The organism is Streptomyces sp. NPDC002825, assembly GCF_040295385.1.
Taxonomy (GTDB): domain Bacteria; phylum Actinomycetota; class Actinomycetes; order Streptomycetales; family Streptomycetaceae; genus Streptomyces.
In genome coordinates, this window is record NZ_JBEOVH010000018.1 from 1 (window position 1) to 56,805 (window position 56,805).

The following is a 56,805-nucleotide window of genomic DNA, read 5'->3' on the forward strand; positions in this document are numbered from 1 at the left end:
CAATCGTCCCGCATGGGGGTCCCCCCAGGACGAAGTCCTAGGGGGAGGGACGGGTGGGCACACGGGACGGCGCCCTCCAGCGGCGCCTCCGCGTTCCGAGCCTGAACCCGCACCGCCGGTGCACTGCGCACGGGGTGCGGGTCCAGGCTCGGGAGCCTCTGGCGCCGGCAAGGGCGCCGTCCGTTGTGCCCACCCGTTCCGCCCCTTGCGGAACGTCTGCCCACAACGGGGGGGGCGCACCGCCCCTTGTGGAGCGGGCGCTCACAAGGGGCCGGTTACGGGCGCAGGCCGTGCTCCCGGGTTGCGTCCTCGTCCACCGGGACGTCCACGCGCGCGTCGAACGCCGCCAGCGGCCGCGCCGCCTGGACCGCAGGCGCCGAGACGCCCGCCCACGCCAGGATCCGCGCGGTCGCCGCCGCACGCTCGGAGTCGACGAGACCGGCGACGTTCGCGCCGTGGTTCATCCCCGGCGCCACGTACACGTACGAGTCACGCGCCCCCTTGTCGACCCGGAACTGCTCCGAGCCCCACGGGTCGTTGCCGCCGTAGACGAAGAGCATCTGGTTCGCGTTCTTGCGGACCCAGTCGTCGACGTCCCGCATGGCCTGCGGCCGGAACTTCATGGGGATCGAGCTCGGCACGAAGCTGCTGGCCGGCTGGTAGCCGTAGCGGCTCAGACCGTCGAGGTGCGGCTGCTTGATGGTGGGCGAGCCCAGCTCGGTCGCCGCCTGGTAGTAGTACGGCGTGTAGTACTCCAGGCCCTGGTCGGTGTACGCGGACCAGCCGGAGTACGCGTCGATCGTGTCGTACACGACGTCGTCGCTCGCGGTCGCCGCCTCCGGGATCTGGTCGCAGACGGACTCGCCGTAGTACTGCCAGAAGCCCCACACGAAGTCGAGGACGACGGCCTCGTACGCCTTGTCGAGCGAGCCGACCGTGTTGAAGGTGGCGCCCTCGGACTCGGCCCAGGCCTTGTACTTCTTCTCCAGCGGCTCGCGGCGGACGAGCGCCTCGCGCTGCATGTCGTTCAGGCGGTCGCGGCAGTCCTTCGTACCGACGGTCTCGAAGAACCGGTCGTAGGCCGAGTCCTCCTTGTTGACCACGTCGTTCGGCGCCACGTACGCCACGACGCCGTCCATGTCGCGCGGGTAGAAGCGCTCGTAGTACGTGGCGGTCATGCCGCCCTTCGAGGCGCCGGTGGACAGCCAGTTCTGGCCGTAGATCGACTTCAGCGCCGTGTAGATCCGGTGCTGGTCGCTCGCCGCCTGCCAGATGTTCAGCTTCGACCAGTCCGCGGGCTGCGGCCGGGACGGCGTGAAGAAGCGGTACTCCATGGAGACCTGGTTGCCGTCGATGATGCGCGTCGGCTCGGTCCGGCTCGGCGTGGTGGAGAGACCGTAGCCGCTGGTGCGGAAGACGGTCGGGCGGCTCGTGTCCTTGTGGAGGATCGAGATCCGCTGCTGGAACGTGCCCGCCCACGGGCGCTTGTGGTCGATCGGCTGCTCGTAATTGAGGACGAAGTAGCGGTAGCCGGCGTACGGCTTCTCCTCGATCAGGCTCATCCCGGGGATCGCCAGGATGCGGTCCTTGATGTCCGTGCTCGTGCTCTGCGAGTCGACGACGGCCGCGCTGCCGGTCTCCGTGTCCGCGGCGGTAGCCACACCGGTCGACCCGACGGTGCCTATGAGCACCGAAAGCGACAGCGCCCATCTCAGCGACTTGCGCATTCACCCTCCCCTTGGTTCACAACGGTGTCGCGAACCTAGCGGGGACAACGTGCGGACCGCCAGACCCAGTTGGTCCTTACCCTTGGACTTTCCTGCACATCAGCACAGGATCCAGCCCGTAGCCGTCCCCCGGCCCGCCACCGAACCGCTCGCCCGGACGCAGCGGTTGAGCGCGTGGACGGTCAACGGGCCCGCCTGCCGATCGAACCGGCCCGAGCGGACGACGGCCCGGCCGCCGCGCGGCTGGAGCGAGACGGCCATCGGGCGGCGCGGGCCCGGCCGCTTGGCGACGGTGACGGCGCAGACGTACTGGCGGGTCCGGTAGAGGCGCAGCTCGCCGGTGGCGAAGGTGATCGTCCGGGTGGGCCGGCCGTGGCAGACGGCCGCGGCGTCGGCGGTCCCGCCGCCGGGCCCGGGGCCGGGGAGGAGGAGCAGCGCGAGGGTGGCGAGGAGCGGCACGAGCACACGAGCGAGGGTCCGGACCGTGCCGGCGTCTGTGGTCATGCGTTCCTCTCCCGGGCGAGTCGTCGTACGGCCGTACGACGCACGAGGCCCGGGAATGGTTGCCTCCGCATGTCTGCGGCTAGCCGAAGGTCGTCATGACCAGGACGACGAAGACGGCCTCCGCGCCGTACTGGACCCGGAACGCGGTCCGGGCGACGCGGGCGTGCGTCGTGCTCTGGGCGACCACGAAGGCCACGGCCGCCAGCGCCAGGCTCACGACGTACGCGTAGCCTGGGGTGGAGCCGCAGCCGTCCCCGTACTCGACGCAGGTGGCGGCGTTCTCCGCGGTGAGGGCGACGATGCCGGCGAGCACGGTCGCCGGCACGATGAGCGCGGCCCAGATCAGGGACAGCTTCCGCAGACGCCGGGCGGCCAGGTCGGCGGCGGAGGGAACGGCGGGCGAGGCGGTGGCGCGGGCGCGGATCTCGTGGCTCATGCCCCGATCCAAGCGCGCGGGACGGCGACGGGGGATCCGCCGGGGTACTCGCCCGCCGGATCCCCCGTACTCAGCCGCGCTCCTCGGTCCGGTTCGGAGCGGCGCCTCAGACCCGCTCCGGCTCCGCCTCGCCGATGAACGTGTTCCACAGCGTCGCGTACCGGCCTCCCAGGGCCAGCAGTTCGTCGTGGGTGCCGTCCTCCGCGACCCGGCCGTGGTCCATCACGACCACCCGGTCCGCGCGCGCGGCCGTCGTCAGGCGGTGGGCGACGACGAGGGTCGTGCGGCGGCCCGCGAGCCGGTCGGTGGCCTGGTTGACCTGGGCCTCGGTCGCCAGGTCCAGGGCCGCCGTGGCCTCGTCCAGGAGCAGGATGTCCGGGTCGACGAGCTCGGCGCGGGCGAGGGCGATCAGCTGGCGCTGCCCGGCGGAGAGGTTGCGGCCGCGTTCGGCGACCTCGTGGAGGTAGCCGCCGTCGAGCGTGGCGATCATGTCGTGCGCGCCGACCGCGCGGGCCGCAGCCTCCACCTCGGCGTCGGTGGCGTCGGGGCGGCCGTACGCGATGGCGTCGCGGATCGTCCCGGCGAAGAGGTACGCCTCCTGGGGGACGACGCCGAGCCGGTGGCGGTACGCGGTGAGGTCGAGGTTCCGCAGGTCGGCGCCGTCGACGGTGACCCGGCCGCCCGTCGGGTCGTAGAACCGGGCGACCAGCTTGACCAGGGTGGACTTGCCGGCGCCGGTCTCGCCGACGAAGGCGACGGTCTGCCCGGCGGGGATCCGGAGGTCGATGCCCGTCAGGGCCTCTTCGCCCTCGTCGGCGGACCCGTACCCGAAGGACACGTCCTCGAAGGCGATCTCGCCGCGCAGCGACAGGACGTCCAGGGGCGCGTCGGCGGCGGCCGTCGACGTCGGCTCCTGGAGGAGCTCCTGCATCCGCTTCAGCGAGACGGCGGCCTGCTGGTAGCCGTCGAAGACCTGCGAGAGCTGCTGCACGGGCGCGAAGAAGAGGTCGATGTAGAGGAGGTAGGCGACGAGGGCGCCGGTGGTGAGGGTGCCGGCCTCGATGCGGTTCGCGCCGACGATCATGACGGCGGCGGCCGCGACGGAGGACAGCAGGGTGACGAACGGGAAGTAGACCGAGATCAGCCACTGACCCCGGACGCGGGCCTGGCGGTACGAGTCGCTGCGCTCCGCGAACCGGGCCGCGCCCGAGCGCTCGCGGCGGAAGGCCTGGACGATCCTGAGGCCGGAGACGGATTCCTGGAGGTCGGCGTTGACGACGCTGATCCGCTCGCGCGCCAGCTCGTACGCCTTCACGCTGGAGCGGCGGAAGTAGTACGTGGCGATCGCGAGGACCGGCAGGGTCGCGAAGACCACCAGGGCGAGCTGGAGATCGAGCACGAGCAGCGCGACCATGATCCCGAAGAAGGTCACGACCGAGACGAAGGCGGTGACCAGGCCCGTCTGCAGGAAGGTCGACAGGGCGTCGACGTCCGTGGTCATCCGGGTCATGATCCGGCCGGTGAGCTCGCGCTCGTAGTAGTCGAGGCCGAGCCGCTGGAGCTGGGCGAAGATCTTCAGGCGCAGCGCGTAGAGGACCCGCTCGCCGGTGCGGCCGGTCATGCGGGTCTCGGCGGTCTGCGCGACCCACTGCACGAGGACGGTGAGCAGGGCGAGCGCGGAGGCCGCCCAGACGGCGCCGATCGCGAGCCGGTTCACGCCCTCGTCGATGCCGTGCCGGATCAGGACCGGGAGCAGCAGGCCCGCGCCCGCGTCGAGGGCGACCAGGCCGAGGCTGATGAGCAGCGGGACGCCGAAGCCGCGGAGCAGCCGGCGCAGCCCGTACGTGTCCTCGGGCGAGACGGCGCGGGCCTCGTCGATGTCGGGGGTGTCGGTGGCGGGCGGCAGGGCCTCGACCGCGGCGAGCAGCTCGGGGGTGGCTCCGGGCGCGGGGCTCTCGCGGCCGGCGGTCTCGTCCCGTACCCACAGGGTGGGGGTGATGCCCCGCTCGGCGTCGAACTCGGCGTCCAGCTCGGCCCGCAGCGTGCGGTCCTCGGGGAGCTCTTCCGGCGGAGTAAGGTGGCCGGGCGAGACGGCGCCGAGCTCCTCCGGGTCGGTGAGGAGGCGGCGGAAGAGCGGGGAGCGCTGCTCCAGTTCGGCGTGGGTGCCGATGTCGGCGAGCCGGCCGTCGTCGAGGACGGCGATGCGGTCGGCGAGGCCGAGGGTGGAGCGGCGGTGGGCGATGAGCAGGGTCGTACGGCCCGCCATCACGGACTTCAGGGCCTCGTGGATCTCGTGCTCGACCTTGGCGTCGACGGCGGAGGTGGCGTCGTCGAGGAGCAGGAGCCGGGGGTCGGTGAGGATCGCGCGGGCGAGGGCGACGCGCTGGCGCTGGCCGCCGGAGAGGGTGAGGCCGTGCTCGCCGACCTTGGTGTCGTAGCCGTCGGGGAGCTCGGCGATGAAACGGTCCGCCTGGGCGGCGCGGGCGGCCGTCTCGATCTGCTCGCGGGTGGCGTCGGGGACGCCGTACGCGATGTTCGCGGCGACGGTGTCCGAGAAGAGGAAGGAGTCCTCCGGGACGAGGCCGACGGCGGCGCGCAGGGAGTCGAGGGTGAGCTCGCGGACGTCGTGGCCGCCGACGAGGACGGCGCCGTGGGTGACGTCGTAGAAGCGGGGCAGGAGGAGCGAGACGGTGGACTTGCCGGAGCCGGAGGCGCCGACGACGGCGACGGTCTCGCCGGGGCGGATCTCCAGGGAGAAGCCGTCGAGGACGGGCCGCCCGTCCTCGTACGCGAAGCTCACGTCGTCGAACTCGACGGTGGCGGGCGCGTCGGCGGGCAGCTCCTTGGTGCCGTCCTTGATCAGCGGCTCGGTGTCGATGAGGTCGTAGACCCGCTCGACGCCGGCGCGGGCCTGCTGGCCGACGGTGAGGACCATGGCGAGCATGCGGACGGGGCCGACGAGGGAGGCCAGGTAGGAGGAGAAGGCGACGAACGTGCCGAGGGTGATCTGGTGCCGGTAGGCGAGCCAGCCGCCGAGCGCGAGGACCGCGACCTGGCCGAGGGCGGGTACGGCCTGGAGGGCGGGGGTGTACTTGGAGTTCAGCCGGATCGTCCGCAGGCGCCCCGCGAACAGCTTCCGCCCGGCCTCGCGGATCTTGCCGGTCTCCTGGTCCTCCTGGCCGAAGCCCTTCACGACCCGGACGCCGGTCACGGCCCCGTCGACGACACCGGCGACGACGGCGGCCTGCTGCTGCGCGTGCCAGGTGGCCGGGTGGAGGCGGGTGCGGCTGCGCTTGGCGATCCACCAGAGGGCGGGGGCGACGGCGAGCGCGACGAGGGTGAGCGGGATCGACAGGTAGGCCATGACGGCCAGCGAGATGAGGAAGAGCAGGATGTTCCCGATGGTCATCGGGAGCATGAAGAGAAGGCCCTGGATCAGCTGGAGGTCGCTGGTGGCCCGCCCGACGACCTGCCCCGTGGACAGCTCGTCCTGCCGTCGCCCGTCGAGCCGGGTGACGGTGTCGTACATGTCGGTCCGCAGGTCGTGCTGGACGTCGAGGGCGAGCCGGCCGCCGTAGTAGCGGCGGACGTAGGTGAGGAGGTAGACGAGGACGGCGGCGCCGATGAGCAGCCCCGTCCAGACGCCGAGGTCCCGGGTCTTCGTCCCGATGACGTCGTCGATGATCACCTTGGTGACGAGCGGCACGAGGGCCAGCACGGCCATGCCGGCGAGCGAGGACCCGAGCGCGAGCAGCGTGTTCGCCTTGTACCGCCACGCGTACCCGGCCAGCCTGCGCGCCCAGCCCTGCTGTTTCCGATCCGGCTCTGTGTGCCCCACCACCGCCACGAGTGGCCTCCCATCCGTCCTGCTCTACCGGAAGGCCCAACACGGCCGACGTGCGATTTCATCCCGCCGCAACAAAGACCGGTCTTCGGTCCTAGGACCACGAGCCGGAGCAGATCGCCCGCACGGGAGGGACCGGTTCTGGGTAGGAGGCCCGTGGCACAGCCGAGCGGAAGGAGAGTGCATGGCACGGGTCGAGGAGGAGAAGCCGTACCAGTGGGGGCGGCTGTACGCGGCGTTACGGGCGGTTCAGGGGTTCGCGGCGACCGGGCGGGTGGTCCCGGCGACGGACCGGGAGCTGCGGGACACGGCCAGCAGACCGCGGACGGTCTTCGTCGAGGGCTTCCTGCGGAACGCGGGCCTCGACGTCTTCGCCGCCCGGCAGCGGGGCGGGGCCGTCGCCGAGGCCGCGGCGGTGGCCTTCGCCGACGTGGCGCGGCTGATACCCCCGCAGCGCATGGACCGCAAGCAGATCACCACCCAGGAGCAGCAGTTCCGCCAGGGGTACGAGGCCCAGCTCGCCGAGTACCGGAAGGCCTGGGAGGGGCTCGTCGACTGAGCGAGCGATCCCGCCCGGCCCCCACGGCCGGGCGGGGTCGCTCCGTCCGTCACAGGTGCGTCGGCTCGAACATCCTCAGCAGCGCCGGGAGGACCACCACCGACGGGCCCGGCGTCGCGAGGGCCTTCGCCAGGTCCGCCGTCAGGGTGTCCGGGGTCGTCAGGGTGGCCGGGACGCCGAAGGACTCGGACAGCGCGACGAAGTCCGGGCGGGACAGCTCGGTGCCCGTGGCCTCGCCGAACGCGTCCGTCATGTACTCCCGCAGGATCCCGTAGCCGCCGTCGTCGACGATCAGCCAGGTCACGTCGAGCCCGTACTGCTTCGCCGTCGCCAGCTCCGCGATCGAGTACATCGCGCCGCCGTCGCCCGACACCGCCAGGACCGGCTGCGACGGGTCCGCCGCGGCCGCGCCGAGGGCCGCCGGGAAGCCGTAGCCGAGGCCGCCGGCGCCCTGGGCCGAGTGCATCGTGTTCGGGTGCCGCGCGTCGAAGGCCGACCACGCCCAGTACGCCAGGATCGTCATGTCCCAGAAGCTCGGCGCCCGGTCCGGCAGCGCCTCCCGCACGGCCGCGACGATCCGCTGCTCCAGGCCGAGGTCCTGGGCCGCGATCCGGTCCCGGACCTTCGTGAGGACGGCGGAGACCCGCTCCGGGGCCGTCGGGTCCTCACGGGTCCCGACCGTCTCCAGGAGCGCCTGCAGCGCGAGACGGGCGTCCGCGTGGATGCCGAGCGCCGGGTGGTTGGACTCCAGCTTGCCCGCGTCGGCCTCGATCTGGATCACCCGGCCGCGCGGGGCGAACGTGTGGTAGTTCGAGGACAGCTCCCCGAGGCCCGAGCCGACGACCAGCAGGACGTCGGCGTCCTCCAGGAAGTCCGTCGTGTGCCGGTCCTCCAGCCAGGACTGGAGCGACAGCGGGTGCTTCCAGGGGAAGGCGCCCTTGCCGCCGAAGGTGGTGACGACGGGCGCGTCGATCTTCTCGGCGAGCGCGAGGAGCTTGCCGGAGGCGTCGGAGCGGACGACACCGCCGCCCGCGATGATCGCGGGCCGCTCGGCGTTCGCGAGGAGGTGCGCCGCGACCGCCGTCAGCTCGGGCCGCGGGACGACCTGCTCGGGCGTCGCGTCCATGGCCGTGACGACGGGCAGGCTCGTCTCCGCCAGGAGCACGTCCTGCGGGATCTCCACCCAGACGGGCCCGTGCGGGGCGGTGAGCGCCGACTCCCAGGCCGCCGCGATCGCGGACGGGATCTGGGACTGCGTACGGACCGTGTGGACGGACTTCACGATGTCCCGGAACGAGGCCTGCTGGTCGCGGAGCTCGTGGAGGTAGCCGTGCCGTCCGCCGCCGAGCCCGGCCACCGGGATCTGGCTGCCGATCGCGAGGACCGGGGCGGAGGCGGCGGCCGCCTCCTGGAGCGCGGCGAGCGACATGAGGGCGCCGGGGCCGGTGGAGAGCAGCAGCGGGGCGGCCTCGCCGGTGATCCGGCCGTACGCGTCGGCGGCGAAGCCGGCGTTGTTCTCGACGCGGAGGCCGACGTAGCGGAGGTCGCTGCGGCGCAGGGCGTCGAACATGCCGAGGGCGTGCTGGCCGGGGAGGCCGAAGACCGTCGTGGCGCCGAGGCCGGTGAGGGTCTCTACGACGAGGTCGCCGCCGTTGCGCCCCTTGGGCGGGTTCAGCGCCGCCTCGGTCTGGGCGACCGTGGGCCGCAGCACGAGGTCGTGGTCGTGGGTCATGGTCGTCCCTTCGGGGATGACAGTCAGGTCGTGGGCAGGCGTTCCGCGAAGGGCGATGGGGGTCCCCCTGCTCGAGCGAAGCCGAGAGCTTGGGGGAGGGTGGGCACGACCCGACCACCGGGCCGCACCCCACCACGTACCTCAGCCCGCTACCGCCCCGAGGTTACTTCGCGCCTGCGGCGCGGCCCGCCGCGATCTGGCGGGACATGATCGTCGTCAGCTCGTACGCCGTGTGCGACGCCGCGACCGCCGTGATCTCGGCGTGGTCGTACGCGGGGGCGACCTCGACGACGTCGGCGGAGACCAGGTTGCAGGAGGAGAGGCCGCGGAGGATCTCCAGGAGCTCGCGGGAGGTCATGCCGCCGGCCTCGGGGGTGCCGGTGCCGGGGGCGTGGGCCGGGTCGAGGCAGTCGATGTCGATGGAGATGTACAGCGGGCGGTCGCCGATGCGCTGGCGCAGCTGGTCGGCGACCTCGTCGGCGCCGCGGCGGTAGACGTCGGAGGACGTCACGATGCCGAAGCCGAGCTTCTCGTCGTCGGTGAGGTCCTGCTTGCCGTAGAGCGGGCCGCGGGTGCCGACGTGGGAGAGCGCGGAGGTGTCGAGGATGCCCTCCTCGACGGCGCGGCGGAACGGGGTGCCGTGGGTGTACTCGGCGCCGAAGTAGGTGTCCCAGGTGTCGAGGTGCGCGTCGAAGTGGAGCAGGGCGACGGGACCGTGCTTCTTGGCGACGGAGCGGAGCAGCGGCAGGGCGATGGTGTGGTCGCCGCCGAGGGTCATCATGCGGGCGCCGGTGCCGAGGAGGTCGTCGGCGGCGGCCTCGATGGTCTCGACGGCCTCGTTGATGTTGAACGGGTTGGCGGCGATGTCACCGGCGTCCGCGACCTGCGCGAGGGCGAACGGGGAGGCGTCCTGCGCGGGGTTGTAGGGGCGCAGCAGACGGGAGGCCTCGCGGATGGCGTTGCCGCCGAAGCGGGCGCCGGGGCGGTAGGAGACGCCGGTGTCGAAGGGGACGCCGACCACGGCGACGTCGGCGGTGCCGACCTCGTCGAGGCGCGGCAGCCGGGCGAACGTCGCGGGACCGGCGTACCGCGGGATGCGGGACGAGTCGATCGGGCCGCGGAAGGCGTTCTGGTCGCTGCTGCTCATGGTCGGGGTCCTCCTGGGTGTGTCGTTGGGGTCCGGCTCGACCGTAAGTCGCCCGAAAGCCTCATTGAAGTGTACGTTTCCTCCACTGTCAGGGCGGGTTGTGTACGAAGGGTCCCGATCATGGCCACAGCGGCGGAGCCCGCTTCCACTCCCCCGGCGCCGCCGGTGCCGCTCGCCGCGCTGCTCGGCCGCCGCGACCTGGGCCTGCGGCTGCTCGCCGGGCCGGAGGACGTGCCGCTGCACTGGGTGCACACCTCGGAGATGGCCGACCCGTACCCGTATCTGCTCGGCGGCGAGCTGCTGATGACGGCGGGCGTGCAGCTCACCGATCCGTCGCACTACGTGGAGCGGGTCGTGGAGGCGGGGGCCGCGGCGCTCGCCTTCGGGGTGACCCCGGTCTACGACACGGTGCCGCCGGAACTCGTCGCGGCGTGCGAGCGGCACGGCCTGCCGCTCGTGGAGGTCCCTCCCCGGACCCCGTTCACGGCGGTGGCGCGGGCGCTGTGGCGGCTGATGGCGGAGGCCCGGCTGCACGAGCTGCGGCGGGTGACGGAGGCCCAGCAGTCCCTGGCGGCGGCCGCGGCCCGGCCGGCGCCGGTCCCGGCGGTGCTCGGCGCGCTCGCCTCGCGGCTCGGGGGCCGGGCGGTGCTGTTCGGGACGGACGGCACGGAGTCGGCGGCGGCCGGCCGGGAGATCCCGGCGGAGGCGGCGCGGGCGCTGCGGGACCTGGCGGGGGTGCTCGGTCCGCGCCCGGGCGGGCCTGCGTCGGCGAGCGGGGACGGCGGCGGGCTGCGGCTCGCGGCGTACGCGCTCGGCGGCGGGGACGGCCTGACGCTGGGGGTGGCGACGGAGCGGCGCGGCCCGGGCGACCACACGATCGCGGGCGTGGCGGTGGTCCTGCTCTCCCTGCTCACGGCCCCGCACCGGGGCGCGGACGCGACGGTACGGGACGGGGCCCTGGTCCGGCTGCTCCTCGGCGAACCCCCGGCGGAGGTCGCGGGCGCGCTGGGCCCCGGCCCGTGGACGGTGGTCCACGCCCGGGGCGGCGACGGCACACCGTTCGCGGCGGCGAGCCTGGCGGCGGCGCTGGGGACGCCGCTGGTGGCGCACGACGAAGGAACCGTACGGCTCCTCCTCCCCTCCTCCGCTCCCGTCGCCGCCCAGCAGGGCTGGACCCTCGGGGCGAGCGCCCCCGTCGCGGTCTCGGAGCTCGCGGCCGGGGACGCTCAGGCGGCGCGGGCGCTGCGCAGGGCGGAGGCCTCGCGGGCGGCGCTCGTCCGGCACCGGGCGCACGGTTTCGCCTCGCTCGTCGACCGCGACGAGGCCGCCGCGTACGCCCGTACCCTCCTCGCCCCGCTCACGGGCCCCCTCGCCGAGACGCTCCGGGTCTGGCTCTCCCTGCACGGCAGCTGGGACCGGACGGCGGTGGCCCTGGACATCCACCGGAACACCGTCCGCCAGCGCATCGCCCGCTGCGCCGCGCTCCTCGACCGGGACCTGGACGATCCCGACGTGCGGATGGAGCTGTGGTTCGCGCTCCGCGCTCAGTGACCCGGGCGGTCCCCCGTCACCAGAGCTTGTTCACCGCCGTCTTCGTCGTCGTGCGGAAGGCGGCCAGCGGGGCGTCCTTCAGGTCGCCCATCTGGCCCCAGCGGACGAAGGTGACGGTGCGGCCGTCGCGTCCGACGGAGAACAGGTGGATGTCGGTGATGCCGATCTGCGGCTCGGCGGTGTCCAGGCTGTAGACCCAGGCGCCCTCCTCCACGGAGACCTTGCCGTGGGAGCGGCTGACGGCGTGCAGGCCCGGGTTCTGCCGCTCCAGGAGGGGGCCGCAGCCGGCGAGGGACTTGCGGAGGGTGTCGACCAGCTTCACCGCGTCGGCCTCGGTGCGGGCGACGGTGGTGATCTGGACGCCGTTGGTGTCGAGCTCGGTGGCGAACTCGCGGTAGCGGGTGTTCTGCGCCGGGATCTTGTACGGGGCGCAGAGGGCGCCGCCGTTCTCCGGGACGCCGGTGAAGACGCGGGTCGCGGTCCACGGCGTCGACGACGCCGGCATCTGGGCGGCCGACAGGAACGCGGGCCCCGTGGCCGCCTGTGACGGCACGGCGGCGGCGAGGGCCGCGCCCAGGGCGGCGGTGACGGCGAGGACGGAGCGGAACGTGGTCATGACGGTGGATCCCCCGTAGATCGGTCGGTGAGTGCTGCCACCAGCGTCGGGGCCCGCCGTCCGCCGGGCAACGGTGCCACGCCGCTCACCCGTCCCGGAACCATTCCACCCCCTCTGACGTGGGAGAACGCAAGAGGGGTGGAACGAACGGGGGATGGGCCGATGGGTGAGGTCGAGGAGTTCGCGGCGCGGGTGCGCGCGCTGAAGGAACGGGACGGGCGGAGCTACGAGGCGCTGGGGCGGCGCCTCGGCGTCAGCGCCTCCACCCTGCACCGTTACGGCTCCGGAGCGGCCGTCCCGGAGTCCTTCGCCGTCGTCGAGCGCCTGGCCCGGATGTGCGGGGTCACCCCGGACGAGGCGCGGGAGCTGGAGGAGCACTGGCGGCGCGCGGACCTCGTCCGCAGGCCCCCGGCGAGGCCCTCCGTACCGGTCAGGGCCGTGGCGACCGCACCGGCACCCACAGCCGGGCCCGCACCCGGAGCCGCGCCCGGCTCGGTCCCCGGACCCGGCCCGGTCCCCGGTCCCGGCCCCGCGCGGCCCCGGTGGAGGCGGAGGCCGTGGCTCCTCGTCGCCGCCGTGACCGCCGTCCTGGCGCTCGTCCTCGGCGCCGCCCTGCTTCCCGGGCGCGGCCGGGAGCCGCAGCACCCGGCAGGGACGGACAGGGCGCTCCCGTTCACGTACACCGTCGCCTCGCACCTCTGGGAGAACGGCTGCGGGCACACCTATCTCGCCGACCGGCCCCCGACGCGGGTCGCCGCTCCCCCGGCGCCGGTCGACGCCGCCCGGTGGGCCGGGGCGCACGGCGCCGTGCACGGCGGGCAGACGCTCGTACGGCTCTCGGTGCAGGGGAAGGGGGCCTCCGCCGTGGTCCTCCAGGGACTGCACGTGCGCGTGGTGGGGCGGGCCGCGCCGCTGCCCTGGGAGGCGTACCGGATGGACGACGGCTGCGGCGGGGCCGTCACCCCCCGCCGGTTCACCGTGGACCTCGACGCGCCGCGCCCGCTCGCCCGGCCGGTGGACGGGTACGACGCCTCGGGAGAGGAGGGCCGGACGATCCCGGCCGTCTCGTTCCCCTACACCGTCACGGCTGCCGAGCCGGAGGAGCTGCTGGTCTCCGCCCGCACGGCCGGCTGCGACTGCCGCTGGTTCCTGGAGCTGGAGTGGAGCTCGGAGGGGCGGAGCGGTGTGGTGAGGATCGCCGACCGGGACGGGAAGTCCTTCCGTACGAGCGGACGGGCGAAGGGGAGCCCGGTCCACGTCTACGACGCCGCGAAGGGGCTCTGGATCACAGACGCGGAGTCTGGACAGGGTGGGTGACCGCTGGGTAACTTCGAACAGAACACCCTGAGCAAGCGCTTAGACAACCGGCAGCGACAAGGAGGCGGCTCGTGCGCCGTACCGTATTCAACGAGGACCACGAGGCGTTCCGGGAGACCATCCGCGCCTTCATCGAGGCCGAGGTCGTCCCCGTCTACGACGAGTGGTTCGCGGCCGGTCAGGCGCCGCGCGACTTCTACTACAAGCTCGGCGAGCTGGGCATCTTCGGCATCAACGTCCCCGAGGAGTTCGGCGGCGCCGGCCTGGACACCCACAAGTTCGAGGCCGTCCTCTACGAGGAGACCGCCCGCGCCGGCGTGCAGTTCGGCGGCTCCGGCGTGCACGTCCTCCTCGCGCTCCCCTACATCAAGATGCTCGCCACCGACGAGCAGAAGAAGCGCTACCTGCCGAAGTTCGTCTCCGGCGAGGAGATGTGGGCGCTCGCCATGACCGAGCCGGGCACCGGCTCCGACGTCGCGGGCATGAAGACCACCGCCAAGCTCTCCGAGGACGGCACGCACTACGTCCTCAACGGCGCCAAGACCTTCATCACCGGTGGCGTCCACGCCGACCGCGTGATCGTCTGCGCCCGCACCTCCGCGCCGTCCGAGGACGACCGCCGCTTCGGCATCTCCCTCTTCGCCGTCGACACCAAGTCCGAGGGCTACTCCATCGGCCGCAAGCTGGACAAGCTCGGCCTGCGCACCTCCGACACCGCCGAGCTGGCCTTCGTCGACGTCAAGGTCCCGGTCGAGGACCTGCTCGGCGAGGAGGGCAAGGGCTTCTACTACCTCGGCCACAACCTGGCCTCCGAGCGCTGGGGCATCGCCTTCGGCGCCTACGCCCAGGCCAAGGCCGCCGTCCGCTTCGCCCAGCAGTACGTCACGGACCGCACGGTCTTCGGCAAGCCGGTCGCGCACTTCCAGAACACCAAGTTCGAGCTGGCCGCCTGCCAGGCCGAGGTCGACGCCGCCGAGGCCGTCGCCGACCGCGCCCTGGAGGCCCTGGACGCGGGCGAGCTGACCCCGGCCGAGGCCGCGAGCGCCAAGCTCTTCTGCACCGAGGTCGCGCACCGCGTCATCGACCGCTGCCTCCAGCTGCACGGCGGCTACGGCTACATGAACGAGTACCCGATCGCCCGCCTGTACGCCGACAACCGCGTCAACCGCATCTACGGCGGCACCAGCGAGATCATGAAGTCGATCATCGCCAAGTCGATGGGCCTGTAAGTGCCCGACGCACCTACGGCACTGGATGACCTGCTCGATCTCCTCGACCTGGAGCGGATCGAGCAGGACATCTTCCGGGGCGAGTCCCGGCCCTCGATCGTCCCCCGCGTCTTCGGCGGCCAGGTGGCCGCCCAGGCGCTCGTGGCGGCGGGCCGGACCGTCCCGGCCGACCGTCTCGCCCACTCGCTCCACGCGTACTTCCTGCGCGCGGGCGACCCGGGCGCGCCGATCGTCTACACGGTCGACCGCATCCGCGACGGCCGCTCCTTCACCACCCGCCGGGTCGTCGCCGTCCAGCACGGGCAGCCGATCTTCCACCTCTCCGCGTCCTTCCAGACGTACGAGGAGGGGCTCGACCACCAGGTCGAGATGCCGCCCGCCCCGGACCCGGAGTCCCTCCCGACACCGGCCGAGATGCTCCCCCGCCACCTCCCCCGCGAGGTCGCGGACCGGCTGATCGAGGCGCGGGCCGCGGTGGACCTGCGGTACGCCGAGACGCCTCCGTGGGGGACGGTCGGGCAGCCGCGCGAGCCGCGCTCGCAGGTCTGGTTCCGCACCAACGGCAAGCTCGCGGACGACCCTCTGCTGCACGTCGTCCTCGCCACGTACGTCTCCGACATGACCCTGCTCGACTCGGTCCTGCTCGCGCACGGACGGGGCGGCTGGGCCGTCGGCGACGTCGTGGGCGCCTCGCTCGACCACGCCATGTGGTTCCACCGCCCCTTCCGGGCCGACGAGTGGCTCCTGTACGACCAGGAGTCCCCGACCTCGTCCGGCGGGCGCGGCCTCGGGCAGGCCCGGATCTTCACGCAGGACGGGCGGCTGGCGATCTCCGTCATCCAGGAGGGTGTCGTTCGCGTGCCGCGCGGATAATCGGACATAACGTCCGACGCATGGAGCAGAACGGCGAAAGCACGTTCACGGTGGTCGTGGCGGCGACGGCGAACCTCGGGATCGCCGTCGCCAAGGCCGTCGCGGGCGTGATCAGCGGATCGAGCGCGATGCTGTCCGAGGCCGCCCACTCGGTCGCCGACACCGTCACCGAGGTCATGCTGCTCACCGCGCTGAAGCGGAGCGAGAAGCCGGCCGACGAGGACCATCCCGTGGGCTACGCGGGCGAGCGCTACGTCTGGGCGATGCTGGCCGCGGTCGCCACCTTCGTCGGCGGCGCGGTCTTCTCGATCTACGACGGGATCCACACGCTCACCCACGGCGAGGAGCTCGGCGACCCGCTGGTCTCGTACGTGGTCCTGGGCATCGCCTTCGTCCTGGAAGGCTTCTCGCTGAGGACGGGTGTGAGGCAGGTCAGGGCGGAGGCGGACCGCATGAACGCCCCCTTCGCCCGATACCTCCGCCTGACCCCCGACACGACCGTCAAAGCGGTCGTCATGGAGGACTCGGCGGCCCTCGCCGGCCTCATGCTGGCTGCGGGCGGGCTCCTGGGCGTCCAGATCACCGGCTCCGACGTCTGGGACGGCGTCGCCTCGATCCTCATCGGCGTCCTGCTCGTGTACGTGGCCTGGGTCCTGGGCCGCTCCAACGCCGAACTCCTCATCGGGCGCCCGGTGCCGCGGGCGATGCGCTCCGAGATCCGCGAGGAACTCCTCTCGGTCCCGCACGTCATCGACGTCCTCGACCTGATCACCCTGATCCAGGGCCCCGGCGAGGTCCTGGTCGCGGCGAAGATCGACTTCAGGGACGTGTCGTCGGCGGAGCAGGTCGAATGGGCGTGCGAGGACGCGGAGTCCCAGCTCCGGGAACGCTTCCCGTCGATCCAGCGCGTCTACCTGGACCCGACACCGAACGTGAAACAACACCGCCCGCCGCCCTGACGAGCCCCCCGTGTGGGCAATCGTCCCGCATGGGGGTCCCCCCAGGACGAAGTCCTAGGGGGAGGGACGGGTGGGCACACGGGACGGCGCCCTCCAGCGGCGCCTCCGCGTTACGAGCCTGGACCCGCACCACCCGTGCGCCGTCACCAGGGGTGCGGGTCAGGGCGCGGGAGCCTCTGGCGCCGGCAAGGGCGCCGTCCGTTGTGCCCACCCGTTCCGCCCCTTGCGGAACGCCTGCCCACAACGGAGCCACAGCTCCCGTCAGGCGAGGCCCGCCGCCGCCAGCGTGTACGCCGTCAGGGGTTCGTAGAAGCGGGGGTCCACCACGTGGTCGTCCAGGGGGATCGTGACCTGCATCGTGCCCTCCGCCTCGCCGATGAAGAGCGCGGGGTCGTTGCAGTCCGCGTAGCCCACGGAGTCGACGCCCCGCTGACCCGCGCGGCCCGCCCAGCCGTGGTCGGCGATGACGAGGTCCGGGCGTCCGGACTCGCCGAGCGCGTCGAGGATCGCGTTCATCGGCTCCGGGGAGTGCGTGTGCCACAGGCTCGCGCCGCGCTCGAAGACGGCGACGTCGGCGAACTGCACGACGTACCCCTCGTCGGCGATGAGCCCGCCCGGGATCCGGACGATGTCGCAGCCCTGGGCACGCAGCGCGGCCGCGACCCGGCTGTGGACGTCGATGAGCGAGCCGGGGTGCCCGGTGGCGAAGAGGACCCGCTCGCGGCCCGCGGCGGCCTTGCGGAGGCGGGCGGCCATCCGGTCGAGGCCGTCGACGGTGAGTTCGGGGTCGATGGTGTCCTGGCCGACGCGGTGCGCGGGGTCGTCGACGACGCCGCACCGCTCGGCCATGACGGCGAGCACGTCCTGCTCGTCGGTCCAGCGGTCGCCGAGTTCGAGGCCGAGCCAGTAGTGCCGGTCGCCGTTGGCGAGCTTGCGGTAGTGGGAGAGGTTGTTGTCGCGCGGGGTGGCGACGTCTCCCGCGATCCGGGTGCGGACGAGGTGCTCGACGAGGGCGGGGCGGCTGAGTATCGGCATGGGGTTCATTCTGGCGGAGCCGCGCGGAGGATCGGACCCTGTTCCGAGCTCTGGACTACGCGCCCAGCGCCCCGAACGCCCCGTGCGCCAGCTTCCGCAGCAGGTCCTCCATGGGGCGGCGGCCGAGCGCGGCCAGGTGCGGGGTCGAGTTGAGGAGGCCGAAGACGGCGTGGACGGCCGTGCGGGACTCGGACTCGCCCGCGTCCGGGTACAGCTCGCGGACGACCGCGACCCACAGTTCGACGTACTGCCGCTGGAGCTGCCGGACCCGCTTGCGGTCCTCGTCCTTGAGCCGGTCGAGCTCCCGGTCGTGGAGGGTGATCAGCGGCCGGTCGTCGAGGGCGAAGTCGATGTGCCCGTCGATGAGGGAGCCGAGGAGGACGCGCGGGTCCCCGTCGGCCTCGGCCACGCGGAGGCGCCCGCCGGACAGCAGCCGCTCGCTGATGCCCACCAGGAGCTCGGCGAGCATCGCGTCCTTCCCGGGGAAGTGGCGGTAGAGGCCGGGTCCGCTGATGCCGACGGCCGCCCCTATCTCGTCCACGCCCACGCCGTGGAAGCCGCGCTCGGCGAAGAGGCGGGCGGCCTCCTTGAGGATCTGCTCGCGGCGCGTCGGCGCGTCGATCCGCGTCGGGCTGGTCGTCATGCAATCGATTCTAGACAACCCGGTTAGCGGTCGTTAACCTGGGCGACATACGTTAACGCTCATTAACCGAGCAAGGGAGCTCGAGGGATGCAGCAGGCACCTGTGCTGACGAGCGCGGCGGACCCCGCGTCCGCGGCCTGGCAGGCCAATGAGGCGGCCCATCACGAGCTGGCGGCGACCCTGCGCGCCAAGCTCGCGGCGGCCGCCCTGGGCGGCGGTGAGAAGTCCCGGGCCCGGCACACCGCGCGCGGGAAGCTGCTGCCGCGCGACCGGGTGGACACGCTCCTCGACCCGGGCTCGCCGTTCCTGGAGCTGGCGCCGCTCGCGGCGAACGGCATGTACGGCGACCAGGCCCCGGCGGCCGGCGTCATCGCGGGCATCGGCCGGGTCTCGGGCCGCGAGTGCGTGATCGTCGCCAACGACGCGACCGTCAAGGGCGGCACGTACTACCCGATGACGGTGAAGAAGCACCTCCGTGCCCAGGAGGTGGCCCTGGAGAACCGTCTCCCCTGCCTCTACCTGGTCGACTCGGGCGGCGCGTTCCTGCCGATGCAGGACGAGGTCTTCCCCGACCGGGAGCACTTCGGCCGGATCTTCTACAACCAGGCCCGCATGTCCGGCGCCGGCATCCCGCAGATCGCGGCGGTCATGGGCTCGTGCACGGCCGGCGGCGCGTACGTCCCGGCGATGAGCGACGAGGCCGTGATCGTACGGAACCAGGGCACGATCTTCCTGGGCGGTCCGCCGCTGGTGAAGGCGGCGACCGGCGAGGTCGTCACGGCCGAGGAGCTCGGCGGCGGCGAGGTCCACTCCCGGATCTCCGGCGTCACCGACCATCTCGCCGAGGACGACGCGCACGCGCTCAGGATCGTCCGGAACATCGTGGCGACGCTCCCCGAGCGCGGCCCGCTGCCCTGGAAGGTCGAGCCGGCCGAGGAGCCGAAGGTCGACCCGTACGGTCTGTACGGCGCGGTGCCGGTGGACTCCCGCACCCCGTACGACGTGCGCGAGGTGATCGCCCGGGTCGTGGACGGCTCCCGCTTCCAGGAGTTCAAGTCCGAGTACGGCCAGACGCTGGTCACCGGCTTCGCCCGGATCCACGGCCACCCGGTCGGCATCGTCGCCAACAACGGCATCCTGTTCGCCGAGTCCGCCCAGAAGGGCGCGCACTTCATCGAGCTGTGCGACCAGCGCGGTATCCCGCTGGTGTTCCTGCAGAACATCACCGGCTTCATGGTCGGCAAGGCGTACGAGCACGGCGGCATCGCCAAGCACGGCGCGAAGATGGTGACGGCGGTCGCCACGACCCGCGTCCCGAAGCTGACGGTCGTCGTCGGCGGTTCGTACGGCGCGGGCAACTACTCGATGTGCGGCCGGGCCTACTCCCCCCGCTTCCTGTGGATGTGGCCCAACGCCAAGATCTCGGTCATGGGCGGCGAGCAGGCCGCGTCCGTCCTCGCGACGGTCAAGCGCGACCAGCTCGGCGACGAGTGGAGCGCGGAGGACGAGGAGGCCTTCAAGGCCCCGATCCGCGAGCAGTACGAGAGCCAGGGCAACGCCTACTACGCGACCGCCCGGCTGTGGGACGACGGCGTCATCGACCCGCTGGAGACCCGGCAGGTCCTCGGCCTCGCCCTGACCGCCTGTGCCAACGCGCCCCTGGGTGACCCCCAGTTCGGCGTCTTCCGGATGTGAGGGGCCCCCAGGAGATGCAGAGCATGTTCGACACAGTGCTCGTCGCCAACCGCGGCGAGATCGCCGTCCGCGTCATCCGCACCCTGCGGGCGATGGGCGTGCGTTCGGTGGCCGTCTACAGCGACGCGGACGCCGACGCCCGGCACGTACGGGAGGCGGACACGGCGGTACGGATCGGTCCGCCTGCGGCCGCCGAGTCGTACCTGTCCGTCCCCGCGCTGCTCGACGCGGCGAAGCGGACCGGGGCGCAGGCCGTCCACCCCGGCTACGGCTTCCTCGCGGAGAACGCCGGCTTCGCGCGGGCCTGCGCGGACGCGGGCCTCGTCTTCATCGGGCCCTCCGCCGAGGCGATCGCCCTCATGGGCGACAAGATCCGGGCGAAGGAGACCGTGAAGGCCGCCGGTGTGCCGGTCGTGCCCGGCGCGGCCGACCCGGAGATCGCCGCCGCGGCCCGTGAGCTGGGCGCGCCCGTCCTGCTGAAGCCCAGCGCGGGCGGCGGTGGCAAGGGCATGCGCCTGGTGCGTGACCTGGCGGTCCTGGACGAGGAGATCGCGGCGGCCCGCCGTGAGGCGCGGGCGTCCTTCGGCGACGACACGCTGCTCGTGGAGCGGTGGATCGACCGGCCGCGGCACATCGAGATCCAGGTCCTGGCGGACGCGCATGGTCACGTGGTGCACCTCGGCGAGCGCGAGTGCTCGCTCCAGCGCCGCCACCAGAAGATCATCGAGGAGGCGCCGAGCGTCCTCCTCGACGAGAAGACCCGCGCGGCGATGGGCGCGGCGGCCGTGGAGGCGGCCCGGTCTTGCGGCTATGTCGGCGCGGGGACGGTGGAGTTCATCGTCCCGGGCGGTGACCCGTCCGCGTACTACTTCATGGAGATGAACACCCGTCTCCAGGTCGAGCACCCGGTGACGGAGCTGATCACCGGCCTCGACCTGGTCGAGTGGCAGCTGCGGGTCGCCGCCGGTGAGCCGCTGGGCTTCGGCCAGGACGACGTCCGGCTCGACGGCTGGGCGGTCGAGGCCCGCATCTGCGCCGAGGACCCCTCGCGCGGCTTCCTGCCCTCGGGCGGCACGGTCCTCGCGCTGGACGAGCCGCGGGGGAACGGCGTACGGACGGACTCCGGCCTGCTCGAAGGCAGCGAGGTGTCCTCCCTGTACGACCCGATGCTGTCGAAGGTCATCGTCCACGCGGCGGACCGGCCGACGGCCCTGCGGAAGCTCCGCGCGGCCCTCGCCGACCTGGTCACCCTGGGCGTCCCGACGAACGCGGGCTTCCTGCGCCGGCTGCTCGCCCACCCGGACGTGGTGTCGGGGGCGATGGACACGGGTCTGGTGGAGCGGGACGCGGAGAGTCTGGTCCCGGCGGGCGTACCGGACGAGGTGTACGCGGCGGCGGCCGCCGTGCGGCTCGCGGAGCTGGTCCCGGCGCCCCGGGGCGGCTGGACGGATCCGTTCGACGTGCCGAGCGGGTGGCGCCTGGGCGGCGCCCCGAAGCCGCTCGCGTTCCCGTTCCGGGTGCCGGGACTCGAACCGGTGACGGCGGAGGCCCCGGCGGGTTCCCGGGTCACGGCCACCGAGGTGACCGTGACGGTGGACGGCCTCACCCACACCTTCCACCGCGCGGGCGCCTGGCTCGGCCGTGACGGCGACTCCTGGCACGTCCTGGATCACGACCCCGTCGAGGCCGCCCTCTCCGGGGCCCGGCACGGTGGGGCCGACACGCTCGCCGCGCCCATGCCCGGCACCGTCACCGTCGTGAAGGTGGCCGTCGGGGACGAGGTGGAGGCCGGGCAGAGTCTGCTCGTCGTCGAGGCGATGAAGATGGAGCACGTCATCTCCGCCCCGCACGCCGGCACCGTCACCGAGCTGGACGTCACGCCCGGCACCACCGTCGCCATGGACCAGGTCCTGGCCGTCGTCGCGCCCCGCGAGGAGGGAGAGGCATGAGCACCGGACTGCCCATGACCGTGCCCGACCTGTCCCTCCCCGCCCGGGTCCGGATCCACGAGGTCGGTGCCCGGGACGGGCTGCAGAACGAGAAGACGGCCGTCCCGACCGACGTGAAGGCCGAGTTCGTGCGGCGGCTCGCCGCCGCGGGCCTGACGACCATCGAGGCGACCAGCTTCGTGCACCCGAAGTGGGTGCCGCAGCTCGCCGACGCCGAGGAGCTGTTCCCGCGCGTACGGGACCTTCCCGTACGGCTGCCCGTCCTCGTGCCGAACGAGCGCGGGCTCGACCGGGCCCTGGCCCTCGGCGCCCGTGAGGTCGCCGTGTTCGCCTCGGCGACGGAGTCCTTCGCGAAGGCCAACCTGAACCGGACCGTCGACGAGGCGCTCGCGATGTTCGCGCCGACCGTCACCCGGGCCATAGAGGCCGGGCTGAAGGTCCGCGGCTATCTGTCGATGTGCTTCGGCGACCCCTGGGAGGGCGCCGTGCCCGTCGAGCAGGTCGTCCGGGTGACGAAGGCCCTCGCCGACATGGGCTGCGACGAGCTGAGCCTCGGCGACACGATCGGCGTCGCGACCCCCGGGCACGTCCAGGCCCTCCTCACGGGGCTGAACGAGGCCGGTGTCCCCACCTCCCGTATCGCCGTGCACTTCCACGACACGTACGGGCAGGCCCTGTCCAACACCCTGGCGGCCCTGCGCCACGGGGTGACCACGGTCGACGCCTCCGCCGGCGGTCTCGGCGGCTGCCCGTACGCGAAGAGCGCGACCGGCAATCTCGCCACCGAGGACCTCGTGTGGATGCTCGACGGTCTCGGCATCGAGACCGGGGTCGATCTGGCCGCCCTCACCGCCACGAGCGTGTGGATGGCCGAACAGCTGGGCCGGCCCAGCCCTTCCCGTACCGTCCGCGCCCTCTCCCACAAGGAGTGACGAAAGACATGTCCCTCGACCACCGGCTCTCCGAAGAGCACGAGGAACTCCGCCGTACCGTCGAGGAGTTCGCCCACGACGTCGTGGCGCCGAAGATCGGCGACTTCTACGAGCGGCACGAGTTCCCGTACGAGATCGTCCGTGAGATGGGCCGCATGGGCCTGTTCGGGCTGCCGTTCCCCGAGGAGTACGGCGGCATGGGCGGCGACTACCTGGCGCTCGGGATCGCCCTGGAGGAGCTGGCCCGGGTCGACTCCTCCGTGGCCATCACCCTGGAGGCGGGCGTCTCGCTGGGCGCCATGCCGGTCTTCCGCTTCGGTACGGAGGAGCAGAAGCGGGAGTGGCTGCCGAAGCTGTGCGCCGGCGAGATGCTCGGCGCGTTCGGCCTGACCGAGCCGGGTGCCGGTTCGGACGCGGGCGGCACCCGCACCACCGCCGTCCGCGACGGCGACCAGTGGGTCATCAACGGTTCGAAGTGCTTCATCACCAACTCCGGTACGGACATCACGGGTCTGGTGACGGTCACGGCGGTCACCGGCCGCAAGCCGGACGGGCGTCCGCTGATCTCCTCGATCATCGTGCCGGCCGGCACCCCGGGCTTCACGGTGGCCGCCCCGTACTCCAAGGTCGGCTGGAACGCCTCGGACACCCGTGAGCTCTCCTTCGACGACGTCCGCGTCCCGGTGGAGAACCTCCTCGGCGAGGAGGGGCGCGGATACGCGCAGTTCCTGCGGATCCTGGACGAGGGCCGGGTCGCGATCGCGGCGCTCGCGACGGGCCTCGCGCAGGGCTGTGTGGACGAGTCGGTGAAGTACGCGAAGGAGCGGCACGCCTTCGGTTCGCCGATCAGCACGTACCAGGCGGTCCAGTTCAAGATCGCCGACATGGAGATGAAGGCCCACATGGCCCGCATCGGCTGGCGGGACGCGGCCTCTCGTCTGGTGCTCGGCGAGTCGTTCAAGAAGGAGGCGGCGATCGCGAAGCTGTACTCCTCCACGGTGGCCGTGGACAACGCCCGCGAGGCGACGCAGATCCACGGCGGCTACGGCTTCATGAACGAGTACCCGGTGGCCCGCATGTGGCGCGACTCGAAGATCCTGGAGATCGGCGAGGGCACCAGCGAGGTCCAGCGGATGCTGATCGCCCGTGAGCTGGGCCTGCCCGCCTGACGGGACGGGTGAGAGACAGAAGGGGCGCGCGGCCCGAGCCGCGCGCCCCTTCCGTGCGTCCTGCTAGCCGGCGGTCACTCCGGCCCCCTGGCCGGGCGTGGCGTTCCACTCCCGGATGCGGGCCGCGAGGTCCGCGAGCCGGGTGTCGAGCGGGCCGACGGCGATGTAGAAGAGGGACTCGTCCACGGGCTTGTCGTCACCGCCCCACCGGACCACGCCGTCGCACTCCGCGAGGATGGCGCGGACGGTGTCGAGCTGGAGCGGGAACAGCGAGCCCTGCGTGGCCCCGATGCCCGGGCGGATCCGCACGGCCGTGCCGGAGGCGAGGTTCGACTCCGGGTGGCGGCGGCGCACCTCCTTGGCGGGGCGCCAGCCGACGAGGTCGCCGGTGTGGAGCTCCTCCACCTCGTAGTGGAAGCGGCGCACGACGTGGAGCAGGACGGTCTCGACGTCGCCGATCCACAGCGGCACGTCGAGGCCGGTGCCGGACACCGAGCGCGTCCACACCTGGGAGTCGCGGTCGACGTTGGTCTGGATCGTCCAGCCGTTGGCGGTCGTCGCGGGGCGCTTGGGCTTCCGGGTCCCCGCGAGGGCGGCCGTGGCGGCGCCCGTGCCGGCTCCCGTGCCCGGGGCGGCCGTGGCGGTGGCGGACAGGACCGGGCCCAGGGCGGCGGCCGCGCCCACGACGGCGGTGGTCCGCACGACCGTACGCCGCGTCATCTTCTGCTGCATGTGCTTCGTTCTCCTCTCAAGTCTTCGTCAGAACAGCCCGATCGCGAAGAAAGGCGCCAGGGAGGCCGCCGCGCACACCGGCCAGTACACGGACGCCGGGACGGGTGTCCGGCGCCGCAGGCGCACGTTCACCAGGCCCCAGACGAGGCCGTAGAGCCCGACGACGGGTACGACGATGACCAGCCACAGCCACATGCCGTCGTTCTCGTTCGGGTCCCGTGTCGTCCATCCGAGGGCGGCGAGCGGCCCGTTGGCCAGGACGTACCAGACCAGGAAGACCGGAACGATTCCCGGCACGCCGAGCAGCAGGTTCACCCCGGCCGGCACGAGCAGCTTCCTCATGTGCACATTCTTCGCGATCGGTGGGGGCCGCTAGACGCGGCAGAGCGCGTTGTAGTTCTCCAGGACCTGGTACAGGCCGATGAGCTGCTGCCCGTACTTCTCCGCATCGGGGCCGGTGCCGTTGTACCGGGCCAGCAGCGCCTGCGTGTCGGCGAGGCTGGTGGTCAGCGACGGCGAGGGAATGCTCAGCTGGTAGGAGTTGTACATCGTGAGGTACGCGACGGAGCGGAGGTTGTACTCGACGTCCTGGTTGAGCTGGTCCCAGACCGCCTTCTTGTCGGCGCTGGTCAGCGGGGGCGCGTTGAGGTAGCCCTGCTGGATGCAGTAGTTCCGGGCATCGATGGTCACCCAGGCGAAGATCTGGCCCCAGCCCGTGCTGCAGTCGTCGTCCAGGCCGGCCTTCACGGCCTCGTCGGCGAGCTCGTCGCCCGGGTTCAGCTTGCGCAGCTCCCACAGGACGGGGGCCTGGATGAGCGCCTTGCGGATCTTGAGCGTCCTGGCGAGGTTGGTGAACAGCCAGTCGTAGCTGAGGACCGCGTCGAAGGCCTCGGTGGTGGTGTTGATCCCGTAGGTGACCCAGTCGTCGTCGACCCAGCCCTCGCCGCCCGTCTCCGGGACGCCGATGGAGGTGAGGTAGGACTGGACGTCCGCGAGCATGGACGCCCGGTACTTGGTCTTGTCGAAGTCCCTGTCCAGGCCCGAGACGATGCCCGCCGGCGGGTAGAAGTCGTTCTGGCCCTGGTCCCGGCCGGAGGCCATGTCGTTGTCGATGTTGATGGCACCGGCGCCGGAACCGACCGTGATCGTGGAGATCTGGTCGAAGGCCCACTTCGTCGGCAGCGGGTAGCCGAGGTTCCCGGAGAAGCCGGCCGACATGTCGGAGACGAAGGCGGTCTCGGCGTACCCGGCGTCGGTGACGCGCTGGCAGATGTTGCGGGGGCCGTAGACGCCGACCCGGTAGCCCGAGTTCTCGGTGACGGTGCGGAAGACGCCGCGGAAGTGCGGCAGGATGAAGTCGGTGACCTCGCCGTCCATGGCGTCGTAGTCGACGGCGAAGTAGATGATGGAGCCCGGCTTGAAGCCGTGGGCCTGGGCCCATTCGACGGCGTTGGAGGCGTCGACGCAGCCCTGGCCGTACTTGAAGTAGCTCGCGGAGTTCGAGTACGTCTGGTAGATCGGGAAGCAGCGCAGCCCGTAGTTCTTGATGGTGTCGAGCTCGCCCGGCTGGATCTGCTTCTCCGGCAGGGAGCCGTTGGGGAACGGGTTGTAGAGGTACCGGCCGACGTACGTGTAGCCCGCGTTGACGAGGGTCTGGGCGCGCTCCGGCGTGATCTTGGTGACGCAGTCGCAGGCGCTGCCCTTGCGGGTCTGGTCGCCGTACGAGACGAGCAGCGAGGACCAGGTGGCGTAGTCGCCGACGCCGGTCACCGGCAGCATGGAGAAGGCCTGGAAGCTCTCGACCTCGCTCTGGACCCCGCCGGTGAACTCGCCGAAGAGGACGTTGCGCTTGTTGAGGACCATCGCGGCCGTGAACAGGTACGCCCAGGTGCTGCTGTCGCCCTGGCCGACGGTGTGGTTCTTCAGGCCGGCCTGGGTGCCGGGGCCGAAGTTGCCGTTGGCGACGCCGTCCGCCATGCCCAGCTCGTACTGGATGGCGAAGAGCATGGACTTGGCGACGTCACGGGAGTGGTGGCCGTCGCAGGGGATGATGTAGAAGTCCCGGCGGTTCACGTAGCGCGCGTTCAGCCACCGCTGGACGGTGCGGATCTGCTCGTTGGCGCCGGCGGTGCTGACGTAGGCGTCCATGTTGAGAAGGCCCTTGACGACCTTCGGCTCCAGGGACGTGCCCGGGTAGGCGCCGTCGACGCCCATGTGGAGCTTGAGCTTGGCCACAGCGGCCTGGACGCGGTCGTTGTAGATGCCGTCGATCTCTCCGCCGTCGTACCCCTTGCAGTACAGGGCGGACTGGAGGATGCGGCAGAAGTTCGCCGACGGCACCGTGGAGGCGTTGAGGCTCGGGTACTTCGACTGGAGCGTCGACAGGGTGGTGGGGCCGAAGGCGTTCGACAGGCTGGTGAGGCCCATCTCGTACTGGAGGGCCCGGGTGAGGGCGTACATGACCGACCAGCCGGTCAGGCCGTTCTCCTCCAGCTTGGATATGCCCAGCATCGCCCCGTTGTTGTAGGTCGAGTTGATGAAGCGCTGGGCCCGCTCGACCATCGCGTCAGCCATGGATCTCCTTCGTTCTGTGGCAACGCACGCGGAGAGGCATCACGCCGTCGCCGAAACGAGGAGCCCCCTCTCCTGAATCAGCCAGACCCTAGCAACAGAAACCCCCTCTATTGATCAAGATGAGGTTAGGCTAACCTACATTCCCATGACGAACGCCGAGACCGCGCCCTTCCAGTTCTTCTCCCTCCAGGTCGACCGGACACGGCGACTCGGCCCCTCCCTGGTCCGCATCACCTTCACCGGGGACGACTTGAAGAACTTCGCCGCCGGAGGCCGCGACCAGTCGCTCTCCCTCTTCCTGCCGCATCCCGGCCAGGACGCGCCGGTCCTGCCGCCCCTGGACAACCCGGACATGTACGCCATCCTGGGCGCCTGGCGCGCGATGCCCGACGACGAGCGGGCCGTCATGCGCTCGTACACCGTCCGCGAGCAGCGCACGGCCCCCGCGAACGAGGTCGACATCGACTTCGCCCTCCACGAGGACGGCGGCCCCGCCTGCCGCTGGGCGGGCCGCGCCGAGCCCGGCGACCGGGTGGTCGTCCTCGGTCCGGCCGTCGCCGAGAACACCGGCGTCCGCTTCCAACTCCCCGAGGACGCCGACTCCGTACTGATCTGGGCCGACGAGACGGCCCTCCCCGCCGCCTCCGCGATCCTGGAGTGGCTGCCGGCCGAGACCCGCGCCCAGGTGTTCCTGGAGGTGCCGTTCTCCGGAGACCGGACGGAACTCGCGACCGAGGCGGACGCCACGGTCACCTGGCTCGTACGGGAGGAGGGGGCGCCGTCCGCCGTGGACGCGGTGGCCGGAGCCGAACTGCCCGGCGAGGCCCCGTACGTCTGGATCGCGGGCGAGTCGGGCTCCGTGAAGGCGCTGCGCCGCCACTTCGTACGGGAGCGGGGGCTCGACCGGCGGCGGGTCACGTTCGTCGGCTACTGGCGCAAGGGCCTGTCCGAGGACGCGCTGCGGGAGACCCCGGACGAGACGGCCGACGAGGCGTAACCCCGGCACCCCCTTCACCCCCACAGGGCCGACGGCCCCCCAGCCCCGACGGGTTGGGGGGCCGTTGTGCGTCTTGGTTAGGTTAGGCTAACCTAACCAAGACCGACCGAGTCCGCTCCCGGAAGGGCCCCCACATGCGCTCCCACCTGCTCAACGACACGACGGCGGAGTCATACCGACGCTCCGTCACCGAAGGAGTCGAGCGGGTGGCGAGAAAACTCAGCGCGGCACGCGCACCGTTCACCGGCGTCACCCCCGCCGAGCTCGCCCCCGTCGTCGACGCCGTCGACCTCGACCGCCCGCTCGGCGACCCCTCCGCCGCCCTCGACGAGCTGGAGAGCGTCTACCTCCGCGACGCCGTCTACTTCCACCACCCCCGCTACCTCGGGCACCTCAACTGCCCGGTGGTCATCCCCGCGGTCCTCGGCGAGGCCGTCCTCTCCGCGGTCAACTCCTCCCTCGACACCTGGGACCAGAGCGCCGGCGCCACCCTCATCGAGCGGAAGCTGATCGACTGGACCACCGCCCGCATCGGCCTCGGCCCGCTCGCCGACGGCGTGTTCACCAGCGGCGGCACCCAGTCCAACCTCCAGGCCCTGCTCCTCGCCCGCGAGGAGGCCGGCAGCACCGACCTGACGAAGCTGCGGATCTTCTCCTCCGAGTGCAGCCACTTCAGCGTCCAGAAGTCCGCCCAGCTGCTCGGCCTCGGCCGCGACGCCGTCGTCTCCGTCCCGGTCGACCGGAACAGGCGGATGCAGTCCGTCGTCCTCGCCGCCGAGCTGGAGGCCTGCCGCGCCGAGGGCCTCATCCCGATGGCGATCGTCGCCACCGCCGGCACCACCGACTTCGGCTCCATCGACCCGCTGCCCGAGATCGCCGCCCTCGCCGCCGAGTACGGCGCCTGGATGCACGTCGACGCCGCCTACGGCTGCGGACTGCTCGCCTCCCGCACCCGCCGCCACCTCCTGGACGGCATCGAGCACGCCGACTCCGTCACCGTCGACTACCACAAGTCCTTCTTCCAGCCCGTGAGCTCCTCCGCCGTCCTGGTTCGCGACGGCGCCACCCTGCGCCACGCGACCTACCACGCGGACTACCTCAACCCGCTCCCCCAAGCTCTCGGCTTCTCCCCCACGACGCTCGCCGAGCAGATCCCCAACCAGGTCGACAAGTCCCTCCAGACCACCCGCCGCTTCGACGCGCTCAAGCTGTGGATGACCCTGCGCGTGATGGGCGCCGACGGCGTCGGCGAGCTCTTCGACGAGGTCTGCGACCTGGCCCGCGAGGGCCACGCGCTGCTCGCCGCCGACCCGCGCTACGACGTCGTCGTCGAGCCGCAGCTCTCCACCCTCGTCTACCGCTACGTCCCCGAGGCCGCCGCCTCCCCCGAGGACGTCGACCGGGCCAACCTGCACGCCCGCAAGGCCCTGTTCGCCTCCGGCGAGGCCGTCGTCGCCGGCACCAAGGTCGACGGCCGCCAGTACCTGAAGTTCACCTTGCTCAACCCCGAGACGACGCCGGCCGACATCGCCGCAGTCCTCGATCTGATAGCCGGCCACGCCGAGCAGTACCTGGGAGAGAACCTTGTCCACGCAGCCTCTTGATTTCATCGGCATCGGGCTCGGTCCGTTCAACCTCGGACTCGCGTGCCTGACCGAGCCGATCGCCGAACTGAACGGCGTCTTCCTGGAGTCGAAGCCGGACTTCGAGTGGCACTCGGGGATGTTCCTCGAAGGCGCCCACCTCCAGACCCCGTTCATGTCGGACCTGGTCACCCTCGCGGACCCGACCTCGCCGTACTCCTTCCTCAACTACCTGAAGGAGAAGGGCCGGCTCTACTCCTTCTACATCCGCGAGAACTTCTACCCGCTGCGGACCGAGTACAACGACTACTGCCGCTGGGCGGCCGGCAAGCTCACGTCGATCCGCTTCTCGACGACGGTGACGTCGGTCGCGTACGAGGAGGGCACCGAGCTGTACGTGGTGACCACCGAGTCCGGCGAAACGTTCCGCTCGCGGCGGATCGTCCTCGGCACGGGCACTCCGCCGTACATCCCGGAGACCTGCGAGGGCCTCGGCGGCGACCTGATCCACAACTCGCGCTACCTCCCGAACAAGGAGGAGCTCCAGAAGAAGAAGTCGATCACGCTGGTCGGCAGCGGGCAGAGCGCGGCGGAGATCTACTACGACCTCCTGAGCGAGATCGACACCCACGGCTACCGGCTGAACTGGGTGACCCGCTCCCCCCGCTTCTTCCCCCTCGAATACACCAAGCTCACCCTGGAGATGACCTCCCCGGAGTACGTCGACTACTTCCACGGCCTGCCCGAGCGCACCCGCTACCGCCTGGAGACGGAGCAGAAGGGCCTGTTCAAGGGCATCGACGGCGAGCTCATCGACGCGATCTTCGACCTGCTCTACCAGAAGAACCTGGCGGGCCCGGTCCCCACGCGCCTGCTGACCAACGCGTCCCTGAACACGGCCGCGTACGACGCCGGCACGGGCACGTACACGCTGGGCTTCCGCCAGGAGGAGCAGGAGAAGGACTTCACCCTGGACACCGAGGGCCTGATCCTCGCCACGGGGTACAAGTACACGGTCCCCGCCTTCCTGAAGCCGATCGAGGACCGCCTGCGCTACGACGGCCGGGGCCGCTTCGACGTCGCCCGCAACTACGCGATCGACACGACGGGCCGCGCGGTCTTCCTGCAGAACGCCGGCGTCCACACGCACTCGATCACGTCACCGGACCTGGGCATGGGCCCGTACCGCAACGCGTACATCATCGGGGAGATGCTGGGCTCCGAGTACTACCCGGTAGAGAAGACCATCGCGTTCCAGGAGTTCGCCGTTTGACCTCCCCCGGGCCCTGCGGGGCCCGGGATTCCCACCATCACTGGCTGGGCTTTCTGTTTCGCCGACCGCTGCCCGCTCGGAGAGTTCCGTTGAGGTCTTCCACCGTCTCCACAGACTGTCACCGCCGGCCCGGCGGCCAGGATGTTGCGTGCCGCGTTCACGTCCCGGTCCAGGACCAGGCCACACGCGGAATCGTCACACCGGAAGGTGCGTTCGTTCAGCCCGAGGTGGGCCTTTTTTGTAGACCTTCCGGACGCAACCGAAGGTGCGCATGAGCAGGGCCGCCTGCTCGCCGGTCGGAAAGAAGCGGTACTTGAACGCCCGCTTCACCACCCCCTGTGCCGACTGACGCCCATACCAGCACGACTTCAAGCCCCGGACGCCATGGGACGTATGTGCGACACGATTCCCGTGCCGCTTACTCGGCCCTTGGTTACCCACCCTCACCCAGGCCCGGATCCAGCCTGCCCTCGAAGGAAGATCGCATGCCCCGCACGAACACGTCCCCAGGCGTCATCCAGATGCGCCCTCTCGACCCGACGAAGGACGCGGAGCTGATCCACCCCTGGGTCACGCACCCCAAGGCCGCGTTCTGGATGATGCAGGACGCGAAGCTCCAGGACGTCGAGCGCGAGTACATGGCGATCGCCGCGAACCCGGACCACGACGCCTTCATCGGCTTCGTCGACGGAGAGCCGGCCTTCCTCATGGAGCGGTACGACCCGTCCAAGGTGGAACTGGTCGGCCTGTACGAGCCGCAGCCCGGCGACGTGGGCATGCACTTCCTCGTGGCACCCACCGACACCCCCGTGCACGGCTTCACCCGGACCGTGATCACCGCCGTCATGGCGGAGCTGTTCGCCGACCCGGCGACGGCCCGCGTGGTCGTCGAGCCCGACGTCCGCAACCAGGCCGTCCACGCGCTCAACGAGGCCGTCGGCTTCGTGCCCGAGCGGGAGATCCAGAAGCCGGAGAAGAAGGCCCTGCTGAGCTTCTGCACCCGCGCCCAGTTCGAGACCGCCGTCGGAGCCTCCATATGAACCCCGTCGCACACCTCACCCCCGAGCGCTGGGCGGACGCCAACCGCGCCCTGATCCGCAAGGGCCTCGCCGAGTTCGCCCACGAGCGGCTGCTGAACCCGAAGGAGCTGGGCGAGAGCCGCTACCAGGTCCTCAGCGACGACGGCTCCACCGAGTACCGCTTCACCGCCGACCGCTTCGCGCTGGACCACTGGCAGGTCTACCCGGACTCGATCAGCCGCCACCGGGGGGACGAGCAACTCCCGCTGGACGCCCTTCAGTTCATTACGGAGCTGCGCGGCTCCCTGGGCCTGAGCGACGAGATCCTCCCCGTGTACCTGGAGGAGATCTCCTCCACCCTTGCCGGTACGGCGTACAAGTCGACCAAGCCGCCCGTCACCTCCGCCGAGCTGGCCCGCGCCGGCTTCCAGGCGATCGAGACGGGGATGACCGAGGGCCACCCCTGCTTCGTCGCCAACAACGGCCGGCTGGGCTTCGGCGTGGACGAGTACCGGGCGTACGCCCCCGAGGCGGCGAGCGGGATCCACCTGATCTGGCTGGCCGCGCACCGCGACCGGGCCACGTTCACGGCGGGCGCGGACATCGAGTACGAGACGTTCATCCGCGCCGAGCTGGGCGACGCGGCGGTGGACGGCTTCGCGGCGACCCTGGCCGCCCGGGGCCTCGACCTCTCCGACTACCTCCTGATGCCCGCCCACCCCTGGCAGTGGTGGAACAAGCTGTCGGTCACCTTCGCGGCCGAGGTCGCGCAGGAGCGCCTGGTGTACCTGGGCGAGGGCGCCGACACTTATCTGGCGCAGCAGTCGATCCGTACGTTCTTCAACAGCTCGGACCCGACGAAGCACTACGTGAAAACGGCTCTCTCGGTCCTGAACATGGGCTTCATGCGGGGCCTGTCGGCGGCGTACATGGAGGCGACCCCCGCGATCAACGACTGGCTGCACGGCCTGATCGAGTCGGATGCGGTCCTTCGATCGGCCCGGTTCTCGATCATCCGGGAGCGGGCCGCGGTCGGCTACCGGCACCTGGAGTACGAGGCGGCCACGGACCGCTACTCGCCGTACCGCAAGATGCTGGCGGCGCTGTGGCGCGAGTCCCCGGTGCCGGGCCTGGCCGAGGGCGAGCGCCTGGCGACGATGGCGTCGCTGCTGCACGTGGACCACGCGGGAGCGTCGTTCGCGGGCGCGCTGATCAAGGAGTCGGGCGAGGAGCCGGCGGTGTGGCTCCGCCGGTACCTGGACGCCTACCTCCTCCCGATCCTGCACTGCTTCTACGCGTACGACCTGGTCTACATGCCGCACGGCGAGAACGTGATCCTGGTCCTGGACGAGCGGGGCGCGGTGGCCCGGGCGGTCTTCAAGGACATCGCGGAGGAGATCTGCGTGATGGACCCGACGGCGGTCCTTCCGCCGGCGGTGCAGCGCATCCGTGCCGAGGTCCCGGAGGACATGAAGGTCCTGTCGGTCTTCACGGACGTCTTCGACTGCTTCTTCCGCTTCCTGGGCGCGACCCTGGCGGCGGAGGGCGTCCTGGACGAGGACGGCTTCTGGCGCACGGTGGCGGAGTGCGTGAAGGACTACCAGCGCGCGAACCCGGCCCTGTCGGACCGCTTCGCCCGGTACGACCTGTTCGCGGAGACCTTCGCCCTGTCGGCCCTGAACCGCCTCCAGCTCCGCAACAACAAGCAGATGGTCGACCTGGCGGACCCGTCGGCGGCCCTCCAGCTGGTCGGCGACCTGGTGAACCCGATAGCCCGCTTCGCCTGACCGGGACCGACACGGGCCCCGGCGGAGTACGGTCCTCCGCCGGGGCCCGTCGTCATGCCCCTACTCCGCAGGCCACGGCACCTGGGGTGAGCGGTAGTAGGGGATGCCGAGGGCGTCGAAGCGGGGGGCCTGTTCCGCGAGGCGTTCCTTGTAGGTGTCCCAGTCGTGGGTGGAGGCCGGGGACCAGCCCAGTTCCGCCACTCCGGGGAGCCGGGGGAAGGCCATGACGTCCAGGTCGCCCGTGGAGGCGAGGGTCTCCGTCCACAGGGGGGCCTCGACGCCGCGGACGGCCGATTCCGGGGCGCCCGCCAGGTAGGTCGCCGGGTTCCAGTCGTAGGAGCGCCGGACCTCGACGTAGCCCGCCCAGGCAAGGCCGAGCGGGGTGTCCTTGGTGTACTTCATGTCGAGGTAGGTGCGGTCGGCCGGGGAGAGGATCAGGCCCGTGCCGTTGCGGGCGGCGGCCGCGACCCGTTCCTTCTCCGCGGCGGGGGTGCGGTCCAGGCCCCAGTACTGGACGAGGGCGCCCTTCGCCGGGGTGGCGCCGGTCAGCTGGTGCCAGCCGACGACGGTCTTGCCGTACTTGGCGACGATCGGCTGCACCTTGTCCATGAAGGCCACGTAGTCCGTGTGGCTGGTGGAGTGCGCCTCGTCGCCGCCGATGTGGAGGTAGCGGCCGGGGGTGAGCGCGGCGATCTCGCGGATGACGTCGTCCACGAAGTCGTACGTGACGGGCTTCGGGACGCAGAGCGAGCTGAAACCGACCTTGGTGCCCGTATAGAGGGGAGGGGCCACGCCGTCGCAGGTGAGGTCGGCGTACGAGGCGAGCGCCGCGTTCGTGTGGCCCGGCATGTCGATCTCGGGGATCACCTCCTGGTAGCGGGAGGCGGCGTACTCGACGATCTCCCGGTACTGGGCCTTGGTGTAGAAGCCGCCGGGGCCGCCGCCGACCTCGGTGGAGCCGCCGTAGGTGGTGAGCCGGGGCCAGGAGTCGACGGCGATGCGCCAGCCCTGGTCGTCGGAGAGGTGCAGGTGGAGGGTGTTCACCTTGTAGAGGGCGAGCTGGTCGATGTACCGCTTCACCTCGTCGACGGTGAAGAAGTGGCGGGCGACGTCGAGCATGGCGCCCCGGTAGGCGTAGCGCGGGGTGTCGGTGACGGTGCCGCCGGCGATCTTCCAGGGGCCGGGCTGGACGCTCTTGCGTTCGACGGCGGCGGGCAGCTGCTGGCGGAGGGTCTGGACGCCGCGGAAGAGGCCGGCGGGTTCGCGGGCGGTGAGGGTGAGGCCGTCGGGGGCGGACCGCAGCCGGTAGCCCTCCTCGCCGAGGGCCGTCTCGTCGGGGTCGAGGCGGAGCCGGATGCCGTGGCCGGCGGCGCGGTCGTCGACGACGGGCAGCGGGAAGCCGGTGGCGGGGCGGAGGAGTCCGGCGAGATAGCGGCCGATGGCCCGGGACTCGCCTGAGGTCTCGTCGACGCCGATGCGCGTCGCGGTGGTGAGCGTGTAGGGCTCGCCCTCGGGGGTGACGGAGGCGGGTACGGGCACGATCCGGCCGAGCGGGCGTACCTCGGGCTCGGTGGCGGCGCTGCCGGCGGCCTTGGCGTCGGCGCTGTCGCTGTCGGCGGCGGCCTCGCCGCAGCCGACTCCGGCGGTGGCGAACAGGAGCAGGGATCCGATCAGGCGCGGAATCGTCAGGCGCTGTCTCACAGGCGGGCTCCCCTTCGGGTGAGATCTGCACGTCCGTCGTTCTGTTTCTGTATATCCCTTCGGCCACCATGCGTACCGCGACCCCTACTCCGGGTCAAGGTCTGGACCAAGCCACCCGTTCCCTGTGTGGATCAGGGCACGCCTGCCCGAATTCGGGCAGGATTCTTGCGGAAAGCGGGGGTGAGCCCTCAGTATTCACGGGTGCTCGAACGCCGCCCGTCGCACGACGACCTCATCGACCACCTGGTCCGCAGCACCGCGCTCCAGCGCGGTGAGGCCGCCCGGGTGGTGCTCGACGTGCTGGCGTACTTCGACGAGACGACCGAGGAGTTCGTCCGCCGCCGTCACCGCGAACTGCAGTCCGGCGGCGCCGTGAACGCCGAGATCTTCGAACGGATCGCGGCGGAGCTGCCGCACCGGGCGGTGGCGCCACCGGAGCTCTCGCTCCGGCAGCTGCGCCGGATCGTCTACGGCTGAGCAGCACCTGTCACTTACCTGGAGGGGTTTCACCTTTATGTGCGGAATTGTCGGTTACATCGGTAAGCGCGACGTTGCCCCGCTGCTGCTCGAAGGCCTCGCGCGCCTCGAGTACCGGGGTTACGACTCGGCCGGCATGGTCGTCACCAGCCCGAAGGCCTCCGGCCTGAAGATGGTGAAGGCCAAGGGTCGCGTCCGTGACCTGGAGGCCAAGGTCCCCAAGCGCTTCACCGGCACCACCGGCATCGCGCACACCCGCTGGGCCACCCACGGCGCCCCGAGCGACATCAACTCGCACCCGCACCTCGACCCCGAGAACAAGGTCGCGGTCGTCCACAACGGCATCGTGGACAACGCCCAGGAGCTCCGCGCCAAGCTGGAGGCCGACGGCGTCGTCTTCGCCTCCGAGACGGACACCGAGGTCATCACCCACCTCATCGCCCGCTCCCAGGCCGAGACCCTCGAGGAGAAGGTCCGCGAGGCGCTCAAGGTCATCGAGGGCACCTACGGCATCGCCGTGATGCACGCCGACTTCAACGACCGCATCGTCGTGGCCCGCAACGGCTCCCCGGTCATCCTCGGCATCGGCGAGAAGGAGATGCTCGTCGCCTCCGACGTCGCCGCCCTGATCGCCCACACCCGCCAGGTCGTCACCCTCGACGACGGCGAGATGGCCACCCTCAAGGCCGACGACTTCCGCACCTACACGACCTCGGGCGCCTCCACCACGGCCACCCCCGAGACCGTCGAGTGGGAGGCCGCCTCCTACGACATGGGCGGCCACGACACCTTCATGCACAAGGAGATCTGCGAGCAGCCCGACGCGGTCGACCGCGTGCTGCGCGGCCGGATCGACGACCGCTTCTCCACCGTGCACCTGGGCGGCCTGAACCTGGACCCGCGCGAGGCCCGCACCATCCGCCGCATCAAGATCCTCGGCTGCGGCACCTCGTACCACGCCGGTCTCATCGGCGCCGGGCTCATCGAGTCCATGGCCCGCATCCCCGCCGACGCCGAGCCGGCCTCGGAGTTCCGCTACCGCAACCCGGTCGTGGACCCCGACACCCTCTACATCGCCGTCTCCCAGTCCGGTGAGACCTACGACGTGCTCGCCGCCGTCCAGGAGCTCAAGCGGAAGGGCGCCCGCGTCCTCGGCGTCGTGAACGTCGTCGGCTCCGCCATCGCCCGCGAGGCCGACGGCGGCGTGTACGTCCACGCCGGCCCCGAGGTCTGCGTCGTCTCCACCAAGTGCTTCACCAACACGGTCACCGCCTTCGCGCTGCTCGCCCTGCACCTGGGCCGCATCCGCGACCTGTCCGTCACCGACGGCAAGCGGATCATCGAGGGCCTGCGCAAGCTGCCCTCGCAGATCGAGGAGATCCTCAAGACCGAGGAGCAGATCAAGGAGATCGCCGAGCAGTACGCCGGCGCCCAGTCGATGATGTTCATCGGCCGTGTCCGCGGCTACCCGGTCGCCCTGGAGGCCTCCCTCAAGCTGAAGGAGATCTCCTACATCCACGCCGAGGCGTACCCGGCCTCCGAGCTGAAGCACGGCCCGCTCGCCCTCATCGAGCCGGCCCTGCCGACCGTCGCGATCGTCCCCGACGACGACCTGCTGGAGAAGAACCGCGCCGCCCTGGAGGAGATCAAGGCCCGCTCCGGCCGCATCCTCGCGGTCGCGCACCAGCCGCAGGCCAAGGCCGACCACACCATCGTCGTCCCGAAGAACGAGGACGAGCTGGACCCGATCCTCATGGGCATCCCGCTCCAGCTCCTCGCCTACCACACGGCGCTCGCCATGGGCCGTGACATCGACAAGCCGCGCAACCTGGCGAAGTCCGTCACCGTCGAGTAGGCGCCCCCGGCCGTCGCGGCCGAGGTGCGGTGTCCGGGCCTGTCCCCCGGGCGCCGCACCCCTCCGGGCCTGTCCCCCGGAGCCTCGGCCGGACACAGCAGCGGTCCCCGTGCACACACCTCCCGTGCACGGGGACCGCTGTGTTCTGTGCCGTGCCCTCCGAGGGGATCAGCCCGCGGCCGTGGCACCGCCCGCCGAGCGGCGCAGCGCCGTCGGCCAGCCGGCGACCGCGGCCGTGGCGCCGTACCAGGCGACCAGACCCGCGGCGGCGGCCACCCAGCCGCCCGCCTTGCCGAGCCCGCCGTTGTCGGCGAGGGCGCCGATGCCGAGCAGCAGCAGCGCGACGAACAGCAGCCCGTACACGCCCTGTCCGAAGAGCCCGCTGCCCGAGGCGGCCATGGTCAGCGTGAGGGCGAGGAGCGCCCACAGGATCAGGAAGAGCCCCATGGCGTCGGCCGAGGCGTGCCCGCCGGCTCCGCTGCCCCAGGTGAACCAGAAGGCGCCGAGCGCCGCGTACGCCGTGCCTTCGCCCTTGTCGCCCGCGCGCAGGGCGAGCAGTCCGACGAGGAAGAGCGTCACGCCGCCGACCCAGGTGGCGAGACCCGCGGCATCCGCTGCCGCGACGTTGTCGATGACACCGGTTCCGCCCAGGCCGAAGGCCAGCAGGGTCAGTCCGAGTGCCAGGTGGCCGAGCGTGGAGGTGGTGTTTCCCGCGGCGACTTCGTTGTTCACGGCGGGCTCCCTTCAGGTGTGCAGTTGTCCTGCGTGAGCTGCTGTGTTCCGTGGTCTTTATGTACCCTTCACAAGCGCACAATTCACCTGAGGAAGGCCGAATTTATGGCCGGATGACGGCAGTTGAGGGAGCGACCTGACGGGTCGTGGGGTCCTGCGGGGGCCCGTGGGGCTACGGGATGACGATGACGGGCCGCTGGGCGCGGCGCGCGAGACGGCCGGCGACCGAGCCGAAGATCCGGCCGACGATCCCGTGCGTGGAGCCGACCACGATCGCGTCGGCCGAATACTCCCGGCCGACCTCCTCCAGCTCGTGGCAGATGTCGCCGCCGCGCTCGACCAGGATCCACGGCACCTCGGAGAGGTGATCGGCGCAGGCCAGCTCGAGGCCGAGGACCTCGGTGCGGTGGTCCGGGACGTCGACGAAGACCGGGGGCTCGCAGCCGGCCCACACCGTGGTGGGCAGCCGGTTCGCCACATGCACGATGATCAGGCCCGATCCGGAGCGGCGGGCCATGCCGATGGCGTACGCGAGGGCGCGCTCACTGGACGTCGAGCCGTCGAAGCCGACGACCACCCCGTGCCGGAAGGCCGGGTCGCAGGCATGACGTGGCTGTTCTACCGCGAGGGGGTCGACCGTGGAGTCGGCGACGCGCTTGCGGTCCGCGGGTTCGGGGAATTCGTGACCGGCCATCGGTGTCTCGGCGAAGAAGGTCCTCGTGGGAAGGGACGGGGAAAGGAGGGGACGAACGACGGGTGGCGGCGGAGCTGTGTCCGGGAATCATCTTCCCAAGCCCATACCCCCAAGGGTACGGCGACACTCCTCTCCTGCCCAGAGCCCGCCGTGCCACTCCCGGCGTGCCCGCCGCTCGCGCGCGGCGTTCCAGGGAGCATGCACGAGGGGTTCGGGATCTGGCAATGCCGGATGTGCCCTACAGGCGTCCGTACGGGGGCCAAACGGACGTCGCCGAGAGTGACCGGAACGTTCCGCTCCTCGTTGCCACAGGTCCAGCCCACCGTCGCAGGGAGACCGCCCGTGCCCGCACCATCGACCGCCGCCGGCCAGACCTCCGCCACCCCCGCCTCCACGCTCGGCTCGCCCCGCGGCCGCCGCCGGGCGCCCGCCGCCCCACCGGCCGCCGCCCCGGAGCCGGGGACGGGGACGGAGATGGGTACGGGGACGGCTGCGGGGACGGCTGCGGGTCCGGGAGGTACGGCGGCGGCGACGGCGGGCATGTCCGCGACGGTCGCGGGTGCGGGGACGCCCACGGGCGCGGGCGGAGCCGAGCAGGTCGGTGACGTCGTCCGCTGGGCGGCCTTCTGCTGTGTACTGGTCCCCGTCGTGCTCGTCGTCTACGGCACCTCCCTCGGCGGGGCCGCCGGGACCGCACTCGGACTCGTGTCGGTGACCGCGGCCTGCCGGCTGCTGCTGCGCCGCTCGGAGCGGGGACTGCACGCCGAGACGGTGCGTCCGAGGCGCCGGAACTAGCCTCGGAGGGGCCCCGAGCCGTCCCCGCCCCCCTTCGAGTTGACAGGTTCGTACACCCGACCCCATATGTTTTCAGCCAACTTCCAGCCATCGGCGAGTCCTTGGCGGAACGGTTGGCCAACCCCGCCGCCGGAGGCCGCGGAAGCCTTGTCCCGGGGGCCCACACCCCCCGCGTACGGGGGCGTTCGGCACACCGCCCTTCCCCTCGGGGGCCGTCGGACGCAAGACTTCGCGATCGATCGCTTCACGCCAAGTTGCCTTGTCGACAATCCACCGGATGGAGAACTTGTCACGCCGGCGCCACGGGACGCAGTAGATTCGATCATGGGTACCGAAGACTGGGGTCTCGTGCAAAACCGAGGGGAAACGTGCAGGAGCGACACGACCAGGGAGACGCGAACACCGAGGGGGGCTTAGCGTCATGAGCCAGGACTCCGCCGCACCGGAGGCCGCACGGAAGCTGTCCGGGCGCCGCCGTCGCGAAGTCGTCGCGGTGCTGCTGTTCAGCGGCGGCCCCATCTTCGAGAGCTCCATCCCGCTCTCCGTGTTCGGCATTGACCGGCAGGACGCCGGAGTGCCCCGTTACCGGCTGCTCGTCTGCGCCGGCGAGGAGGGCCCGCTGCGGACCACCGGCGGGCTCGAACTCACCGCGCCGTACGGCCTGGAGGCCATCGGCCGGGCGGGCACCGTCGTCGTCCCGGCCTGGCGGTCGATCACCTCGCCGCCGCCGCCGGAGGCGCTCGAGGCGCTGCGCCGTGCGCACGAGGAGGGGGCCAGGATCGTCGGGCTGTGCACCGGGGCGTTCGTCCTGGCCGCGGCCGGACTGCTCGACGGCCGCCCGGCGACCACGCACTGGATGTACGCGCCGACGCTCGCCAAGCGCTATCCGTCGGTCCACGTGGACCCGCGGGAGCTCTTCGTCGACGACGGGGATGTGCTGACCTCCGCCGGCACGGCGGCCGGAATCGATCTGTGTCTGCACATCGTGCGGACCGACCACGGCACCGAGGCCGCGGGCGCGCTCGCGCGCCGGCTGGTCGTCCCGCCGCGGCGCAGCGGCGGTCAGGAGCGCTACCTCGACAGGTCTTTACCAGAGGAGATCGGCGCCGACCCGCTGGCCGAGGTCGTCGCCTGGGCGCTGGAGCACCTCCACGAGCAGTTCGACGTGGAGACGCTCGCCGCACGCGCCTACATGTCACGGCGGACCTTCGACCGCCGGTTCCGCTCGCTGACGGGCTCCGCCCCGCTGCAGTGGCTGATCACCCAGCGGGTGCTGCAGGCGCAGCGGCTCCTGGAGACCTCCGACTACTCGGTCGACGAGGTCGCCGGCCGGTGCGGCTTCCGCTCGCCGGTGGCGCTGCGCGGCCACTTCCGGCGCCAGCTCGGCTCCTCGCCGGCCGCCTACCGGGCGGCGTACCGGGCGCGGCGGCCGCAGGGTGAGACCGGCACGGCGGTGCTCGAACCGGCGGTGCCGGCCCAGGGCGCCGTGGGGCTGCGCAGGCCGCTGGAGCCGGGCAAGCCGCAGTCGGACGCGTACGCACCGGGCCGCCCGGCCCTGCCGGGGCAGCGCAGCGCGCCGTAACAAGACCGCCGCCGCCACAAGCGGTGCGACGCAGGACCGACGGGCCCTCGGGGACACCTCCCCCGGGGGCCCGTCGGCCTGCACGGGCAAGGGACGTCCGGCTTGATCGGCACGACGCCCACCGGGGCCCGAGCCCCTAAGGTAGGACGCATGAACGATCGCATGGTGTGGATCGACTGCGAGATGACCGGGCTCTCGCTGACGGACGACGCACTCATCGAGGTGGCCGCGCTGGTCACCGACTCGGAACTGAACGTGCTCGGCGAAGGGGTGGACATCGTGATCCGCCCGCCGGACGCGGCCCTGGAGACCATGCCGGAGATCGTGCGCCAGATGCACACGGCCTCGGGGCTGCTCGACGCTCTCGCCGACGGCACGACGCTCGCCGACGCGGAGGCCCAGGTCCTCGCGTACATCCGCGAGCACGTCAAGGAGCCGGGCAAGGCGCCGCTGTGCGGGAACTCGGTCTCCACGGACCGCGGCTTCCTCGCGCGCGACATGCCCGCCCTGGAGAGCCATCTGCACTACCGGATCGTCGATGTCTCCTCGGTCAAGGAGCTGGCCCGCCGCTGGTACCCGAGGGCGTACTTCAACAGTCCGGAGAAGAACGGCAACCACCGGGCGCTCGCCGACATCCGCGAGTCCATCGCCGAGCTGCGCTACTACCGCGAGGCGATCTTCGTCCCGCAGCCCGGCCCGGACTCGGAGACCGCGAAGCGGATCGCGGCGCGTCACGTCCTGCCCGCCGGATAACCGGCGGGACGGCCGGGCCGAACAGCCGATCGAGGGGCCCGCTCGCGCCCGCCGAAGAATGCGTGCGCGAGCACCCCTCAGAACCCTGTAGACTTCTTCTCGGCCGGTCAGGGAAGCCCTCGGGCGAAAGACCGGTCGTGGTGGGTATAGCTCAGCTGGTAGAGCACCTGGTTGTGGTCCAGGATGTCGCGGGTTCGAGTCCCGTTACTCACCCTGATGGGTTCAGGCCCCGGTTCGAAAGAACCGGGGCCTGAACTGTTTTCACGTGCCGGTGCAGGTGAAGGGAAATGGGAGCGCTCCCGCTATGGGGGCCCTGCCAGAACACCGTCAAGGTTCGGGCGTCACCGAAGGCGTTCGACGGGCTTCACCCGTACGGACGAGGCGGTGATCCACTTCGGCCGACCCGCTGTTAGCTTCCCCTTATGTCCCAGATCCTCACAATTCACACGAATCGGGCTGGGTGAGGCCGCGTGGGAGTCCTGCGTGACCACCCCGAACTCGCCCTCTTCCTCTGCCTCGCCGGCGGCTACCTCCTCGGCAAGCTGCGCGTCGGTCCCATCACGCTCGGCGGCATCTGCGGCACGCTCATCGTGGCCCTGCTGCTCGGCGCCTGGACGAAGGTCACCGTCTCCGACGACGTGAAGACGATCTTCTTCGCGCTCTTCATCTTCTCGCTGGGCTATCTGGCGGGTCCGCAGTTCTTCGCCAACCTGAACAGGAAGAGCCTGCGCTTCTTCACCCTCTGCCTCATCGAGGTCGTCTGCGTCGTCGGCATCGCCCTCGGGCTCGCCAAGGCCTTCGACCTCGACGTCGGCACCGCCGCCGGCATCCTCGCCGGCGCCGCCACCGAGTCCGCGGTCGTCGGCACGGCCACGGAGGCCATCGGCAAGCTCTCCGACCTGACGCAGCAGCAGATCACCGAGTACCAGGGGCACGTCGCCACCGCGTACACCGTCTGCTACCTCTTCGGCCTCGTCACCATCGTCATCTATACCAGCCAGATCATGCCGATGCTGCTGCGGATCAACCTCCGCGACGCCTCCCGCGCCCTGTGGGAGAGGATGCGCGGCTCCGGCGGCGGTCTGGAGTCCGACGAGCGCGAGGCGCTCCCCGGCATGGTCGGCCGCACCTTCCTGGTCACCCTGGCGGACGGCGCCACCGTCTCCCAGGTGGAGCGGCAGAACGGCAGCCGGGTCACCGTCGAGGCGGTGAAGCGGGGCACCAAGGTCCTCACCCCTCCCCCGCCGGACTTCGAGCTGACCCTCTCCGACCTGGTCCTGATGGTGGGCCGGCGGTCCAACATCATCGACGCGGGACGGCACGTCGGCCCCGAGACCCCCGCGATCCCCGGCCTCGACACCCCGCTCGCCACCACCCAGGTCTCCCTCACGGACAAGGCGGCGGCCGGCAAGTCCATCGACACCCTCACCAGGGAGCACCCCGGATTCTCCTCCGGCGGGGTGTACGTGACGGACGTGCTCCGCAACGAGCAGCATCTGCCCGCGACCCCGGAGACCGTCGTGCAGCGCGGTGACGTGCTCACCCTGGTCGGCGCGCGCTCAGGCCTCGGGAAGCTGGCGGCGAAGGTGGGCGCGACCGTCAAGAACGACGCCACCGACTTCATCTACCTGGGACTCGGCATCGTCTGCGGCTCGCTCATCGGCCAGATCTCGGTGAAGTTCGGCGGCGTCCCGATGTCGCTCGGCACGGGCGGCGGCTGTCTGGTCTCCGGGCTGCTCTTCGGCTGGTTCCGCTCCCGGACGCAGACCTTCGGCGCCTTCCCGCCGCAGGCCGCCACCACCCTCAAGGACATGGGCCTCGCCATCTTCATCGCCTGCACGGGCCTGGTGTCGGGCCCGCAGGCCTGGCCGCTGCTCAAGGAGTACGGGGCGCTGCTGCCGTTCGCGGGGATCGCGATGGTCCTGGTGCCGGCGACGATCTCGCTGATCGTCGGCCGCAAGCTGCTGAACATCGAGAAGCCGCTGCTCATCGGCGCCATCGCGGGCCAGCAGTGCTCGACCCCGGCGATCACCTCGGTGACGCAGGTCGCCCAGAGCTCGGTCCCGATGCTCGGCTACACGATCACGTACACGCTCTCGAACTTCCTGCTCCCGCTGACCGGCCCGCTGCTCGTCGGCATCCTGGGGGCGTGAGGAGCCGCAATGATCGATTTCCTCAACCGGAACATCTTCCAGCCCCACCCCGAGCTGCTGGTCTTCATCACGGTGGCGCTCGGCTTCCTCTTCGGCAAGCTCCGCTACAAGGCGATCGCGCTCGGCGCGGTCACCGGCTGTCTGGTGGCCGGGCTGCTGCTCGGCGCCCAGTTCAAGGTCACCATCGACGGCACGGTGAAGAACCTGTTCTTCACCATGTTCCTCTTCGCCCTCGGCTACAAGGTCGGCCCGCAGTTCTTCCGGGGCCTGAAGAAGGACGGTCTGCCGCAGGTCGTCAACGCGGTCGTGGTCTGTGTGACGGGCCTCCTCGTCTCCTGGGGCTTCGCCGTGATGCTCGGGTACGGCCCCGGTCTCTCCGCCGGGCTCCTCGGCGGCGCGCTCACCCAGTCCGCCGTCATCGGTGTCGCCCAGGACGCCATCGGGAACCTGCCGGGCCTCTCCGCCGACCAGATGAAGAACGAGGAGAACCTGGTCGCGATCGGCTACGCCGTCACGTACCCGCTCGGCACGATCCTCTGCGCGATGCTCCTCGCCAACGTCCTGCCCAAGCTCTACAAGCGGGACCTGGCCGCCGAGTCGGCGCAGCTGGCGAAGGAGCTGGACGCGCCCGGCGACAACCCCGACCTGGCCGAGGGGTACTACGAGGTCGTCCTGCGCGCGTACGAGATGGACCACTCGCCGCTCGTCGGCCGGACCATCGACGACTTCGAGAACCAGCAGAAGGAGCTCGGGCACCGGATCTACATCACCCGGGTGCGGCGCGAGGGGCAGATCCTCGCGCACAGCCAGCAGACGGTGCTGCGCTCGGGTGACGTGCTCGCGGTCAGCGCCCTGCGCGGCTCGCTCATCGACTTCGACGCCCGCACGCACATCGGGCCCGAGACCGACGACGTCGAGCTGCTCGGCTACCAGACCGAGTCCCTGCACGTGGTCGCCTCGGAGAAGGCGCACCTGGGCAGGACGGTCGCGGAGCTGCGCCGTGAGCCGTTCATGGTCGGGGTCTACATCGACAAGATCTACCGCTCGGGCGCGGAGTTCCCGTACCGGCTGTCGACGAAGCTGGAGCGCGGCGACACGGTGGTCCTGACCGGTCCGAAGCGGCTCGTGGACCCGGCGGGCAAGGCGATCGGCAAGCCCGTGCCGACCTCGTTCGCGACCGACATGCTGTGGGTGGGACTCGGCATCTTCCTCGGCGGCTGCGTCGGCATCCCGGCGCTCACGGTCTCGGGCGTCCCGATCTCCCTGTCCACCTCGGGCGGCGCGCTGATCATGGGTCTGGTCTTCGGCTGGATCCGCGGCAAGTACCCGACGTACGGCAATGTGCCGCCGGGCGCCCAATGGTTCATGGACACGCTGGGGCTCTGCCTCTTCGTCGCGGTCGTCGGCATCAACGCCGGGCCGAGCTTCACCAGCGGCCTGTCGACGGCCGGCTGGGGGCTCCTCGTCTGGGGCGCGGTGGCGACGGTGATCCCGCTGATCGTGGGCTTCCTCGTCGGCCACCACGTGCAGAAGATCCGGTTCCCGATCCTGATGGGCGTCCTGGCGGGCGGCCAGACGACGACCGCGGCGATCGGCGCGATCAACGAGCAGTCCAAGTCCCAGATCCCGACGCTCGGTTACACGATCCCCTACGCGGTGGGCAACGTCCTGCTGACCATCTGGGGCGCCGTGATCGTCATCCTCAACCACTGACGTACGTAAGGACACCGTCATGCCCAAGACCACGTTCACCCGCCAGGAGATCCAGTCCTTCGCGCAGCTCTCGCCGTTCGAGCTGAAGGACAGGTTCATCCAGCTCGCGCAGGCCGCGCAGGCCGACAAGCCGGGCCAGAAGGAGAAGTCGCAGGCCCAGATGCTCAACGCGGGCCGCGGCAACCCGAACTGGGTGGCCACCGGACCCCGCGAGGCCTTCTACGCGCTCGGCTACTTCGCGCTGTCCGAGTCGCGCCGGGTCTGGACGGCCGACAACCTCGGCGGCATGCCCGAGCTCCGCGGCTCCGCCGAGCGCTTCGACACCTTCGTACGCCGCCACCCGGACCTGCCGGGCATCGAACTGCTCCAGAACTGTGTGGAGTACGCGGTGGAGCGCTTCGGCTTCGACCGGGACGCGTTCGTGCACGAGCTGACCGACAGCACGATCGGCGACAACTACCCCGTACCGGACCGGATGCTCACCCATGTCGAGCAGATCGTCCGCGGCTACGTCCACGACGAGATGTTCGCCGGCCGCCCGCCCGCCGGGAACCTGTCGCTGTTCGCGACCGAGGGCGGCACGGCCGCGATGTGCTACGTCTTCGACTCCCTGATGAAGAACGGGATCCTGAAGAAGGGCGACCGGATCGCGCTGATGGTGCCGGTCTTCACCCCGTACATCGAGATCCCCGAGCTCGACACGTACGAGTTCGACGTCGTCACCGTCAACGCGAGCCTCTTCGCGGAGACCGGGGTCCGCGAGTGGCGCTACCCGACGGAGGAGGTCGCGAAGCTGGCCGACCCGTCGGTGAAGCTGGTCTGCGTCGTCAACCCGTCCAATCCGCCGTCCCTGGCGATGAGCGAGCGCGTGGCGAACCAGATCAAGGACATCGTCGCGGGACCGAACCCGAACCTGCTGGTCGTCACGGACGACGTGTACGGCACCTTCGTGGAGGGCTTCCGCTCGCTCGCCGCCGAGCTCCCCCGCAACACGCTCCTCGTGTACTCGTACTCCAAGCACTACGGCTGCACCGGCCACCGGCTCGGCGTCATCGGCCTCCACGACGACAACGTCATCGACGAGATGATCGCCGGTCTGCCGCAGGCGGAGAAGGACCGGCTGAACCGGCGGTACGGCTCGCTGTCCCTGGCGCCGGAGAAGATCCGCTTCATCGACCGGCTCGTCGCCGACTCCCGCCAGGTCGCCCTCAACCACACCGCGGGGCTCTCGCTCCCCCAGCAGGTGATGATGGCGCTCTTCTCCCTCTTCGACCTGCTCGAGGAGGGCCAGGCCTACAAGCACAAGATCCGGGACATCGTGCGGCAGCGCCTCGACCTGCTCCTCGAAGGCGCCCAGATGAAGATCGCCGACGACCCGAAGCGGGCCGGGTACTACATCGAGCTCGACCTCCTCGCGGAGGCGGAGCGGGTGCACGGCAAGGACTTCGCGGACTTCCTGGAGAAGAACTACGAGCCGGTCGACCCGCTGTTCCGGCTCGCCGAGCAGACCAGCGTGGTGCTCCTGAACGGCGGCGGCTTCGACGGGCCCGAGTGGTCGGTCCGCGTCTCGCTCGCCAACCTCGACGACCTGGACTACCTGAAGATCGGCCACCACCTGCGGGCGATCTTCAACGACTACGCGGAGGAGTGGAGGGCCACCCGGGTCGTCTGAGTCCGTGCGAAGGGGCGCGCCCCGGTCGGCGGTGGGGTGGATTCCGACCGGGGCGCGCGGTGTGGGGGGACACGGGGGCCCGGTTACCTGTAGGCGCCGAAGGCCTTCGTGAAGGCGAGCGGCTGCTGGAGGATCGAGGAGCAGGTGGGGTCGGCGTAGGTCACGGCGCCGGCCGCGCACTGCTTGTCGCGGGTCGAGGACCACATGGAGAGCCAGCCGAGGCCCTTGGACTTCGCGAAGTCGACGAGCTGGGTGGCGTCCTCGACCTTGAAGACCTCGCTGCTGACGTCGTTGACGCCGATCATCGGGGTGACGGCGACGGCCTTCCAGGCGGCGGCGTCGGAGAGGCCGAGGACGCCCTTGATCTGGGCCTGGGTCGCGGTCGCGGCCTGGATGGCGTACGTGCCCATGTCGGCGCTGTACGCGGGGCCGTAGTCCATCGCCATGATGTTGACGGCGTCGACGCGGACCCCGTTCCGCTTGGCGTCGGCGATCAGGTCCACGCCGGGCTGGGTGAGGCCCTCGGGCATGACCGGGAGGGTGAAGGAGACGTTCAGGCCGGGGTGGGACTTCTGGAGCTGGGCGATCGCCTGGGAGCGGCGGGTGTTGGCGGCGGTGTCCGGCAGGGCCGCGCCCTCGATGTCGAAGTCGACCTTGGTGAGCTTGTACTGGTCGACGACCTTGCCGTACGCGGCGGCGAGCGCCGAGGAGGTCGAGCAGTTCAGGGCCAGCTCGTGCCCGGCGGCGCCGCCGAAGGAGACGCGGACGTCACCGCCCTTGGTGCGCAGGGCTCCGATCTGGGCGGCGACCTTGTCGTTCGCGAGGTCGGTGACGCCGCCCCACAGCGGGGCGCAGGAGCCGCCGGAGGTGATGAAGGCGAGGTTGAACTCCTTCACGCCGGTGGCGTCGGCGGTCGCGAGCAGGTCGTACGCCGGGTAGAGCGAGGTGTCGACGTACGGGGCGTACCTGGCGGCCGTGGCGGGGCTGCCGGTCGTGGTGGGGCTCGGGGTGGGGGCCGTGGTCGCCGTGGCGGTGGGCTTGGGGCTCGCGGTGGCCGTCGCGGTCGCGGTCGGCTTCGGGGTGGTGGCGGTGGCCGTCGGGGTGGGCGTGGGCTGCTCGGTGGGGCGGCCGCTGGGGGTGGGGGCGGGGCCTCCGGCGGAGCAGACCGCCTTGTTGATGAGGCAGTTGGCGGGGTCGCCGGCCTGTCCCGTGGCGGAGGTGACGAAGCCGACGGTGACGGACTGGCCGGGCGCCAGCTGCTTGTTCCAGCTCGCGGGCTTCACGGTGACGTGGCTGCCGGAGACGGTGTGCTCGCCGTTCCAGAGGGAGCCGATGGTGGTGCCGGCCGGGAGGTCGAACTCCAGGGTCCAGTCGGACTGGGTGGTGGTCGTCTCGTTGGTGACGACGTACTGGCCGGTGTAGCCGCCGGTCCAGGAGCTGGTCCGGGTGTAGGCGGCGCCGACGGCGGCGGCCTGGGCGGTGCCGGTGAGCCAGAAGGCGGCGCCGCCGACGACGGCCGCCGTGACGACCGCTCCGACGGCCTTGGTCCGGGTGCTCGTCCTGCGCCGGTGCGAAGTGCCCATCGCGTGCCTGCCTCTGTGTGCCGGGGGTGGGGTGGGGTGCGGCAGCACGCTAGCGAGCGGGAAACGGACAAATGCCCTGGCGGGGGCCGGGGGTGGGATTCTTAGGCTCCGCTTAAGGAAGGCATCGGAACGACAAAAGGTTGGGCGGCGCGGGAGACCGGTCCGCGGCGGTCGGCGCCGCCGGCCCGGCCGGGCCACCCGGTCGCTCAGGCCTTGCGGCGGCGCCCGCGGCGGCCTCGGGCACCGCCCGTACCGGCTCCGCGTCCGTCGAGGCTGATCCAGATCCGTACCTCCGTGCCGCCCAGGACCGAGTGGCCGATGCGGACGTCGCCGCCCGTCGACTCGGCCATGCGGCGCACGATGTCGAGGCCGAGGCCGGTGGAGCCGTCGCGTCCGCTGCCCGCCCCCCGGGCGAGCGCGGCGGCGGGGTCGGGGATGCCGGGGCCGGCGTCGGAGACGAGGAGGATGACGGCGTCCTCGCCGTTGTGGACGTCGAGGGAGAAGGCGGTGCCCTCGGGGGTGTGGCGGAAGACGTTGCCGAGCAGGGCGTCGAGGGCGGCGACGAGTTCGGGGCGCGCGACGGGGATGCGGACCGGGCGCTCGACGCCCGCGACCCGCACCCGGCGGCCTTCGTCCTCGGCGAGCGCCGACCAGAACTCCATCCGCTCGCGCACCACTTCGGCGGCGTCGCAGCCGGCGCCGGGCCCGGTCGCCTGGGTCTGCGGCTTCGCGTCGCGGGCGGTGCGGATGATGATGTCGACCTCGCGCTCCAGCTGCTCGACGGCCGCGCGGGTCTGCTCGGCGGCGGGTCCCGAGCCGAGGGAGGCGGCGTTGAGCCGGAGGACGGTCAGGGGGGTGCGGAGCCGGTGGGAGAGGTCGGCGGCCAGCTCGCGCTCGTTGGCGAGGAGCTGGACGACCTGGTCGGCCATCGAGTTGAAGGCGACGGCGGCCGACTTGAGTTCGGGCGGTCCTTCCTCGGGGACGCGGGCGCCGAGCCTGCCCTCGCCGAGGTCGTGGGCGGCGCCCGCGAGCCGCTGGGCGGGCTGGACCATGCGGACGCCGAGGCGGTCGGCGACGGCGACGGAGCCGACGATCAGGGCGATGCCGACGCCGGCCAGGACGAGCCAGGCGGTGGCGACGCCGTTGCTGACCTCGCCCTCGGGGACGAAGAGTTCGACGACGGCGACCTGGCCGCTGCTGAGCGCGGTGGGCTGGAGCAGCACGAAGCCGTCGGGGACCTCGGCGATGGAGGCGCGGCCGAGGCTGCGGGTGGCGGCGAGCTCCGCCGGGTCGGCGTGGCGGGTGCCGATCTCCAGGGCGGTGCCGCCGGGTTCGGCGGCGGGCACGTGGATCGCGAGCCGGCCGGCGGCGCCGTCCTCGGTGGTGGCGACGGCCTTGTCGAGTTCGTCGCGGTCGGTGGTGATGGCGAGGACGGGGGCGAGTCCTGCCGCCCGCCGTTCGGCGTTGGAGAAGGCCCGGTCGCGGGCCATCTCCTTGACGACGAGCCCGAGGGGGACGGCGAAGGCGAAGACGACCATGGCGGTGACGGCGAGGGACACCTTGACGAGCGCCCATCTCACGGCTGCGGCTCCCGGGGCGGCTCCAGCTTCACGCCCACCCCGCGCAGGGTGTGCAGATAACGGGGCCGGGCGGCCGTTTCACCCAGTTTCCGCCGCAGCCATGACAAATGCACGTCGATGGTCTGGTCGTCCCCGTACGACTGCTGCCACACCTCGGCGAGCAGCTCCTTGCGCGGGACGACGACACCGGGCCGCCCGGCGAGGAAGGCGAGCAGGTCGAACTCGCGCCGGGTGAGGTCCAACGGCGCCCCGTCGAGCTCCGCCTGACGGCGCAGCGGATCGACGCTGAGCCCGCCAACCCGGAGGGTCTGCGAGGGCGGCAGCTCGCCGGCGCCGGCCCGGGAGCGGCGCAGGACGGCGGCCATCCGGGCCGTCAGATGGTCGACGGAGAAGGGCTTCACGAGGTAGTCGTCGGCCCCGGCGTGCAGCAGCCGTACGATCTCGGCCTCGTCGTCCCGGGCGGTCGCGATGATCACCGGGACGTCGGTGATCCCGCGCAGCATCTTGAGCGCCTCGGACCCGTCGAGATCGGGCAGACCGAGGTCCAGGATCACGACGTCGAAGCGAAGATGGGCGACCTCGCGCAGCGCCTCAAGGGCCGTGCCGACGCTCCGTACGGTGTGGGAGGCCTCGGTCAGCTGCCGGATGAGGGCGGAGCGCACGAACTGGTCGTCCTCGACCACGAGCACACTTGCCATGGCCCGCACCGTACGCCATTCGGGTGAGGTTCCACCCTCCGGTACGGACCAGAGCGCGGTGGTGCACTATGTCCCGGTGCGAAGAGGACTCGTTCACGCCCTGGCCTGGTCGCTCGCCACCGGCGCGGCGGTCACCCTGTCCTGGTGGGGGGTGCACACGGTGCTGTCCGGCACGGTGTACGACCCGCCCCTCGCGCTGCCCCTCCCGGCCGGCACCACCATCGGAACTCCCGCGTCCGGCGGCGATCCGCAGACCTCGTCGACCCGCCGCCCCGAGACGACCCCGCCGGCCGCGCCGAAGCCGTCACCGAGCCGGGCCCGTACGACCCCGGCGACCCCGTCCGCGACCCCCTCGCGCCGCCCGACGCCCACGGCGGAGGCGCCCGCCACGACCCCTCCCGGCTCGGACTCGAACGTGAGGACCACCACCGTGGACGGCGGCCGGGTCACCTTCGACCTCGGCGAGACCTCCGCCGAACTGGTCTCGGCGACGCCCGCGTCGGGCTGGCAGATGCAGGTGTGGAAGCAGCCGACCTGGATCCGGGTCACCTTCACCCGGGACGGCCGCGAGCTGTCGGTCTTCTGCGTGTGGCACGACAGCGCGCCCCGCGTGGAGATCGAGGACCGGCAGACCTGAGCCGCCTGGTCAGCGGAAGACGGACGGCGGCGGTACGGGTGAGGGCTTGGCGCTCGCGTCGGTGACCGGGGACGCTCCGCCGGCGAAGTCGGCGAGGGCCCGGCCGTGTTCCACCCGGCCCGGGTGCGGGTCCGTGGCGACCCGGCGGGTCAGTTCGGCCACCGGCAGTTCACGGTCCGAGGCGAGCAGGACGGCGTTCCCGAAGCGGCGGCCGCGCAGGACCGTCGGGTCGGCGGTGAGCGCCAGTTCGGGGAAGACGGCGGCGGCGGTGGCGATCTGGCCGCGCAGATGGGTCAGGGGCGGCCCGTCGGCGAGGTTCGCCGCGTAGAACCCGCCGGGCTTCAGCACCCGCCGCACCTCGGTGAGGAACTCGGTGCTGGTCAGGTGGGCGGGGGTGCGGGCCCCGCTGAACACGTCGGCGATGACGAGGTCGGCCCAGCCGTCCTGGACCTTGGCGAGGCCGGCGCGGGCGTCGGTGGAGCGGACCCGGATGCGGGCCCCGGCGTCGAGGGGCAGTTCGCGGCGGACGAGCTGGACCAGGGGGCCGTCGAGCTCCACGATCTGCTGGGTGGAGCGGGGCCGGGTCGCGGCGACGTACCGGGCGAGGGTGAAGGCGCCGCCGCCGAGGTGCACGGCCTGCAGCGGCCGGTTCGGCGGGGCGGCGAGGTCGGCGATGTGGCCGAGGCGCCGCTGGTACTCGAAGGTGAGGCGGGCCGGGTCGTCGAGGTCGACGTGCGACTGCGGGGCGCCGTCGATGAGCAGCGTCCAGCCGCGCGGGCGCTCCCGGTCGGGTATGAGTTCGGCGAGACCGCCGTCGACGGTCTCGACGACGGAGACGGCCGCCGCCGCCCGGTCACGCTGCTTGTTCCTGGCCACGGCCCCCATTATCCGGGCAAGCCGGGCCGGCAGCTCAGTGGCAGCCGTCGGCCGCCTCGATGAGCCGGGCCGCCTCGCCGAGCGCCTCGCGCAGGACGACGGGGTCGGTGACGGGGTCGGTGTCGCCGGGGGGCAGCAGCCAGCCGGCCGGCCGGGGCGCGTCGCCCGCCGGTTCGGGGAGCTCCGGCAGCTCGGGCAGGCGCAGGCCCCGGCCCGAGGTCCTCGTACAGGCGCTGCCCGGCATGTCCCAGGCGGCGGCGGTGCCCGGCGGCACCAGGAAGCCGAGGGTGTCGCAGGTGCCGTCGTGGACGACGGGGCCGACCGCGGGGGCGGCGGAGCGGCGCAGGATGTCGACGGCCTCCAGACCCTGGCGGACCGGGACGGTCACCAGGTCCCAGGGCCCGGCGGCGGGCCGGGACCCCTCGGTGTCCGGGGCGGACGCGGGGCGCAGGGCCTCTGCGGCGGGCGCGGGGCGCAGGGCGTCCGGGGCGGGTGTGAGGCGCAGGGCCTCCGGAACAGATGCGTGCCGCGTGGCCGCGTGCGAACCGATCTCCGACATGGGGACCCCTCCTCGCTCCAGAGGAGACACGTTCCGTCTCTCCCTTACGGTTCAACGCCCGTGCGCGTCAACGGCTACGGCGGGATGCAGCCGCAAAGGATGGCAGTTCATGGCAGATCGCAGGCGAGATATCCGATTTGTAGCCAAACTCAGCGTACGCATCCGGTCACAGCAGGTACGTTCATGCCCGCCGGACACCCGGCAGCACCAGGAGAGGGCTCGGCCATGGCGATGTCACGGGCAGTTCCCAATCTCGCCTTCCGCCGGCTCCGCGGACAGCACTCGCCGGCGGAGTTCGCCGCGGCCGTCCGCCGGGCGGCGCGGGAGATCGGCGAACAGGTCGCGTGCGACGCCCGCTACATCGGGCGCGTGGAAGCGGGCGAGATCCGCTGCCCCAACTACGCGTACGAGCGGGTCTTCCTGCACATGTTCCCCGGCCTGAGCCTCTCCGACCTGGGGTTCTCCGCGCGGGAGACGGTGCGCGGCCGGCGGCAGGCCGTCCCGGCCGGGGCAGCGCCTCCCGCCGCCATCACCACCCGGAACGATGAGGAGAGCGACGTGCTGCGTCGCGCATTCATGACGAGCGGCTCCGCCACCCTGGCGGCCGCCTCGCTGGGACTCGGCGGCCCCGCCGTCGCGATCCCCTCCCCCCGCGGCACCCACCGGATCGGCGAGGCCGAGGTGCGGGCCGTCGAGGACGCCGTACGGCGGATCCGGCTGCTCGACGACCGGCACGGCGCCGACGGGCTCTACAAGGTGGCCGCCCAGCCGCTCCGTACCGCGTACGCGCTCCTCGACACCGGCACCATGACCCGCCGCTCCACCGAGGACCGGCTGCACGCGGGCGCGGGCGAGCTCTCCCTCTCCGTCGGCTGGCTGGCCCACGACTCGGGCCGGCACGAGGACGCGCGCTCGCACTACGCGGAGGCGCTGGCCACCGCGCGCGTGGCGGGGAACGCGGCCCTGGAGGCGCACGCCTTCTGCAACACCTCGTTCCTGGCCCGCGACACCGGCCGCTACCGCGAGGCCGTACGGGCCGCGCAGGCCGGACTGCGGGCCGCGCAGCCCCTGGACTCGGCCCGATTGCTCTCGCTGCTCTCGCTGCGGGAGGCCGGCGCGTGGGCGGGGCTCGGCGACCGGTCCGCCTGCGAGCAGGCCCTCGGCCGGGCGCACAGCTGGTTCGACCGGGGCCCGGCCGAGGGCGACCCCGAGTGGATGTCGTTCTTCGGCGAGCCGGAGCGGGAGGCCCTGGAGGCCGGGTGCTGGTCGGCGCTCGGCGACTGGGGCCGGGCGGCCCGCCACGCCCAGCGGGCCGCGGTCCTGCAGAACCCGCACTTCGCCCGGAACCTGGCCCTCTACCGGGCCCACCTCGCCAAGGCCCTGGCGCACGCGGGCCGCCCGGACGAGGCGGCGGCGGAGGCACGGCGCGTCGTGGACTCCCTCGACGGCATCGCCTCGGCCCGCATCCGCGAGCTGCTCTCGGAGACGAGCCGGGTCCTGGCAGGCACGCGCTGAGCGAGAGGCCGCGGTCTCCTGGCCGAGGGAGCACCGGTCCCGAGGCGGGCCGCGCCGAGCGAGAGGCCGCCGGGTTCTGACGGGGGACCCGCTGGCCGAGGGACCGTTACTGCTCCAGGTGCCCCGTGTCGTTCCAGCGCTCGATCGCCGGGGCGCCGTACGCCCAGCCGAGGACCGACAGGCTCGTCGGGTCGAGGCGGATGCGGGACGCGAAGGACACGTCCTCGCCGAGCCAGCGCGCGCCGATCGACCGCAGGATGTGGCCGTGGGCGAAGACCAGGACGTCACGGTCGGCGGACCGGGCCCACTCCACGATCTCGTCCGCCCGGTCCGACAACTGCGCGAGCGTCTCCCCCTCGGGAACCCCGTCGCGCCAGATCAGCCAGCCCGGCTGGATCTCCTGGATCTGCGCCGGGGTCAGCCCCTCGTACGCCCCGTAGTCCCACTCCATCAGCGATTCCCAGGGCTCGGCCCTGTCCGCGAAGCCCGCGAGCTCGCAGGTCTCGCTCGCCCGGACCAGCGGGCTGGTGCGGACCTCCACGCCGGGCAGCCCCTGCCAGGGACCCCGGTGCAGGCGCTCGCCGAGCAGCTTCGCGCCGCGCCGCCCCTCGTCGAGCAGCGGTATGTCGGTCCTGCCGGTGTGCCGGCCGAGAAGTGACCACTCGGTCTGGCCGTGCCGGGCGAGCAGGATGCGCGGTGCCATGGGAAGGACGCTCCAGGGGTTCACGGGGTACGGACGTGCCTGTCCATCATCGCCGACGTGGATTCGGGGCGGCTTCCGGGCAACCCCCGGGGGCCGGGCGGCGTCCCCTCCCCCGGGGCGGACACCGACGGGGGGACCCAATTCATGCGCAGACCACGCTGGTGGGCGGAGCTTTCCCTGATCGCCGTCGTGTACGCGGCCTACTCGGGCGGACGGCTCCTGGTGAAGGGCGACGAGACCTCGGCCGTCGAGCACGGGCTCGCGATCCTCCGCCTGGAGGAGAACCTCGGGATCGACGCCGAGCACCCGCTCAACCGGCTGTTCACCGACGTCCCCGCGCTCGGGATCCCCGCGGACTTCGCGTACGCCTCGCTGCACTACCTGGTGACCCCGGCGGTCCTGATCTGGCTCTTCCGCCGCCGCCCCGCGCACTACCGGGCCGCCCGCACCTGGCTGATGGTCTCCACGCTGCTCGGGCTCGTCGGCTTCACGCTCCTGCCGACCTGCCCGCCCCGGCTGCTCGACGCCGCCCACGGCTTCACCGACACGATGGCGCACTTCGCCTCGTACGGCTGGTGGGGCGGCGAGGCCAGTGCGCCGCGCGGTCTCGGCGGTCTGACCAACCAGTACGCGGCGATGCCCAGC

The 56,805-nt window shown here is 71.8% G+C and carries 48 protein-coding genes, 1 tRNA gene and 1 pseudogene (1 of these 50 only partly in view); 27 read left to right on the plus strand and 23 right to left on the minus strand.

Going from position 1 to position 56,805, the window contains the following annotated elements:
* Window positions 1-275: 275 nt before the first annotated feature.
* The 4 genes from ABT041_RS22555 to ABT041_RS22570 form a co-directional block, all read right to left on the minus strand.
* The gene (locus tag ABT041_RS22555; RefSeq protein WP_351187107.1) at window positions 276-1,727 is read right to left on the minus strand and encodes a serine protease; all 1,452 of its coding nucleotides are present in this window, start codon (window positions 1,725-1,727) and stop codon (window positions 276-278) included.
* A gap of 99 nt (window positions 1,728-1,826) precedes the next feature.
* Window positions 1,827-2,231, minus strand: a complete 405-nt coding sequence (locus tag ABT041_RS22560) for a hypothetical protein (protein WP_351187109.1) — start codon at window positions 2,229-2,231, stop codon at window positions 1,827-1,829.
* Window positions 2,232-2,310: 79 nt separating this feature from the next.
* Entirely contained in the window at window positions 2,311-2,667 is a 357-nt protein-coding gene (locus ABT041_RS22565; RefSeq protein ID WP_351187110.1) for a hypothetical protein, read from the minus strand.
* 106 nt (window positions 2,668-2,773) lie between these two features.
* Window positions 2,774-6,514: an ABC transporter ATP-binding protein gene (locus ABT041_RS22570; protein ID WP_502976574.1), complete on the minus strand. Its 3,741-nt coding sequence runs from the start codon at window positions 6,512-6,514 to the stop codon at window positions 2,774-2,776.
* A 181-nt stretch (window positions 6,515-6,695) separates the two neighbouring features.
* Between ABT041_RS22570 and ABT041_RS22575 the strand changes: the two genes are divergently transcribed.
* Window positions 6,696-7,070 (plus strand): hypothetical protein, encoded by a 375-nt coding sequence (locus ABT041_RS22575; RefSeq protein ID WP_351187114.1) that lies wholly within the window; start codon window positions 6,696-6,698, stop codon window positions 7,068-7,070.
* A 49-nt stretch (window positions 7,071-7,119) separates the two neighbouring features.
* Here ABT041_RS22575 and ABT041_RS22580 read toward each other — a convergent pair whose 3' ends face one another.
* A complete protein-coding gene (locus tag ABT041_RS22580; protein ID WP_351187116.1) occupies window positions 7,120-8,802 on the minus strand; it encodes a thiamine pyrophosphate-binding protein in 1,683 nt (560 codons plus the stop codon).
* 163 nt (window positions 8,803-8,965) lie between these two features.
* Entirely contained in the window at window positions 8,966-9,949 is a 984-nt protein-coding gene (gene speB / locus ABT041_RS22585) for an agmatinase (protein WP_351187118.1), read from the minus strand.
* Window positions 9,950-10,069: 120 nt separating this feature from the next.
* Between speB and ABT041_RS22590 the strand changes: the two genes are divergently transcribed.
* On the plus strand, window positions 10,070-11,500 hold the full coding sequence (locus ABT041_RS22590; RefSeq protein WP_351187120.1) for a PucR family transcriptional regulator: 1,431 nt from the start codon (window positions 10,070-10,072) through the stop codon (window positions 11,498-11,500).
* A 16-nt stretch (window positions 11,501-11,516) separates the two neighbouring features.
* On the opposite strand, the gene ABT041_RS22595 is transcribed toward ABT041_RS22590, so the two are convergent.
* Window positions 11,517-12,116, minus strand: coding sequence for a hypothetical protein (locus ABT041_RS22595; protein ID WP_351187122.1), 600 nt, complete (start codon window positions 12,114-12,116; stop codon window positions 11,517-11,519).
* 162 nt (window positions 12,117-12,278) lie between these two features.
* Here ABT041_RS22595 and ABT041_RS22600 point away from each other — a divergent pair, with 162 nt between their 5' ends.
* From ABT041_RS22600 to ABT041_RS22615, 4 genes are all read left to right on the plus strand, one after another.
* Window positions 12,279-13,433, plus strand: a complete 1,155-nt coding sequence (locus ABT041_RS22600) for a helix-turn-helix domain-containing protein (RefSeq protein WP_351187124.1) — start codon at window positions 12,279-12,281, stop codon at window positions 13,431-13,433.
* 71 nt (window positions 13,434-13,504) lie between these two features.
* On the plus strand, window positions 13,505-14,662 hold the full coding sequence (locus tag ABT041_RS22605) for an acyl-CoA dehydrogenase family protein (RefSeq protein ID WP_351187126.1): 1,158 nt from the start codon (window positions 13,505-13,507) through the stop codon (window positions 14,660-14,662).
* Complete coding sequence (locus ABT041_RS22610; protein ID WP_351187128.1) at window positions 14,663-15,535, plus strand: acyl-CoA thioesterase; 873 nt, start codon at window positions 14,663-14,665, stop codon at window positions 15,533-15,535.
* A gap of 20 nt (window positions 15,536-15,555) precedes the next feature.
* Window positions 15,556-16,494 (plus strand): cation diffusion facilitator family transporter, encoded by a 939-nt coding sequence (locus tag ABT041_RS22615; protein ID WP_351187130.1) that lies wholly within the window; start codon window positions 15,556-15,558, stop codon window positions 16,492-16,494.
* 261 nt (window positions 16,495-16,755) lie between these two features.
* On the opposite strand, the gene ABT041_RS22620 is transcribed toward ABT041_RS22615, so the two are convergent.
* Complete coding sequence (locus ABT041_RS22620) at window positions 16,756-17,529, minus strand: phosphatase (protein ID WP_351187132.1); 774 nt, start codon at window positions 17,527-17,529, stop codon at window positions 16,756-16,758.
* Between the two features lie 55 nt (window positions 17,530-17,584).
* Window positions 17,585-18,172, minus strand: coding sequence for an SACE_7040 family transcriptional regulator (locus tag ABT041_RS22625; RefSeq protein WP_351187134.1), 588 nt, complete (start codon window positions 18,170-18,172; stop codon window positions 17,585-17,587).
* A gap of 87 nt (window positions 18,173-18,259) precedes the next feature.
* Between ABT041_RS22625 and ABT041_RS22630 the strand changes: the two genes are divergently transcribed.
* The 4 genes from ABT041_RS22630 to ABT041_RS22645 are packed head-to-tail and all read left to right on the plus strand — an operon-like array spanning window position 18,260 to window position 23,917.
* Complete coding sequence (locus tag ABT041_RS22630) at window positions 18,260-19,867, plus strand: carboxyl transferase domain-containing protein (RefSeq protein WP_351187136.1); 1,608 nt, start codon at window positions 18,260-18,262, stop codon at window positions 19,865-19,867.
* Between the two features lie 23 nt (window positions 19,868-19,890).
* A complete protein-coding gene (locus ABT041_RS22635; protein WP_351187138.1) occupies window positions 19,891-21,816 on the plus strand; it encodes an acetyl/propionyl/methylcrotonyl-CoA carboxylase subunit alpha in 1,926 nt (641 codons plus the stop codon).
* Window positions 21,813-22,748 (plus strand): hydroxymethylglutaryl-CoA lyase, encoded by a 936-nt coding sequence (locus tag ABT041_RS22640; RefSeq protein WP_351187140.1) that lies wholly within the window; start codon window positions 21,813-21,815, stop codon window positions 22,746-22,748. The genes ABT041_RS22635 and ABT041_RS22640 overlap by 4 nt, the downstream gene beginning before the upstream one ends.
* 8 nt (window positions 22,749-22,756) lie before the next feature.
* Window positions 22,757-23,917 (plus strand): acyl-CoA dehydrogenase family protein, encoded by a 1,161-nt coding sequence (locus tag ABT041_RS22645; protein WP_351187142.1) that lies wholly within the window; start codon window positions 22,757-22,759, stop codon window positions 23,915-23,917.
* A 63-nt stretch (window positions 23,918-23,980) separates the two neighbouring features.
* On the opposite strand, the gene ABT041_RS22650 is transcribed toward ABT041_RS22645, so the two are convergent.
* The 3 genes from ABT041_RS22650 to ABT041_RS22660 are packed head-to-tail and all read right to left on the minus strand — an operon-like array spanning window position 23,981 to window position 27,223.
* Window positions 23,981-24,649 (minus strand): hypothetical protein, encoded by a 669-nt coding sequence (locus ABT041_RS22650; protein ID WP_351187144.1) that lies wholly within the window; start codon window positions 24,647-24,649, stop codon window positions 23,981-23,983.
* Between the two features lie 27 nt (window positions 24,650-24,676).
* Window positions 24,677-24,991 (minus strand): hypothetical protein, encoded by a 315-nt coding sequence (locus tag ABT041_RS22655; protein WP_351187146.1) that lies wholly within the window; start codon window positions 24,989-24,991, stop codon window positions 24,677-24,679.
* Between the two features lie 30 nt (window positions 24,992-25,021).
* Entirely contained in the window at window positions 25,022-27,223 is a 2,202-nt protein-coding gene (locus ABT041_RS22660; RefSeq protein ID WP_351187148.1) for a glycoside hydrolase domain-containing protein, read from the minus strand.
* Between the two features lie 145 nt (window positions 27,224-27,368).
* Between ABT041_RS22660 and ABT041_RS22665 the strand changes: the two genes are divergently transcribed.
* The 3 genes from ABT041_RS22665 (at window position 27,369) to ABT041_RS22675 (ending at window position 31,076) form a co-directional block, all read left to right on the plus strand.
* A complete protein-coding gene (locus ABT041_RS22665; RefSeq protein ID WP_351187150.1) occupies window positions 27,369-28,220 on the plus strand; it encodes a siderophore-interacting protein in 852 nt (283 codons plus the stop codon).
* Between the two features lie 134 nt (window positions 28,221-28,354).
* Entirely contained in the window at window positions 28,355-29,824 is a 1,470-nt protein-coding gene (locus tag ABT041_RS22670) for a pyridoxal phosphate-dependent decarboxylase family protein (protein WP_351187152.1), read from the plus strand.
* Window positions 29,805-31,076, plus strand: coding sequence for a lysine N(6)-hydroxylase/L-ornithine N(5)-oxygenase family protein (locus ABT041_RS22675; RefSeq protein ID WP_351187154.1), 1,272 nt, complete (start codon window positions 29,805-29,807; stop codon window positions 31,074-31,076). The genes ABT041_RS22670 and ABT041_RS22675 overlap by 20 nt, the downstream gene beginning before the upstream one ends.
* Here the strand turns inward: ABT041_RS22675 and ABT041_RS22680 are convergent.
* Both ABT041_RS22680 and ABT041_RS39065 read right to left on the minus strand, forming a co-directional pair.
* Window positions 31,031-31,297 carry a zinc ribbon domain-containing protein gene (locus tag ABT041_RS22680; RefSeq protein ID WP_502976579.1) on the minus strand — a complete coding sequence of 89 codons (267 nt, stop codon included), beginning with the start codon at window positions 31,295-31,297 and terminating at the stop codon, window positions 31,031-31,033. The two genes, ABT041_RS22675 and ABT041_RS22680, sit on opposite strands and share 46 nt — an antisense overlap.
* Before the next feature lie 13 nt (window positions 31,298-31,310).
* Window positions 31,311-31,409, minus strand: a pseudogene (locus ABT041_RS39065) (helix-turn-helix domain-containing protein); the annotation flags it as partial.
* A gap of 152 nt (window positions 31,410-31,561) precedes the next feature.
* Between ABT041_RS39065 and ABT041_RS22690 the strand changes: the two are divergent.
* Window positions 31,562-32,116 carry a GNAT family N-acetyltransferase gene (locus ABT041_RS22690; RefSeq protein ID WP_351187158.1) on the plus strand — a complete coding sequence of 185 codons (555 nt, stop codon included), beginning with the start codon at window positions 31,562-31,564 and terminating at the stop codon, window positions 32,114-32,116.
* Window positions 32,113-33,882 (plus strand): IucA/IucC family protein, encoded by a 1,770-nt coding sequence (locus tag ABT041_RS22695; protein WP_351187160.1) that lies wholly within the window; start codon window positions 32,113-32,115, stop codon window positions 33,880-33,882. Before ABT041_RS22690 ends, ABT041_RS22695 begins: the two co-directional genes overlap by 4 nt.
* A gap of 60 nt (window positions 33,883-33,942) precedes the next feature.
* On the opposite strand, the gene ABT041_RS22700 is transcribed toward ABT041_RS22695, so the two are convergent.
* On the minus strand, window positions 33,943-35,583 hold the full coding sequence (locus ABT041_RS22700) for a beta-N-acetylhexosaminidase (RefSeq protein WP_351187162.1): 1,641 nt from the start codon (window positions 35,581-35,583) through the stop codon (window positions 33,943-33,945).
* 201 nt (window positions 35,584-35,784) lie between these two features.
* Between ABT041_RS22700 and ABT041_RS22705 the strand changes: the two genes are divergently transcribed.
* Both ABT041_RS22705 and glmS read left to right on the plus strand, forming a co-directional pair.
* On the plus strand, window positions 35,785-36,060 hold the full coding sequence (locus ABT041_RS22705; RefSeq protein ID WP_030210307.1) for a hypothetical protein: 276 nt from the start codon (window positions 35,785-35,787) through the stop codon (window positions 36,058-36,060).
* Window positions 36,061-36,097: 37 nt separating this feature from the next.
* On the plus strand, window positions 36,098-37,915 hold the full coding sequence (gene glmS / locus ABT041_RS22710) for a glutamine--fructose-6-phosphate transaminase (isomerizing) (RefSeq protein ID WP_351187164.1): 1,818 nt from the start codon (window positions 36,098-36,100) through the stop codon (window positions 37,913-37,915).
* Window positions 37,916-38,083: 168 nt separating this feature from the next.
* Here the strand turns inward: glmS and ABT041_RS22715 are convergent, their stop codons facing one another.
* Together ABT041_RS22715 and ABT041_RS22720 are read right to left on the minus strand one after the other, a co-directional pair.
* Window positions 38,084-38,647 carry a GPR1/FUN34/YaaH family transporter gene (locus tag ABT041_RS22715; RefSeq protein ID WP_351187166.1) on the minus strand — a complete coding sequence of 188 codons (564 nt, stop codon included), beginning with the start codon at window positions 38,645-38,647 and terminating at the stop codon, window positions 38,084-38,086.
* A 172-nt stretch (window positions 38,648-38,819) separates the two neighbouring features.
* A complete protein-coding gene (locus tag ABT041_RS22720) occupies window positions 38,820-39,341 on the minus strand; it encodes a universal stress protein (RefSeq protein ID WP_123452601.1) in 522 nt (173 codons plus the stop codon).
* 342 nt (window positions 39,342-39,683) lie between these two features.
* On the opposite strand from ABT041_RS22720, the gene ABT041_RS39070 reads away from it, so the two are divergent.
* The 7 genes from ABT041_RS39070 to ABT041_RS22755 all read left to right on the plus strand — a co-directional run bounded on the left by ABT041_RS39070 (window position 39,684) and on the right by ABT041_RS22755 (window position 48,009).
* Complete coding sequence (locus ABT041_RS39070) at window positions 39,684-40,136, plus strand: hypothetical protein (RefSeq protein WP_502976575.1); 453 nt, start codon at window positions 39,684-39,686, stop codon at window positions 40,134-40,136.
* 421 nt (window positions 40,137-40,557) lie between these two features.
* Window positions 40,558-41,718, plus strand: a complete 1,161-nt coding sequence (locus tag ABT041_RS22730) for a helix-turn-helix domain-containing protein (protein ID WP_351187169.1) — start codon at window positions 40,558-40,560, stop codon at window positions 41,716-41,718.
* A 150-nt stretch (window positions 41,719-41,868) separates the two neighbouring features.
* A complete protein-coding gene (gene orn, locus ABT041_RS22735) occupies window positions 41,869-42,471 on the plus strand; it encodes an oligoribonuclease (protein ID WP_351187171.1) in 603 nt (200 codons plus the stop codon).
* A 140-nt stretch (window positions 42,472-42,611) separates the two neighbouring features.
* A tRNA-His gene (locus ABT041_RS22740) sits at window positions 42,612-42,684 on the plus strand.
* 257 nt (window positions 42,685-42,941) lie between these two features.
* Complete coding sequence (gene aspT / locus ABT041_RS22745; protein WP_351187173.1) at window positions 42,942-44,624, plus strand: aspartate-alanine antiporter; 1,683 nt, start codon at window positions 42,942-42,944, stop codon at window positions 44,622-44,624.
* Between the two features lie 9 nt (window positions 44,625-44,633).
* Window positions 44,634-46,337, plus strand: a complete 1,704-nt coding sequence (aspT, locus tag ABT041_RS22750) for an aspartate-alanine antiporter (protein ID WP_351187175.1) — start codon at window positions 44,634-44,636, stop codon at window positions 46,335-46,337.
* 19 nt (window positions 46,338-46,356) lie between these two features.
* Window positions 46,357-48,009: a bifunctional aspartate transaminase/aspartate 4-decarboxylase gene (locus ABT041_RS22755; protein ID WP_351187177.1), complete on the plus strand. Its 1,653-nt coding sequence runs from the start codon at window positions 46,357-46,359 to the stop codon at window positions 48,007-48,009.
* An 83-nt stretch (window positions 48,010-48,092) separates the two neighbouring features.
* Here the strand turns inward: ABT041_RS22755 and ABT041_RS22760 are convergent, their stop codons facing one another.
* The 3 genes from ABT041_RS22760 to ABT041_RS22770 all read right to left on the minus strand — a co-directional run bounded on the left by ABT041_RS22760 (window position 48,093) and on the right by ABT041_RS22770 (window position 51,870).
* Window positions 48,093-49,592 (minus strand): glycoside hydrolase family 18 protein, encoded by a 1,500-nt coding sequence (locus ABT041_RS22760; protein WP_351187179.1) that lies wholly within the window; start codon window positions 49,590-49,592, stop codon window positions 48,093-48,095.
* Between the two features lie 206 nt (window positions 49,593-49,798).
* Window positions 49,799-51,172 carry a sensor histidine kinase gene (locus tag ABT041_RS22765; protein WP_351187181.1) on the minus strand — a complete coding sequence of 458 codons (1,374 nt, stop codon included), beginning with the start codon at window positions 51,170-51,172 and terminating at the stop codon, window positions 49,799-49,801.
* Complete coding sequence (locus tag ABT041_RS22770; RefSeq protein ID WP_351187183.1) at window positions 51,169-51,870, minus strand: response regulator transcription factor; 702 nt, start codon at window positions 51,868-51,870, stop codon at window positions 51,169-51,171. Before ABT041_RS22770 ends, ABT041_RS22765 begins: the two co-directional genes overlap by 4 nt.
* A gap of 76 nt (window positions 51,871-51,946) precedes the next feature.
* Here ABT041_RS22770 and ABT041_RS22775 point away from each other — a divergent pair, with 76 nt between their 5' ends.
* Entirely contained in the window at window positions 51,947-52,507 is a 561-nt protein-coding gene (locus tag ABT041_RS22775; RefSeq protein ID WP_351187185.1) for a hypothetical protein, read from the plus strand.
* A 9-nt stretch (window positions 52,508-52,516) separates the two neighbouring features.
* Here the strand turns inward: ABT041_RS22775 and ABT041_RS22780 are convergent, their stop codons facing one another.
* Window positions 52,517-53,392 (minus strand): spermidine synthase, encoded by an 876-nt coding sequence (locus tag ABT041_RS22780; protein WP_351187187.1) that lies wholly within the window; start codon window positions 53,390-53,392, stop codon window positions 52,517-52,519.
* Window positions 53,393-53,417: 25 nt separating this feature from the next.
* A complete protein-coding gene (locus ABT041_RS22785; protein WP_502976576.1) occupies window positions 53,418-53,942 on the minus strand; it encodes a hypothetical protein in 525 nt (174 codons plus the stop codon).
* Between the two features lie 225 nt (window positions 53,943-54,167).
* Between ABT041_RS22785 and ABT041_RS22790 the strand changes: the two genes are divergently transcribed.
* The gene (locus ABT041_RS22790; RefSeq protein WP_351187189.1) at window positions 54,168-55,457 is read left to right on the plus strand and encodes an NsdA family TPR-like regulatory protein; all 1,290 of its coding nucleotides are present in this window, start codon (window positions 54,168-54,170) and stop codon (window positions 55,455-55,457) included.
* A 106-nt stretch (window positions 55,458-55,563) separates the two neighbouring features.
* Here the strand turns inward: ABT041_RS22790 and ABT041_RS22795 are convergent, their stop codons facing one another.
* Complete coding sequence (locus tag ABT041_RS22795; protein WP_351187191.1) at window positions 55,564-56,160, minus strand: histidine phosphatase family protein; 597 nt, start codon at window positions 56,158-56,160, stop codon at window positions 55,564-55,566.
* A 144-nt stretch (window positions 56,161-56,304) separates the two neighbouring features.
* On the opposite strand from ABT041_RS22795, the gene ABT041_RS22800 reads away from it, so the two are divergent.
* Window positions 56,305-56,805, plus strand: partial view of a phosphatase PAP2 family protein gene (locus ABT041_RS22800; protein WP_351187193.1) — the 5' portion only. It continues 378 nt past the right edge of the window; 501 of the gene's 879 nt are visible here — the first part of the coding sequence; its start codon is at window positions 56,305-56,307; its stop codon lies beyond the right edge, outside the window.

Bases quoted from the DNA above. Each gene is read 5' to 3' on its own strand.
- ABT041_RS22670 (WP_351187152.1), top strand. From the start codon at position 28,355: ATGCGCTCCCACCTGCTCAACGACACGACGGCGGAGTCATACCGACGC.
- speB (WP_351187118.1), bottom strand. From the start codon at position 9,949: ATGAGCAGCAGCGACCAGAACGCCTTCCGCGGCCCGATCGACTCGTCC.
- ABT041_RS22615 (WP_351187130.1), top strand. From the start codon at position 15,556: ATGGAGCAGAACGGCGAAAGCACGTTCACGGTGGTCGTGGCGGCGACG.
- ABT041_RS22565 (WP_351187110.1), bottom strand. From the start codon at position 2,667: ATGAGCCACGAGATCCGCGCCCGCGCCACCGCCTCGCCCGCCGTTCCC.
- ABT041_RS22790 (WP_351187189.1), top strand. From the start codon at position 54,168: ATGGCGATGTCACGGGCAGTTCCCAATCTCGCCTTCCGCCGGCTCCGC.
- ABT041_RS22620 (WP_351187132.1), bottom strand. From the start codon at position 17,529: ATGCCGATACTCAGCCGCCCCGCCCTCGTCGAGCACCTCGTCCGCACC.
- ABT041_RS22640 (WP_351187140.1), top strand. From the start codon at position 21,813: ATGAGCACCGGACTGCCCATGACCGTGCCCGACCTGTCCCTCCCCGCC.
- ABT041_RS22645 (WP_351187142.1), top strand. From the start codon at position 22,757: ATGTCCCTCGACCACCGGCTCTCCGAAGAGCACGAGGAACTCCGCCGT.
- orn (WP_351187171.1), top strand. From the start codon at position 41,869: ATGAACGATCGCATGGTGTGGATCGACTGCGAGATGACCGGGCTCTCG.
- ABT041_RS22650 (WP_351187144.1), bottom strand. From the start codon at position 24,649: ATGCAGCAGAAGATGACGCGGCGTACGGTCGTGCGGACCACCGCCGTC.
- ABT041_RS22720 (WP_123452601.1), bottom strand. From the start codon at position 39,341: ATGGCCGGTCACGAATTCCCCGAACCCGCGGACCGCAAGCGCGTCGCC.
- ABT041_RS22580 (WP_351187116.1), bottom strand. From the start codon at position 8,802: ATGACCCACGACCACGACCTCGTGCTGCGGCCCACGGTCGCCCAGACC.
- ABT041_RS22590 (WP_351187120.1), top strand. From the start codon at position 10,070: ATGGCCACAGCGGCGGAGCCCGCTTCCACTCCCCCGGCGCCGCCGGTG.
- ABT041_RS22655 (WP_351187146.1), bottom strand. From the start codon at position 24,991: ATGAGGAAGCTGCTCGTGCCGGCCGGGGTGAACCTGCTGCTCGGCGTG.
- glmS (WP_351187164.1), top strand. From the start codon at position 36,098: ATGTGCGGAATTGTCGGTTACATCGGTAAGCGCGACGTTGCCCCGCTG.
- ABT041_RS22690 (WP_351187158.1), top strand. From the start codon at position 31,562: ATGCCCCGCACGAACACGTCCCCAGGCGTCATCCAGATGCGCCCTCTC.
- ABT041_RS22555 (WP_351187107.1), bottom strand. From the start codon at position 1,727: ATGCGCAAGTCGCTGAGATGGGCGCTGTCGCTTTCGGTGCTCATAGGC.
- ABT041_RS22785 (WP_502976576.1), bottom strand. From the start codon at position 53,942: ATGTCGGAGATCGGTTCGCACGCGGCCACGCGGCACGCATCTGTTCCG.
- ABT041_RS22575 (WP_351187114.1), top strand. From the start codon at position 6,696: ATGGCACGGGTCGAGGAGGAGAAGCCGTACCAGTGGGGGCGGCTGTAC.
- ABT041_RS22665 (WP_351187150.1), top strand. From the start codon at position 27,369: ATGACGAACGCCGAGACCGCGCCCTTCCAGTTCTTCTCCCTCCAGGTC.
- ABT041_RS22560 (WP_351187109.1), bottom strand. From the start codon at position 2,231: ATGACCACAGACGCCGGCACGGTCCGGACCCTCGCTCGTGTGCTCGTG.
- ABT041_RS22760 (WP_351187179.1), bottom strand. From the start codon at position 49,592: ATGGGCACTTCGCACCGGCGCAGGACGAGCACCCGGACCAAGGCCGTC.
- ABT041_RS22695 (WP_351187160.1), top strand. From the start codon at position 32,113: ATGAACCCCGTCGCACACCTCACCCCCGAGCGCTGGGCGGACGCCAAC.
- ABT041_RS22595 (WP_351187122.1), bottom strand. From the start codon at position 12,116: ATGACCACGTTCCGCTCCGTCCTCGCCGTCACCGCCGCCCTGGGCGCG.
- ABT041_RS22755 (WP_351187177.1), top strand. From the start codon at position 46,357: ATGCCCAAGACCACGTTCACCCGCCAGGAGATCCAGTCCTTCGCGCAG.
- ABT041_RS22795 (WP_351187191.1), bottom strand. From the start codon at position 56,160: ATGGCACCGCGCATCCTGCTCGCCCGGCACGGCCAGACCGAGTGGTCA.
- aspT (WP_351187175.1), top strand. From the start codon at position 44,634: ATGATCGATTTCCTCAACCGGAACATCTTCCAGCCCCACCCCGAGCTG.
- ABT041_RS22780 (WP_351187187.1), bottom strand. From the start codon at position 53,392: ATGGGGGCCGTGGCCAGGAACAAGCAGCGTGACCGGGCGGCGGCGGCC.
- ABT041_RS22730 (WP_351187169.1), top strand. From the start codon at position 40,558: ATGAGCCAGGACTCCGCCGCACCGGAGGCCGCACGGAAGCTGTCCGGG.
- ABT041_RS22635 (WP_351187138.1), top strand. From the start codon at position 19,891: ATGTTCGACACAGTGCTCGTCGCCAACCGCGGCGAGATCGCCGTCCGC.
- ABT041_RS22625 (WP_351187134.1), bottom strand. From the start codon at position 18,172: ATGACGACCAGCCCGACGCGGATCGACGCGCCGACGCGCCGCGAGCAG.
- ABT041_RS22600 (WP_351187124.1), top strand. From the start codon at position 12,279: ATGGGTGAGGTCGAGGAGTTCGCGGCGCGGGTGCGCGCGCTGAAGGAA.
- ABT041_RS22660 (WP_351187148.1), bottom strand. From the start codon at position 27,223: ATGGCTGACGCGATGGTCGAGCGGGCCCAGCGCTTCATCAACTCGACC.
- ABT041_RS22770 (WP_351187183.1), bottom strand. From the start codon at position 51,870: ATGGCAAGTGTGCTCGTGGTCGAGGACGACCAGTTCGTGCGCTCCGCC.
- ABT041_RS22630 (WP_351187136.1), top strand. From the start codon at position 18,260: ATGCAGCAGGCACCTGTGCTGACGAGCGCGGCGGACCCCGCGTCCGCG.